This window comes from Chromobacterium sp. INPA-IVC (assembly GCF_059047085.1).
On record NZ_JBTNLS010000002.1, the window covers coordinates 395798 to 450712 of the forward strand.

Sequence of the window (54915 nt, forward strand, 5' to 3'; positions counted from 1 at the left end):
ACAGCAGCCCCAGCGTGAACTGGCTTCTCTTTTCCTGCAGCAGCCCCCAATGCGCCCAAGTGACTGTGGCGCCGGAGCTCAGCAGGATCATCGTGTTCAATGACGGCAGTCCCCAGGCCTCCATCGCCTGGTAGGCCTGGGTGATGCCGGGGCCGGTGGACAACGGCCAAGAGGCTTCGAAATCCGGGTACAGGATCTTGTAGTCCAGCGACCCCAGCTCCGGCACCGACACCGTTCTCACCCAGAACAGCGCGCCGAAGAACGCGCCGAAGAACATCACCTCGGAGAAAATGAACCAGCCCATGCCCCAGCGGAAGGACATGTCCTCTCGCCCCAGATAGACGCCGAGCCGGCTTTCCCGGATCACATCGCCGAACCAGCCCACCAGCATCGCCACCAGGATCAGCATCCCGAGCGCCAGCGACACCTTGCCCAGCAGCATCCCGTTGACGGCGAACGCCGCGCCCAGGCCTATGCAGAACAAAGCCAGCGAACCAACCATGGGCCAGCGCGACGGCGTCGGCACGAAATAACGGTCCTGCTCTTCTATGCTTGCCATCTCACTCCTCCTAGCGGGTCACCCAGGACACCAGCAGCAGCAGGGCTGCGATCAGCCCTGCCGCCAACGCCAGCGCGGTGACGATCAATTGCCACGGCTTGAGCGCCTGGTCGACCTGCGAGGCCGCCCCCTTGCGCACGCCGATGAATGCGCCCAGCACCGCCTTGACCCCTTGTCCCCAGCTCATGGCTATCCCTTCCCTTGGCCCGGCACGTCGAACACGGTATAGGCCAGCGTGATGCTGGTGATCGAGGCCGGTAGCTTGCGGTCTATCACGAACACAACCGGGAAGGTGCGGGTCTCGCCCGGTTTGAAGCGTTGCTGGGTAAAGCAAAAGCATTCCAGCTTCTTGACATACTCGCCGGCCTCGGCCGGCAAATAACGCGGCAGCGCCTGGCCCACCACCTCGCGCGAACTGGCGTTGGTGATCCGGTACTGCACCTGGACGAAGGTGCCGGGCTTGACCTTGAGGTGGGTGGTCAGCGGCTGCACTTGCCAGGGCAGCCCGGCCTGCACGGTGGAGTCGAAGGTCATCCTGACTTCGCCGTCGCCGGCGACCAGATCCTCTTTCTCCAGCTCGTCCGCCTTGACCACGTCGTTGAGGCCGGTTTTCTCGCATACGATGCGGTACAGCGGAATCATCGCCCAGGCGAAAGCGAACATCATCGCAACGATCAGCACCAGCCGCTTCACCAGCCGGAGATTCCGCCGCCGCATCGCCATCGCGTCCATGCCCGCCTCCCCTCTCAGTGCGAATGCCCCTCGCCGCCCTCCTGGCAGGACAGGATCACGCCGTTCTCGCCGACCTCAAGCCGAGGAGCCTGTTCGAAGCTGTGGTAGGGCGCCGGAGTCGGCAGTTCCCACTCCAGCGTGTTGGCGCCCTCCCAGGGCTTGTGCGGCGCTTTTTCGCCGTGACGCAGCGCATGCAGGATGTTGTACAGGAAGATCAGCTGGCCCAAGCCGAACATGAAGGCGCCGACGCTGGCGATGCGGTTGAAGTCGGTGAATTGCAGCGCGTAGTCCGGAATCCGCCGCGGCATGCCGGCTAGCCCCAGGAAATGCATCGGAAAGAAGGTGACGTTGAACCAAATCATCGACCACCAGAAATGCAGCTTGCCCAGCTTCTCGTTGTACATCCGGCCGCTCATCTTGGGAAACCAGTAATAGATCGCGGAAAACAGGCTGAACAACGCGCCGGCCACCAAGACATAGTGAAAATGGGCCACCACGTAGTAGCTGGCGTGCAGCTGGATGTCCACCGCGGCCACGCTGAGCGTGATGCCGGACAGGCCGCCGATGGTGAACAGCAGGATGAAGCCTATCGAGAACAGCATCGGCGTCTCGAAGCTCATCGCGCCTTCCCACATGGTGGCGATCCAGTTGAACACTTTCACGCCGGTGGGCACCGCGATCAGCATCGTCGCGTACATGAAGAACAGCTGCGCGGTGGCCGCCATGCCGGTGGCGAACATGTGGTGCGCCCACACCATGAAGGACAGGATGCCGATGGAGCTGGTGGCGTACACCATCGAGGTGTAGCCGAACAGCGGCTTGCGGGCGAAGGTGGGGATCACCTGGCTGACGATGCCGAAGGCCGGCAGTGCCATGATGTAGACCTCGGGGTGGCCGAAGAACCAGAACACATGCTGGTAAAGGATGGGGTCGCCGCCGCCGGCCGCATTGAAGAAGTGGGTGCCGAAATGGCGGTCGGTCAGCACCATGGTCACCGCGCCGGCCAGCACCGGCATCACGGCGATGATCAGGTAGGCGGTGATCAGCGAGGCCCAGGCGAACATCGGCATCTTCATCAGCGTCATTCCCGGCGCGCGCAGATTGAGGATGGTGACGATGATGTTGATCGACCCCATGATGGAGCTGATGCCGAGGATGTGGATGGCGAAGATGGTCATGTCCATGCCCATGCCCATCTGCGTGGACAGCGGCGCGTACAGCGTCCAGCCGGCGGCGGCCGCGCCGCCCGGCACCGCGAACGACATCAGCAGCAGCAGCGCCGCCGGCGGCAGCAGCCAGAAGCTCCAGTTGTTCATCCGGGCGAAGGCCATGTCCGGCGCGCCTATCATCAGCGGCAGCATCCAGTTGGCCATGCCGGTGAAGGCCGGCATGATGGCGCCGAACACCATGATCAGGCCATGCAGCGTGGTCAACTGGTTGAACAGCTCCGGCTGGAAAAAGCGCAGGCCGGGGCTGAACAGCTCGGCGCGGATGCACAGCGCCAGCACGCCGCCGGTGAGGAACATCGTGAACGAGAACCACAGGTACATCGTGCCGATGTCCTTGTGGTTGGTGGCCATCAGCCAGCGGGCTATGCCGTGCGGCTTGCCGTGGTGGGCGCCGCCAGCGTGGGTGGTTTCCGCGATTGCCATGAGGTCCGACTCCTTATGCCGCCTTGCCGCGCGCAGCCTTCACTTCCTTGGGCTGCACGACCTGGCCGGTATGATTGCCCCAGCTGTTGCGCTCGTAGGTGATCACCGCCGCGATGTCGGTATCGGACAATTGCTTGCCCCAGGCCGCCATCGCCGGATTCTTCTTGCCGCCGAACAGCACGATCTCGATGTGGCCGGCCTTGTCGCCGGTGACGATGGGCGAGCCGTCCAGCGCCGGGAAGGTGCCCGGTATGCCCTTGCCGTTGGCCTGGTGACAGGGCACGCAGTTCTGGGAGTAGATTTTCTCGCCGCGCGCCTTCAGATCTTCCAGCTTCCACACCTTGTTGGGATCGTCGGCGGCGGCTGCCATCTGCTTGAGCTTGGCCGCACGCCATTTCTCATAATCGGCCGGCGACTTGGCCTCCACCACGATGGGCATGAAGCCATGATCCTTGCCACACAGCTCCGAACACTGGCCGCGGTAGACGCCGGGCTTCTCGATCAGCATCCAGCTGTCGCGCAGGAAGCCGGGAACCGCGTCCTGCTTGACCCCCAGCTGCGGCACCCACCAGGAGTGGATCACGTCGTTGGCGGTCAACAGCAGGCGGATCTTGCGGTCGGTCGGCACCACCAGCGGCTCGTCGACTTCCAGCAGGTAGTTGGCAGGCTTCTGGATGGTTCCCTCGATCGCTTCCCGAGGGGTGGCGAGATGGCTGACAAAACCGAAGTTGTCGTCCAGATAGTCGTAGCGCCACTTCCACTGGTAGCCGGTGATCTTGATGGTCATGTCCTCGCTGCGGGTGCTCTTCTGCGCCAGCACCGCGCGGGTAGCGGGAACCGCGATGACCACCAGAATCAGCAGCGGCACCACGGTCCAGATGATCTCGACCGTGGTGTTCTCGTGGAATTGCTTGGCCTCGTTGCCAGCCGATTTGCGGTGGTGGAAGATGGAATACAGCATCACCAGAAACACCACCGCAAAGATCACGCCGGTGACGATCAGCAGCATGGTGTGCAGATGATATTCGGTGCGCGCCAGTGGGGTGACCGGCGGCTGCAGGTTGAATTCGGCCGCGGCCGCGCTCTGGACGGCCAGCAGCAGGCATAGCGGAATGCGCAAACAAGACATGTTGCCCCCTAGGTCAAGACGACCGACACAATGCACTGCATGCACAAGCACCGGCTTGTCGCCGGCATGCTTTCATCGTAGGAGCAATGTCAAGAAAAACAAGAATGGGTCATGACGCGGCGCAATGCGCGCGGATCGGGGCCATGGACGGCGGCCGCCGCCCATGGGAAGACTCTCAGGCAGCCGGCCGGTAGGGAATTTCCAGCAGCAGCGGCGCCGGAATGTGGCGTTTGAGCGTGGCCAGGTTCTCCGCATACGCCGCTTGCGGCGGCTGCGCGCAGTTGGCCACCCAGCCTGCCAGCTCCAGCCCGCTGTCGCGCACCGCCTTCGCCGTCAGCAAGGCGTGGTTGATGCAGCCCAGCCGCATGCCCACCACCAGGATCACCGGCAGCGCCAGCGCCTGCGCCATGTCCGACATGAACAGGCTGTCGGACAGCGGGGCCAGCCAGCCGCCCGCGCCCTCCACCAGCACGATGTCGGCTTGCTCCCGCAAGCGCCGGTAATGATCGACGATGCGCGGCAGCTCGATTTCCACGCCGGCCTCGCGCGCGGCGATGTGCGGCGACACCGGCGGCAGAAAGCGATAGGGATTCATCAGTTCCAGATCGGTCTGGCCCGTGGCCGCGGTGAGCCTAGCCACATCGTCGTTCCACCAGCCGCCGTCCGGCAGAATCTCGCAACCGGACGCCACCGGCTTCATCGCCAACACAGTCCGGCCCTGTTCCCGATACTGGCGGATCAGTTCGACGGCGGAATGGGTCTTGCCGATTTCGGTATCGGTGCCGGTGATGAAATAGCCTTGGCCCATGCTTTCTCCCGATATGGTTGTCCGCGCCGCGCTCCATGCGGGCCGGGACCGACGTTTTACACCAGGCCGCGCCGATCTTTCAATACTTCCGGCGCCAACGATCGCGGTCTCCGCCTTCAACTGAGCATGCGCAATCCTTTAAGCATAAAGATCAGGTAGCCGGGTGAAGGCCTGCTTGCGCCATGCCAAAATCGCAATTCTCAACTTTTTAGGAACTCGCCATGAAAGAGAGCGAAGCTTTGGCCGCCTTGGCCGGCATGGGCATCATGGTGCTGGTGGTGGTGGGCGCTCTGGTGCTGGCGGTCAGCATCTTCTATTTCCTGACCCTGCATCAGACGATGAACGCCGTCGGAGAAGAACGCCGCCCGCTGGCCGGCGGCCTGATCTGGCTGGCGCTGATACCGGGCCTGGGGCTGATCTGGTACATGATCTACATCCTGCTGCTGTCCAGCGCATTGCGCAAGGAGCTGGCGCAGCGGCAGCTGCCGGGCGACGGCGGCTTCGGCATCAGCCTGGCGCTGGTGATCTTGCAGGTGCTGTGCTTCATCCCCTACGTCAATCTGCTGGCCGCGCTGCCCGCCCTCGCGCTGTGGATCGCTCACTGGGTGAAAATGGCCGGCTACCGCAGGCTGTTGCAGCCTGCCCAAGCGGCATTGGCGATATAGCAACCCGCAGTCGGGCCGGTTTCGCCAGCGGGGCGGCGGCAGGCGGGGACCGCGCCCTCGACGTGCCAACGCCGACCTTGTGGGTCGGCGTCGTGCCGTCGGCCTTTTGGGCGTGGGCGCGATGAGTTCGGCCGGATAGGCCTGCGCAGGATTTCACGCGGGATGGAGTGAAAGCCTTTTGGCTTGGCGGCTCGGGCCGCGGGGCGCAACGACAAGAACGGGATGGAAAACCTTGCCGCCTCCCCGCGGCCACGGGCCGCCGCGCCGGGAAACTTCAGTCGGCTCAGACTACGGCCTGAGCGCTCACCTTCTCCTCTACGGTCAGCTTGTTCAGCGCCGACAGATAAGCTTTGGCGCTGGCGACGATGATGTCGGTGTCTGCGCCCTGGCCGTTGACGATGCGGCCGCCGCGCGACAGGCGCACCGTCACCTCGCCCTGGGACTCTGTGCCCTTGGTGATGGCGTTCACCGAATACAGCTCCAGCTCGGCGCCGCTGTCGACCACCGCTTCGATCGCCTTGAACGCCGCGTCCACCGGACCGGAGCCGCTGGACTCGCCGCGCTGCTCCTCGCCGTGCTCGACGAACACAATGCTGGCCAGCGGCGGCTCGCCGGTTTCGCTGACCACTTTCAGCGACACCAGCTTGTAGTCCTCGCGCTCGATGTTGACCATCTCGTCGGACACCAGCGCGTGCAGGTCTTCGTCGAAGATCTCGCGCTTCTTGTCGGCCAGCTCCTTGAAGCGGGCGAAGGCGGCGTTCAATGCCTCCTCGCTATCCAGCACGATGCCCAGCTCGGACAACTTGGTCTTGAACGCGTTGCGGCCGGACAATTTGCCCAGGGTCAGGCGGTTGGCGCTCCAGCCCACCGATTCGGCCGACATGATTTCGTAGGTTTCGCGGTGCTTGAGCACGCCGTCCTGGTGGATGCCGGACTCGTGGGCGAAGGCGTTGGCGCCGACGATGGCCTTGTTCGGCTGCACCGGGTAGCCGGTGACGGTGGACACCAGCTTGGATGCCGGCACGATCTGGGTGGCGTCGACGCGGCTGTCCACGCCGAACACGTCGCGGCGGGTCTTCACCGCCATCACGATTTCTTCCAGGCTGGCATTGCCGGCGCGCTCGCCCAGGCCGTTGATGGTGCACTCCACCTGGCGCGCGCCGCCCAGCACCGCCGCCAGGCTGTTGGCCACCGCCATGCCCAGGTCGTTGTGGCAATGGGCGGACCAGACCACCTTGTCGCCGCCCGGGGTACGGGCGATCAGCTCGCGGAAGAAGGCTTCGGTCAGTCGCGGCACCGCATAGCCGACGGTGTCCGGCACGTTCAGCGTGGTGGCGCCGGCCTTGATCACTTCGCCGAAGATGCGGGCCAGAAAGTCGATGTCGGAACGCAAGGCGTCCTCGGCGGAGAATTCGACGTCGTCGGTGTATTCGCGGGCGATCGTCACCGCTTTCACCGCAGCCGCCACCACCTCGCCCGGGCTCATCCGCAGCTTCTTTTCCATGTGGATGGGGCTGGTGGCGATGAAGGTGTGGATGCGGCCGCGCGCGGCCGGCTTGATCGCTTCGCCGGCGGCGCGCACATCGCGCTCGTTGGCGCGCGCCAGGCTACAGACGGTGGAATCCTTGATGGTTTCGGCGATGGCGCGGATGGCATCGAAATCGCCGGGGCTGGCGGCGGCGAAACCGGCTTCGATGATGTCCACGCCCAGGCGTTCCAGTTGGCGCGCGATGCGGATCTTCTCTTCCTTGGTCATCGAGGCGCCCGGCGACTGCTCGCCGTCGCGCAAGGTGGTGTCGAAAATGTAGAGGCGCTCGCCCATGTCGATAGTTCTCCCTGCCGCCTGGTTCGGCTCTCCGACCAGATAGTCGTTGAAATCAAAGCGCCTGCCCTGCCCTGCGGCCAGCTGCGCCAGCCGGCTCAGCTGGGTCAGCGGCAGGCTGCCGCGTTCCCTCCATTTGTATATCGCTGCGCGGCTCACCGGCTCGTCGGGGAACAGACGGTTCAGTTCGTCGGCCAGATGGCTCGGCCCGCCGAAGTCCGCGACCAGTCGTTCAATATCCACTTGCATCAATGTGCTCCTGCAGCATGTTTTGAACCAGACTACTCAAACATGAGACACAAGGTCAAATTTGACAGGAAAAATATGTGTCAAATTCGTCACAAGACATGTCTAACTAAATTTTTTAGACAAATTGTAGAATTTAATCGTAAAAAAAGGCGCCCTCTGGCGCCCGCACAACCGTGGCAAAGCATCTAACTTGGCGACAGCCAGGGCAGGCTGACATGAAACGCCACGCCCCTGCCTTCCAGCCCCTCCGTCATCCGGATGCGGCCGCCCTGCGCCCGCACCGCCTGCCAAACAATCGCGAGCCCCAGGCCGGAACCTGGCGCAGATGCCGTCTTGCCCCGGTAAAAGCGCTCGAACAGATGCGGTTGGTCGTCGGCGGCGATGCCAGGCCCGTCATCCGCCACCGCCAACTCTATCCGTCCATCGGCGGCGGCAAGGCGCACCTGAACGCGGCCGCCGGCGCGGCCATACGCCACCGCATTGGACAGCAAATTGTCCACAATCGAGAGAAAGGAAACCAAGGCCAGGCTGGCCAGCAAGCCATCAGGCGAATCCAGCTCCAGCTCCATGCCCTTTTCTTCCGCCCGCGGCGACAAGCCGATCAAGGCATTGCGCGTCACCTCGACCAGATCGACCTGTTGCCGGCGCTCGCTCTCCACGCCCTCCAGCGCCGCCAGCCGCAACAGCTGCTGCACCAAGTGGGAATGGCGGGCCACTGCCTGCTCCAGAGCGGCCAGGTTTTGCTGCCTGGCCCCGGCATCCTCCTCGCGGGCCAAGGCATGCGCCTGCGTGGAAATCACCGCCAACGGCGTGCGCATCTCATGGGCGGCATCCTGCACGATGGCGCGTTCGCGAGCGATGCTGTCGCGGCTGCGCCTCAGCAACTGGTCCAACGCCTGGACAATGGGCTTCAACTCCCGGTAGGGCAAGCTCATGGACAAAGGAGAAAAATCATCGGAGGCGCGACGGTTCAGATAGTCGGCCAAGCGCCTCAGCGGCAGCAAGCCGCGCGAAATGGCGAACCACAGCGGCAGCAGGATCAACGCAAAAGAGATGACCAGGGGCGCGATATATTGCTTTGTGATGAAAGGCAGCACTTCCTCGTCTGGAATCAGCGGTTCGAACACAGTCAAATATCCCGCGGGATAGAGACGCTCCGCCACCCGATACGCTTTCCCTTTGAGCTGAACCACGCCCTTATTCAAATCGCGCGCCGGCAGCGGGGTGGCCGGGGCGCCCGACGAAGCGTAGATCCGCTCCCCTTGCCGCGTGCGCGCGGAAATCAACAAATCGCCCGGATAATCGATTTCGACCTTGGAAGCCACATTGATGCGCCGCGATGCGTTGAACAAGCGATCCGCAGTCTGCAAAGCTTGCCGATTGCGCTCCATTCCGCCGGGCGACAGCACTACGGAAAGCAGATCGGTCACGTTCCACAAAACTTGGCGGCGGGATTCCGACGACCTCGACTCATGGTATTCCCGCCCGACCAGCGCCAGCCATATCAAGGCGAAAGCCAGCAACAAAGCCAGCAACACCCGCCTCGTCAACGACGGCGCCAAACCGTCCGCCAGCCGCTTAAACCACATATTGATAGCCCACGCCGCGCACGGTGCGGATGCGTTCGGCGCCGATCTTGCGGCGCAGATTGGACAAGTGCACCTCTATCGTCGCGCCGTCGACAATATCGCCAAGCGGCTCCAGGCGTTGCCCCAGCACCGTTTTCGACACGATGCGGCCTGGATCGCGCGCCAGTTCCACCAGCAAGCGGAATTCGCGAGGCGACAAGTCCAACGCCAGGCCATCCAGCCAAGCCAAGTGCACGCGGGGTTTGAGGCTCAGCGCGCCCAGGCTCCAGACTTCGCTGGCCTGGCGGGCGCTGCGGCGGCATACCGCCCGCACTCTCGACACCATTTCCGACACCGCGAACGGCTTGCACAGATAATCATCGGCGCCATCGTCCAAACCCGCCAATTTATCGTTCAAATCGGCGCTGGCCGTGATCATGATCACCGGCACGGCGATCTGCCTGGCCCGCCAGGCGCGCAACAATGCCAAGCCGCTGCCGTCCGGCAAGCCCAAGTCCAGCAGTACGCAATCGAACCGGTCCGGCTCGAACAGGGCGTCCGCATCCGCCAGCTGGCGCACCCATTCGGTCGTCACCGCTTCGGCTTTCAACGCGGCCTGCAAAGCCCGCCCGAGGTCCAGGTCATCCTCAACAATCAATAGATGCATTTTCGTTTTCACCGCGACAATCTTTGGCTTAGCAAAAGGTTGGCATACGCATACTTGCGCCATGCGAACGGGATGCCCTCTCTTTGCGCTGGCCATGGAGTATATGGTCGCGCGCTCAAGACAGACAATCGGCTTGGCCATCCAAGGCCAGGATGAATTGCTCGCCCGGCGACCCGCTCTTTTCACTCCATCCAAAGGAATATCCGATGAAACATCATGCCGTATTGATACTGCTCGCACCTTTGCTGGCAGTCGCCGCAGAGAATGAACAAGACGGTTTCTCCGGGACCTTCCAGCTGGGCGTCAGCCACTATCAACTGGCCAGCAATTTCCTCAAGGCCCCGAACGACGGCCGCCCCAGCGCCGCCAGCCTGACGCAATCGCCGGCTTCGCAATCCGGCACCGCCCCCCTGTTCGAAGGCGAATGGAGCTATGGCTTCGCCGGCACAGGCACCCGGCTCTTCATCTCGCCTTCCAACACCAGCACCTTCGCTGCGGGAGGCGGCATGCAATTCGGCGTGCGCCAGCAACTGCCGCAAGCCGGCGCGGTGTCGGCGGCGCTGACTTATGGCGAGAGCGAAGTCTGGCTGGATCCCTATGCCTTGAATGCCGCCCGCCAGGACGGCAAGCTGAAAAGCGCGGGTCTGGCGCTGGGCTGGTCGAACATCCTGAATACGCCGTTCAGCGCCAGCTTCAGCTACACCAAGCAAAAGCTGAACAATGAGCAAAGCGGACAGGCCCAAGGCTTGACGCTGGCCAATCAAGCCCTGCTGCAGCGCAATGGCAACAACTACGGCGTCCAAGCCGCTTATGCCTGGAAATTGGACAGCCAGGGCGCGCATACGCTGTCCCCCGGCCTGATATACGCGCGCGCGGATCTGGACGGCAAGGCGATGAGCACCCGACGCTACGGGGTGCAATTGGCTTACGCCTACCAAGGCGCGGACTGGGACGCGACGACCTCACTCGTCGCGCTTCGCACCCGCTATCAAGCCGGCAATCCGGTCTTCGCCAACCAGAAAGCGGATGCCCGCAACGCTTTGCTCAGCCTGGGCCTGACCCGGAAAAACCTGTTCGGCGCCAAGGCCTGGTCCGCCTTTCTCAGCGGCAACTATGGCCGCTCCAACTCGGACCTCGCTTATTTCAACGAGCATATCCGGGAGGTGTCCATCGGCATGGGCTACCATTTCTGATCCAGCCGAAACGCGCGGCTATCGTCGTCAAGGCGCGCGCTGGCGGCCCGCCATTCAGCGCGGCGCCGGATGGCTGCGGCGCTTTCTGTCGCGCGCTCGGCCATCAGGGGAAATCGGCACGGCCCGCGCGAAAGCGCCGCGTCGTCGGCAGACGGCGGGCCAGCCTCGCTTAGCTGCGATATAATGGGCGGTTAAACTCATCATCAGGAAATGCCCGTGTCCGAGCGCCTGTTCGTGCTGTCTCAACATATCCTGCCCAAACTGGCGCTGACCCGGCTGGCAGGCTGCTTCGCCGGCTGGAAGGGCGGCGGCGTCACCACGGCCGCCATCCGCCGCTTCATCGCCCGCTATCACGTCGACATGAGCGAAGCCGCCAACAGCGATCCGGCGGCCTACGCCACCTTCAACGACTTCTTCACCCGCGCACTGCGGCCCGGCGCGCGGCCGCTGGCCGACGCCCGCCTGGTTTGCCCGGTCGACGGCGCGGTCAGTCAGCTGGGCCCGATAGACAGCGGCCGCATTTTCCAGGCCAAGGGCCGCGACTACAGCGCCGCGGCGCTGCTGGCCGGCGACGCCGAGCTGGCCGCCCGCTTCGCCGACGGCCACTTCGCCACCATCTACCTCAGCCCGCGCGATTACCATCGCATCCACATGCCCTGCGCCGGCAGGCTGCTGGAAATGAGCTACGTGCCCGGCGAGCTGTACTCGGTGAATCCCGCCACCGCCCGCGGCGTGGACCGGCTGTTCGCGCGCAACGAGCGCGTGGTGTGCGTATTCGAAGACGAGCAGGGGCAGCCGTTCGTGATGGTGCTGGTGGGCGCCACCATCGTCGGCAGCATGGCCACCGTCTGGCATGGCGTGGTCAACCCGCCGCGCCGGCCGGCCGTGGAAAAATGGGATTACCGCGGCCAGGACATCCGCCTGGCCAAGGGCGAGGAAATGGGCCGCTTCCTGCTCGGCTCCACCGTGGTGCTGCTGTATCCGGCCGGCCCGCTGAAGTTCAATCCGCAATGGCAGGCCGCCAGCCCGGTGCGGCTGGGCGAGGCGATGGCGTCGTAAAGCCGCGCCGTGGACTAGAACGCAAAACGGCTGTCCTTTGTGCGCAGCGCCCACTGCGACACGGGCAGCCGTTTGTCCAAGCCGCGCCAGCCACAACCGCCGGCCAAGGCCGACAGAACGTACGCGAAGCGATGCCTTAGCTTACTCGCACTTGCACTGCAGCGTGACCTTGTAGTCTTCATCGCCGCCGCGGGAAACAATGCCCAGCGTGCCCAGCTTGAGCACGATGTCCGTAGCGGTTTTCGCCGCCTTCATCACCTCGCCGTCCCCCTGGTCTTTGGATTCTTCCTTCCGATCCAGGATGACCAGCTTCTTGTCTTGCTTCTTGCAAACCTCGCCAGCCTTGCCGACTGCGTTGTCCACCGCATCCTTGTACGAAGCCGCAGTGGCCACCGCAGTAAAGCTGCCTTCCTGCTGCGGCAGGATCGTGGCCTTGAACGAAGAGCAGGCCGACAACCCTAAAACCGCTCCCGCCAACAACAAATGCATCTGATGTTTCATGAACTTATCTTGGTTTTCAACAGCTTTTCAGCAGTAGATCAATTACTCGGAATCTACAATATTAATGAAAACTAACATTTACTACAAAGTTTATTTATAAGCTTATTTCTTTATGTTATTTACGTGAAAAAGCCGGGCTTGCGCCCGGCTTCGTCATCGACAACAGACCGTTGATCGATCAGTTCTTGGACTGGTCCACCAGCTTGTTCTTGGCGATCCACGGCATCATCGCGCGCAGCTCGGCGCCGACCTTCTCGATCGGGTGGGCGGCGGTCAGACGGCGGCGGGCGGTCATCGACGGATAGTTGGTCTTGCCTTCCAGGATGAACATCTTGGCGTACTCGCCGCTCTGGATGCGGTACAGCGCCTTCTTCATCGCTTCCTTGGTGGCGGAGGTCACCACTTCCGGGCCGGTCACGTACTCGCCGTACTCCGCGTTGTTGGAGATCGAGTAGTTCATGTTGGCGATGCCGCCTTCGTACATCAGGTCGACGATCAGCTTCAGCTCGTGCAGACACTCGAAGTAGGCCATTTCCGGCGCGTAGCCCGCTTCTACCAGCGTCTCGAAGCCGGCCTTCACCAGCTCGACGGCGCCGCCGCACAGCACGGCCTGCTCGCCGAACAGGTCGGTCTCGGTTTCCTCGCGGAAGTTGGTCTCGATCACGCCGCCCTTGGTGCCGCCGTTTGCCGCGGCATAGGACAGCGCCACGTCGCGCGCCTTGCCCGACTTGTCCTGGTAGACGGCGATCAGGGTCGGCACGCCGCCGCCCTTCAGGTACTCCGAGCGCACGGTGTGGCCCGGGCCCTTCGGCGCCACCATGATCACGTCGACGTCGGCCGGCGGCACGATCTGGTTGTAATGGATGTTGAAGCCGTGGGCGAAGGCCAGCGCCGCGCCCTTCTTCAGATTGGGCGCGATGTCCTTGTGGTAGACATCCGGCTGGGATTCGTCCGGCAGCAGGATCATCACCACGTCGGCCTTCTTCACCGCCTCGGCCACTTCCTTGACCTTGTGGCCGGCCGCTTCGGCCTTCTTCCACGACGCGCCGTCCTTGCGCAGGCCGACAACGATGTCGACGCCCGATTCCTTCAGGTTCTGCGCGTGCGCATGGCCTTGCGAGCCGTAGCCGATGATGGCCACTTTCTTGCCCTTGATGATGGAGAGGTCGGCGTCTTTGTCGTAATAAACTTTCATTTCTTTATCCTTGGTATTGATTTGCCAAGGGGCTTGCAGCCCCCTGCTCAGATTTTCAGAACCCGCTCGCCTCGACCGATGCCGGATGCGCCGGTACGGACCGTTTCCAGGATCACTGTGCGGTCCACCGCCTCGATAAAGGCGCCGAGCTTGTCGCTCGTACCAGTCAGCTCGATGGTGTAAGTCTTTTCCGTCACGTCGATGATGCGTCCGCGGAAGATGTCGGCCATCCGCTTCATCTCCTCGCGGTCCTTGCCTACGGCGCGGACCTTGATCAGCATCATCTCGCGTTCGATGTGCTCGGATTCGTTGAGGTCTATCACCTTGACCACCTCGATCAGCTTGTTGAGCTGCTTGGTGATCTGCTCGATGACTTCGTCGGAACCGTGGGTGACGATGGTCATCCGCGACAATGTCGGGTCCTCAGTGGTGGACACTGTCAGCGAATCGATGTTGTAGGCGCGGGCCGAAAACAGCCCGACGACGCGCGACAGCGCGCCCGCCTCGTTTTCCAGAAGTATGGATAAGATGTGTCGCATGCCGGCCGCCTTAGCACATATTGCCGTAGTCACGGTTGTTCTCGAAAGGCACCTGCTGGATGGCGCGCATGTGCGCCGGCAGGTCCATCTGATCCAGGCCCTTGCCGTTCTGGATCATCGGGAACACGTTCTCCGACTGGTCGGTGCGGAAGTCCAGGAACACCAGGCGCTCCTTCAGCTTGTCGCTGAACGCCTCGCGCAGCACCGGCTCCACGTCGGCCGGGTTCTCCACCTTGAAGCCGATATGGCCATAGGCCTCGGCGATCTTGACGAAGTCCGGCAGCGCGTCCATGTAGGACTCGGAGTAGCGGGTGCCATAGAAGAACTCCTGCCACTGGCGCACCATGCCCAGATAGCGGTTGTTCAGCGCCACCACCTTCACCGGCGTGTGATACTGCTTGGCGGTGGACAGCTCCTGGATGTTCATCTGGATCGAGCCCTCGCCGGTGATGCAGGCCACCTGGGCGTTAGGGTTGGCCAGCTGCGCGCCGATGGCCGCCGGCAGACCGAAGCCCATGGTGCCGAGGCCGCCGGAATTCAGCCATTGCTTGGGCCGGTCGAACTTGTAGTACTGCGCCGCCCACATCTGGTGCTGGCCGACGTCGGAGGTGACGATGGCCTGGCCGCCGGTAATGTCATACAGCGTCTGCACCACCATCTGCGGCTTGATCAGCTCATCGGACGGCGTATACAGCAGACAGTCGTGGCCGCGCCATTCCTCGATCTGCTTCCACCATTGGTTCAGCGCCGAGCCGTCCGGCTTCTGGCCGGATTGCTTGAGCTGGTCCAGCATCTCGCGCAGCACCAGCTTGACGTCGCCGACGATGGGTATGTCGGCCTTGACGCGCTTGGAGATCGACGACGGATCGACGTCGATGTGGATGATCTTCTTGGCCTGGCCGAGGAAGTGCGACGGCACGCTGATCACGCGGTCGTCGAAGCGCGCGCCCACGGCGATCAGCACGTCGCAGTACTGCATCGCCATATTGGCTTCGTAAGTGCCGTGCATGCCCAGCATGCCCAGGAACTGGCGGTCCGAGCCCGGATAAGCGCCCAGGCCCATCAGCGTGTTGGTGCACGGCAGGTTCAAGGACCGCACCAGCTCGGTCACCTCGGCCTCGGCGCGGCCCTGCACCGCGCCGCCGCCGACATAGATATAAGGACGCTTGGCCTCAAGCAGCAGGTTCACTGCCTTCTTGATCTGTCCGCTGTGCCCGCGGGTGGCCGGCACGTAAGAGCGGATGTGCACGCTGTCCGGATAGCGGAACTCGGCGCGCGCCTGGGTAATGTCCTTGGGGATATCCACCACCACCGGGCCGGGACGGCCGCTCATGGCGATGTAGAACGCCTTCTTGATGGTCGCGGCGATCTCGTTCACGTCCTTGACCAGGAAGTTGTGCTTCACACAGGGACGGGTGATGCCCACCATGTCCACTTCCTGGAATGCGTCCAGGCCGATGGCCGGGGAAGGCACCTGGCCCGAGATCACCACCATCGGGATGGAGTCCATGTAGGCGGTGGCGATGCCGGTCACGGCATTGGTCGCGCCGGGACCGGAGGTCACCAGCGCCACGCCCACTTTGTCGCTGGAGCGGGAATAGGCGTCGGCGGCGTGGACGGCCGCCTGTTCATGCCTCACAAGCACGTGTTTGAATTTGTCCTGCCGGAAGATGGCATCGTAGATTTCCAGTACTGCGCCCCCTGGGTAGCCGAAGACGAATTCGACCCCCTCTTCCTGCAGGCAGCGGACTACTATTTCGGCGCCCGATATCTGCATATCGCCTCTATTTCGTGTTGATTTCATCCCGTTTGCTCAAAGACCTTAGCTTATTGCTCAAAGTACGGTCAAGTGATTTTGTGCAGGTGCAAAATACCGCTAAGCCCCGGTTATTTCAGAAGAAAAACTGCCACTAGCCTAGTGAATCATGCTCTGCTACCATCTTTGGTTGGCATCAACCTGAAATGCACAGATGGCAAGCCGCAAGGAAATGGCCGACTTCCTCGAGTCGGTGGAGAAGCGCGCCTTCAAGCAGGCGCTGTACGCGGTTCGGCATGAAGACAATGCGCTAGACATCGTGCAGGACTCGATGATGAAGCTGGCCGACCGCTACGCGCACGCGCCCGCGCACGAGCTGCCGCTGATCTTCCAGCGCATCCTGCAGAACACCATCCGCGACCACTACCGGCGCAGCAAGGTGCGCAGCTTCGTCAGCACGCTGTTGTCGTCGCTGATCCCCACCCACGCCGAAGACGACTCCCTCGACCCGCTCGAAACGCTGGACGTCGCCGCCGACGAGGCGCACACCAATCCGGAGCAGTGGTACCAACGCAAGGAAGTGGCGCTGATGATAGACGCGTCGCTGCAACTGCTGCCCGCCCGTCAACGCGAAGCGTTTCTGCTGCGTTACTGGGAAGGACTGGATGTTGCCGAAACCGCTCTGGTCATGGGTTGCTCCGAGGGCAGCGTGAAAACGCACTGCTCGCGCGCCAACCACACCCTGGCGGCCATTCTTGCGCAGAAGGGAGTTTTGCTATGAAACACGCCAATGACGGGCAGGGGGACCATTTGCCCGTCCATATCGCCCGCATACTGGACAATCCCCATTCCGATCCGACGCCTAGGCAGCTTTCCCGCCTGAGGGACGCGCGATCCGCCGCGATGCGCCGCTTCGAGCAGCGCGCCGCCGAAGACTGCAGCCTGCAGGAGAAAATCCTGCTCTGGGCGCAGCGCCACACCCTGCTGCTGAAGCGCGGCAGCGCCGCCCTGGGTTTCGCCGTGATCACCGGCGCCGGCCTGATGCTGGTGGAAGGCCTGATGGCCGAAACCGACGCGGTGGATGCCACCGTGCTGTCCCAGGACCTGCCGCTGGACTCCCTGCTGGAGCCGCATTTCAGCCGGGGGTTGCATGAATAAGGCCGGATGGCTGGCCAAGGCGGTCTGCCTGGCCGGCCTGCTGATTCCCAGCTTCGTCCATTCCTCTCCCCTGGCGGATCCGCGCTGGGAACAACTGAACAGCGAGCAGCAGCAGGTGCTGGCGCCGCTGGCCGCCGACTGGAACCGCTACGCGCCCGACAAGAAGCAAGATTTGCTGACCATCGTTCCGCGCTTCGCCGAACTGACGCCCGGCCAGCAACAGCGGCTGCAGCGCCGGCTCAAGGCCTGGACCGAGCTGAGCGAGCCCCAGCGCGACGAAATCCGCGCCAACTGGAAAAAACTGCAGCAACTGCCTCCGGCCCAGCGCGAGCAGGCGTTGCGCAAGCTTCGCGAGCGCACCCACCTCTCCCAAGCCTCCGTCCCCCGATGACCGAAACCGCCACCCCAAGCCTCGCTCGCTGCCTGGCCAGCCTGTTCTACGAATCGCTGCTGATCGTCGCCATGCTGCTGATCACCAGCGCCGCGATCACGCCGCTGCAACTGGCGCTGGGCCAGGATTCCTGGCTGCTGCACAGCCTGATCCAGCTGACCGCCGCCGGCGTGCTGTTCGCCTACTTCGGCTACTGCTGGACCCGCGGCGGCCAGACCGCCGCGATGAAAACCTGGCACATCCGGCTGGTGACCGCCGACGGCCTGCTGCTGAACTGGCAGCAGTCGCTGATGCGCTTCGCCGTCGCGGCGATGCTGTTCGTCGGCCTGCCGGTGATCTCCTACCTGGGCTGGCAGCGCAGCTACGGCGACCATCCGGCGGCAAAATGGCTGGCTCTGATCTGGTGGCTGCTGCCTTTCCTGGCCCGCTACTACGACAAAGACCGCCGCCACCTGCACGACCGCCTGTCCGGCACCCGGCTGGAGCTGCTGCCCAAGCCGCCGCGCGGCGGGAAGTAAGCGCGGCGAAACCGCGCCGCCCGTGCTGCATGCATTGGCGCGCCCGGCTTCGAACGCACGCCGATGTTTGTCAGCCGCGCAGTTGCGGCAGATCCTCGGAAAACTCCAACAACGCGTCCAGCACCGCGCGCACCCGCGCCGGCAAAGCGCGCCGCTCCGGCCACACCGCGTAGACCGGCCGGGTGGCGATCTCCCATTCCTCCAGCACCCGGACCAGGCGGCCGTCCGCCAGCTGCCGATGGCAGATGCTGAGCGGGCTGACCGCGATGCCGGCGCCGCCTTCGGCCAGCCGGCGCGTCAGCAGCATGTCGTTGGCCAGCAACCCCGGCTCGGCCGGCCAAGCCTCCTCCTCGCCGCTGTCCCGGCGCCGCAATTTCCAACGTTCGAACGGCTCCGCCAGCAGCAAGCGATGCTCCGCCAGATCCGCCGGCCGTTTCGGCGCGCCATGCGCTTCCAGATAGGCGGGCGAAGCCGTCAAGATGGTGCGCACCGCCCCCAGCCTGCGCTGCCGCAGCGAAGCGTCCGATTGCTCGCCCACCCGCAAAGCCAGATCCGCCATGCCGCTGTATAAGTCATCCAGGCTGTTGCTCAGCTTCAACTCCAGCCTGAGTTGCGGATGCTCGCGCAGCAGGCGCGCCCACACCGGCACCAGCATGTCGTTGGCCATGCTCAGCGGCGCCAGCAGCCTCACCACGCCCTCCACCCGGTTCAAGGCCCCGTCCAGCGACGCCGTCTCCTGCCGCAGCGCCGCCAGCAACGGCTTGCAGCGCTCGTAGTACTGCCAACCCTCATGGGTCGGCGCCAGCCGGCGCGCGCTGCGGCTCAGCAGCTTGCAGCCCAGCCGCGCCTCCAGCGCCTGCAGGCGGCGCGTCAGCGTCGGGGCCGGCATCCGCAGCCGGCCGGCCGCCGCGCTGAGGCTGCCGGCGTCCACGATCGCCACGAACAAATCCAGATCATCCAGCATGATTGCAAAAATGGAATTTGAAATTGATTTTTTGATTCTATTTTCATAATCAGCTTTTGACTAGACTCGCCTCATCGCTAAACCGAATGGAGCGCGCCATGAACCCCGTCCTGCGCCAACGCCTGCTGTTTTCACTGCTGATGTCGGCGGCGATGTCTTTCCTGATGACCGCCTGGGTCAGCTGGCTGAATCTGGGCCTGTGCCCGGATTTCCTCGCCCGCTGGCTGCACGCCTTCGCTTCTGCCTGGCCGGCGGCGTTCTGCGCCGTGCTGCTGCTGGCGCCGGCCATGCAGAAACTGACCCTGCGCCTGCTGAACAGGCGCGATCATGCCGCCAGCCGCCGGCCGGCGCTGAAGCCGAGAGGATGAAATCATGAGAATCGACTACACCCAACTGTCGCCCAAGGCCTACCAGGGGCTGCTCGCCTGCAAGAATGCGCTGGCGGAAAGCGGCCTGGGACTGCCGCTGATCGAGCTAGTCTACCTGCGCGTGGCGCAGTTGAACGGCTGCGCCTTCTGTCTGAAGCTGCACAGCCATGCGCTGCGCCGGCGCGGCGAAAGCCAGGAAAAACTGGACATGCTGGGCGGGTGGGACGTGGCGGATGCGCTGAGCCCGCGCGAGGCGGCGGCCATCGCCTGGACCGAGGCGGTGACCCGGATAGGAGAAACCCGCGCGCCGGACAGCGCCTTCCAGCCGCTGCGCGAGCATTTCAGCGACGCGGAAATATCCGACCTGACCCTGGCCATCGCGCTGATGAACGCCTTTACCCGGGTGGCGGTGGCGATGCGGCAATGAAGCCATCAGGACTGTCAGGCATCGCCAGCGGCTGGAGAATCCGTTCGCCGGCCTGCCCCAGGCTGTCCCGCCACTGTTTCAGCCTATCCAGCGCGGCCATCTGATCCGGGCCCCAGGCCGGCTGCGGTTGAACACCGTGAAAACCGATCAGGGTGTCCAGCGCCTGCAGATAGGGGAGCCAGTCCTGCTGCCGCGATCCGGGGGATGGCGGCGGCAATCCGCTCCAGTTGCTTGATGGATCGATATCCTGCTGCACGCCGCCGCTGAACGGCAGATGGATCTGCGGCGCGAAAATCCAGAACCAGGGGTACATGGAGCCTCCGTAGCCTACGGCGGCGGCCGGAATGGCAAGCCGCATCCGCTACGGTATACATCGAACTATCGCGATAAGAAATGCGTAAGAACACTTGTCATGATGCCGGCCGGCTTATCCACAGCGGCGCGCCGCCTTGAAACTTATCCACAGCTCAACGGCGACCGGCCTTCGCACTCAGCGCTCGTCCCTGCGGTACACCGCCGAGCCGGCGGCATAGGTCGCGGCGATCGCTCGGTCATCGCCCAGCATCATCTGCACGAACAGCGCCTCGGACAGGTCGCGGACATGGCGCATGCGGAAGTCCAGCAACGAGGTGGAGCGCAGGTCCAGCACCGCCAGATCGGCCTCCATCCCGGCTTCGATGCCGCCTACCTTGTCCGCGATGCCCAGCGCCTCCGCGCCGCCGCGGGTGGCCAGATAGAAAGCCTGGGCCGCGGTCAGCGGCTTGCCGTGGGTCTGCGACGCCATGTAGGCGGCGTTCATCGTCTGCAGCATCGAGAAACTGGTGCCTGCGCCCAAGTCGGTGCCCAGCCCCAGCTTGACCGGCTTCTCCGCCTCGACGCAGCGGCGCAGATTCAGACTGCCGGAGCCGAGGAAGAAATTGGATGTCGGGCAATGCGCCAGCGAGGCGCCGCTGTCATGCAGCATTTCCAGCTCCGCGTCTGACAGATGGACGCCGTGGCCGTAGATCGCGCGCGGCCGCAGCAGGCCGTAGCGCTGGTAGACGCCGGCGTAGTCGCGGCAGCCGGGAAACAGCTGGCGGACCCAGGCGATCTCGTCCAGATTCTCGGAAATATGCGATTGGATGGCGATGTCGGGAAACTCCGCCGCCAGCGCGCCCAGCATCTCCAACTGGCCATGGCTGGAGGTCGGCGCGAAGCGCGGCGTGATCACATACTCGGCGCGTCCCTTGCCGTGCCAGCGCTCGATCAGCGCGCGCGACTCCTCGTAAGCGGTCAGCGGCGTGTCCAGCAGCGCGGCCGGCGCGTTGCGGTCCATGCACACCTTGCCGGCCAGGATGCGCAGATCGTGGCGCGACGCCTCCTCGAACAGCGCATCCACCGAAGCGGGATGGACAGTGCCGAACACGCAGCCGGTGGTGACGCCGTTGCGCAGCTGCTCGCCGAGGAACACCCGCGCCACTTCGCGCGCGCGCTCCGCGTCGGCGAAGCCCTGCTCAGTGACGAAGGTGTAGTGGTTCAGCCAGTCCAGCAACTTCTCGCCGAAGGCGGCCATCATCTCGGTCTGCGGGTAGTGGACGTGGCAGTCGATGAAGCCCGGCAGGATCAGATGGTCCGGATAGTGTTCGATCCGCGCGTCCGGCGGCAGCGACGGCAGCAGTTCGGCCGCCGGGCCCCAGGCCGCGATGCGTCCGCTCTCCATCACCACCAGCGCGTCGCGCTGGAACACCAGGCTGTCGCGCTCGGCTTCCCGGAACGGATCGCCCCGGAAAGTCAGCACATCGCCGCGTACCGCTGTTTTCACACTCTGCTCCCGCCGCTCTGCGCGGCCTTCGCGCCGGATGGAAGTCGTTCAATCCGGCAATTATCTTCACATAAAGAATCTTTATGTGTAAATATAGCTTCGTTCCTCTGCCGAAGCAAGCTGGCCCTGGATAAACGGCCAGGATCTGATGCGCGACAATTGTCTTTAGATGAAGATAGTATATTTTTAAGTCGTGATACTCTTGCGCCCGACTGGATTTGCCGCATTTACCTTTGCTCAGGAACCCGCAGCATGCAGCACGCACCCGACCAGATTGACCGCATCGTCGCCCTTTGGAACGAAGTCCGCCCCGACCTGGACACCTCAGCCACCCAGGTCATCGGCCGCATCGTGCGGATGGAGTACTTCATCACCCGACGGGTTCTGCAGGATTTGGCCCGCCATAATCTCAATGTAGGCGAATTCGACGTGCTGGCGGCGCTGCGCCGCGGCGGCGAGCCCTACCAGCTGTCGCCCAACCAGCTGCAGGGCATGGTGCTGATCTCGTCCGGCGCGCTGACCAACCGCATCAACCGGCTGGAAGAAGCCGGCCTGGTCAGCCGCTCGCCCGACCCGGACGACCGCCGCGGCGTGATCGTCACCTTGACCCCCAAGGGCCTGCAGGTGATCGAGGACGCCGCCGGCCACCACCTGGCCGCCGAGGCCGAGCTGATCGAGATGCTGGACGCCGACGAGCGCCAGACGCTGTCCCGCCTGCTGAAGAAGATGCTGCAGGCTCAGGAAGACTGATCCGGCAAACAGGCCGCCCCCGGGCGGCCTTTGTTTTATCCGTTGCGCGCCGGACCGTGCGTACATCACGGCAAGCAAACGCAACGCCGCATCGGGCGCCTCCCAGCCGCTCACCCCAAAAGCAGCGCGCAATTGGCGGCCAGTATCAGCCAGAACAATCCCCAGCCGCAGGCGCTAACCCAGCGCGGCGCCGCGTGCGCGCCCATCAGCGTTTTATCCCCCGTCATCCGCAGCAACGGCCACATCGCCAGCGGCAGCTGCAGGCTCAGCACCACCTGGCTCCACACCAGCAGCGGCCCCACCGCCTGCTCTCCCAGCCAGCCGATGCCGGCCGCCGCCGGCAGCAGGGCCAGCGAGCGGGTGATCAGCCGGCGCTGGTAGCAGGGAATGCGGATGCGCAGAAAGCCGTCCATGATCACCTGGCCGGCGACGGTGCCGGTCAAGGTGGCGCTCTGCCCGGCCGCCAACAGGGCGACGCCGAACAACAGCGCCGCCAGCGAGCCGGCCAGCGGGCGGATCAATTCGTGCGCGTCGGCGATGTCGGCCACCGCGGTGTGGCCGGCGGCGTGGAAGGCGCTGCCGGCCAGCACCAGGATGGCGCCGTTGACCAGCATCGCCAGCAACAGCGAGCCTATGGTGTCGATCCGGCACAGCAGCAGCGTCTGCCGCAGCGCGCCGTCCCCGCCGCCTTCCACCCGCCGGGTCTGCACCACCGATGAATGCAGATAGAGGTTGTGCGGCATGATGGTGGCGCCGACTATGCCCAGCGCCAGCACCACGGCCTTGTCCATGCCCTGCGCCGGCAAGCTGGGCGCCAAGCCCGCCGCCACCGCCGGCCAATGGGTGTCCAACAGCGCTAGCTGGGCCAGGAAGCACAGCGTGATGGTGGCGATCAGGCCCAGCACGATGGCCTCCAGCTGGCGGAAGCCTCGCCCCTTCAGCCCCAGCACGATCAGCGTGTCGAACGCGGTCAGCGCCACGCCCCACAACAGCGGCACGCCGAACAGCAGCTTGAACGCCAAGGCGCAGCCCAGCACCTCGGCGACGTCGCAGGCGATGATGGACACTTCGGCGCTCAGCCAGTGGAGCAAGCGGCCGGCGCGGCCGTAGCGCGCGGCGCTGGCCTGCGCCAGATCCATGCCGGTGACCAGCCCCAGCCGCGCCGCCAGCATCTGCAGCAGCATCGCGGCGATCCCGGACAGCATCACCACCCACAGCAACTGGTAGCCGAAGCGCGAGCCGGCCTCGATGTCGGTCGCCCAGTTGCCCGGATCCATATAGCCGACGGCGACCAGCAGGCCAGGGCCGGCGAAGCGGCGCAGGCGCTGGCCGAAGGAGGCGTTCGGGTCTATGCGCACGCTGCCGTTGACCTCGGACGGGCAGAACGGCGCGGTGGCGGTGCGGGGAAGAGAGAACATGGCGGCCGGAAGGAGTCAGTCCTCCGGCAGCATAGCGCGGATCAGCGGGCGCGCGGAAGGCTGTCGCCGGCCATCTTCAACGACGGCGGCGCGGTCCACGCCCAGCGGCGCTTCCAGGCGCCGATCACCAGGTCGGGGTATTCCGGCTTGCCCAGGCTGCCGTTGTAGCGGCCCAGCGCGCGGTACAGATCGCCGCGCTCGATATCGAGATAGTGGCGCAGGATGGTGCAGCCGTAGCGCAGATTGGTGCTGAGGTCGAACAGATTATGCCGCGGCGTGCCGATGTGGCGCGGCCAGAACGGCATCACCTGCATCAGGCCGCGCGCGCCGGCGCCGGAGATCGCGTACTTGTTGAAGCCGCTCTCCACCTGGATCAGGCCCAGCACCAGCTGCGGATCGAGCCCGGCGCGGGTGGACTCGTACTGAATGGCGGTGAGCAGGCGCTCGCGCATCCAGGCATCGGGAATCTTCTTCTGCAGCCGCGACGACATCTCCGCGAGCCAGGCCTGGCCCAGCCGCGGATCATCGAACACCAGCCGGGGCGCGTTGACGTCGGAGATCGAGCGGCTCATCGCCGAGGCGACGTTGGCCGACAGCGCCTCCTCCTTCTGCGCGCCGGCCCATGCCGACGCATGCGCCAGCACAAGGCAGAACGGCAGGAGAAAAAGGAGGCGCGTCTTCATCAGGCCAGCTTGGAGAGGACATGCTCCAGAATAGCATCGGCGGCGACGGCGGTGGCTTCGCTGTCGCGGCGATGCTGGTACTCGACCTTGCCTTCCTTCAGGCCGCGGTCGCCGATGGTGACGCGGTGCGGCGCGCCGATCAGCTCCCAGTCGGCGAACATCGCGCCCGGGCGTTCGCCGCGGTCGTCCAGCATCACGTCCACGCCGCGGGCCTGCAGATCGGCGTGCAGCTTGTCGGCGGCTTCCTTCACCGCGTCGGAGCGGTCGTAGCCCACCGGGCACACCACCACCGCGAACGGCGCGATGGAATCCGGCCAGATCATGCCCTTGTCGTCGAAGTTCTGCTCGATGGCGGCGCCCAGGATGCGGGTGACGCCGATGCCGTAGCAACCCATCTCGAACGGTTTCGGTTTGCCGTCTTCGTCCAGGAAGGTGGCGTTCATCGCGGCCGAGTACTTGGTGCCCAGGTAAAACACGTGGCCCACCTCGATGCCGCGCTGGATCGCCAGCGCGCCCTGGCCGTCCGGCGACGCATCGCCTTCCACCACGTTGCGGATGTCGAACACTTCCGGCTCGGCGCAATCGCGGCCGAAGTTGGCGCCGGTGTAGTGCTGGTCGTCCTCGTTGGCGCCGATGACGAAATCGGCCATCTTGGCGACGGTGCGGTCGGCGATCACGCGGCCCTTGAAGCCCACCGGGCCCAGCGAGCCGGGATTGGCGCCGAAGGCGGCGCGGATCGCAGCCGGGCTGGCGAAGGTCAGCGGGTTCTTGATGCCGGCGATCTTCTGCGCCTTCACCTCGTTCAGCTCGTGGTCGCCGCGCACCAGCATCAGCACCGCTTCGTCCTCCGCGCCTTCCACCACCACCGCCTTGACGGTCTGCTTGATGTCGATCTTCAGGAAGTCCACCAGCTCGGCGATGGTCTTGACCTTGGGCGTGTGCGCCTTGGTCAGCGCAGCCGATGCGGCGGCGCGCTCGCCGGCCGGGGCCACGGCTTCGGCCAGCTCGATGTTGGCCGCGTATTCCGAGTTCGGACAGTAGACGATGGCGTCCTCGCCGGTGTCGGCGATCACCTGGAATTCATGCGAGCGATCGCCGCCGATGGCGCCGGTGTCTGCCGCCACCGCGCGGTAGGTCAGGCCCAGGCGGTCGAAGATGCTGCGGTAGGCGGCGTACATATTGTCGTAGCTCTTGAGGGCGTCCTCAGCGCTGCGGTCGAACGAGTACGCGTCCTTCATGGTGAACTCGCGGCCGCGCATCACGCCGAAGCGCGGACGGCGCTCGTCGCGGAACTTGGTCTGGATCTGGTAGAAGTTCTTCGGCAGCGCGCGGTAGCTGCGCAGCTCGCGGCGGGCGATGTCGGTGATCACCTCCTCCGCGGTCGGCTGCAGCGCGAAATCGCGCTCGTGGCGGTCTTTGAAGCGCAGCAGCTCGGCGCCCATCGCGTCCCAGCGGCCGGTTTCCTGCCACAGCTCGGCCGGCTGCACCACCGGCAGGCTCACCTCGATGCCGCCGGCGCGGTTCATTTCCTCGCGGATGATGGTCTCGACCTTGCGCACCACGCGCAGGCCCATCGGCATCCAAGAATAGATGCCGGCGGCCTGCTTGCGGATGAAGCCGGCGCGCAGCATCAGCTTCTGGCTGACGATGTCGGCGTCGGCGGGTGCCTCTTTCTGGGTGGAAATGAAAAACTGCGATGCGCGCATGGTGCGTCCTTGAAAATTCGGCTAAATGTAGACGATTGTAGCGTCGTCCCCGCCCCCCGGCCAAGCGCCGCCCGGCCCGACTCGCGGTTTTCGCCAGTTGTTGCAGTACAACAATCCTGCGCACAGCCCGCCGCGCTGTACTTGGCGGCCCCGTCGCTCTGGAGTAACCTGCGCGCAGCCGGGGTTTACGGCTTTTTTATTTTGCCCGTGTCGTCGACAATGAGAGGGCATCCAGCCATGGACAACCCGGACCCTCGCCGCCGCGCCTCACAACGGCGGCGTCCAACCGTAATGGAAGCTTATGCAGGATCACAATAAACAGGCGATGGCGGGCCTGACCCTGGCCGCGCTCGGCGTGGTGTACGGCGACATCGGCACCAGCCCGCTGTACACCTTGCGCGAGTGTTTCGTCAGCCAGAACCTCCCCACCACGCCCGACAATATCTTCGGCATTCTGTCGCTTATCTTCTGGTCGCTGATATTCGTGGTGTCGATCAAATACGTGGCTTTCGTGCTGCGCGCCGACAACCGCGGCGAAGGCGGCATCATGGCGCTGATGGCGCTGGCCCGCCATTACACCACCCACGCCGCGCGCTGGAAGATCGTGATGCTGGGCCTGTTCGGCGCCGCGCTGTTCTACGGCGACGCCATCATCACGCCGGCGGTGTCGGTGCTGTCGGCGGCCGAGGGCATGGAAGTCCTCTCGCCCGGCATGGAGGCCTACGTGCTGCCGATGGCGGTCGGCGTGCTGGTGGGCCTGTTCCTGCTGCAGCGCCACGGCACCGCCAGGGTCGGCCTGATGTTCGGCCCGGTGATGATGATCTGGTTCGCCATCCTCGGCATCCTCGGCTTGCACCAGATCATCCAGCAGCCAGCCGTGCTGCAGGCGCTGAACCCGTGGCACGCGGTCACCTTCCTCAGCCAGAACGGCTTCCACGCCTTCCTGACGCTGGGCTCGGTGGTGCTGGCGCTGACCGGGGCCGAGGCGCTGTACGCCGACATGGGCCACTTCGGCAAGACGCCAATCCGCCGCGCCTGGTTCAGCCTGGTGCTGCCCGGCCTGGGGCTGAACTACTTCGGCCAGGGCGCGCTGCTGATGAGCAACCCGGCCGCGATCAAGAACCCCTTCTTCCTGCTGGCACCGGACTGGGCGCTGCTGCCGATGATCGCGCTGGCGACGCTGGCCACGGTGATCGCGTCGCAGGCGGTGATCTCCGGCGCCTACTCGCTGACGCGCCAGGCCATCCTGCTGGGCTACTGCCCGCGCCTGGAGGTGAACCACACCTCGGAAAAGGAAATCGGCCAGATCTACATGCCCTTCATCAACTGGGCGCTGCTGGTCGCCGTGCTGGTGGTGGTGCTCACCTTCAAGACCTCGTCCAGCCTGGCCGCCGCCTACGGCATCGCCGTCACCGGCACCATGCTGATCACCACGCTGCTGTTCTTCGTGGTGGCCCGCATCAACTGGCGCTGGCCGCTGCCGCTGGCCCTGGGCATCACCCTGCTGTTCGGCGTGATCGACACCGCCTTCTTCGCCGCCAATATCCACAAGGTGGCGGACGGCGGCTGGCTGCCGCTGGTGATGGGCATGGTCATCTTCACGCTGATGAGCACCTGGAAACAGGGCCGCGACATCCTGTTCAAGCGCCTGCGCGAACAGGCGCTGCCGCTGGACGACTTCATCCACAATCTGGAAGCCTACCCGCCGGCGCGGGTGGAAGGCACCGCGGTATTCCTGACCAGCACCCTGCACGGCGTGCCGCACGCGCTGCTGCACAATCTGAAGCACAACAAGGTGCTGCATGAGCGCGTCGTGCTGATGACGGTGCGCACCGAGGACGTGCCCTATGTGGCGGAGGAGGAGCGGCTGGAGATCGTGCAGATGTCGGCGTCGTTCTGGCGGGTGATGGCCCGCTACGGCTTCAAGGAAGACCCCAACGTGCTGGAAGTGCTGGACATGTGCGCCAAAGAAGGCTTCCAGATGGAGCTGATGGACACCTCGTTCTTCCTGTCGCGCGAAACCATCGTCTCCACCGACCATCCCGGCATGGCGCGTTGGCGCGAGAAGGTATTCGTGTGGATGAGCAAGAACGCGTTGCGCGCCACCGACTTCTTCCAGGTGCCGACCAACCGCGTGGTGGAGCTCGGCGCTCAGGTAGAGCTGTAGCCCGACGTTTCGCCCAATAAAAAAGCGCGCCGATGGCGCGCTTTTTTCATCTCCCGCAGCGTCAGCGCGCCGCGGGCTGCCGCAGCCGTATCTGCGCCGACGACGACCAGGCCCGGCACTGCTCGTACATCGCGCAAAAGCTGGCCAGCCCCTGGGCGATGGTCATCGGCCAGATGCGCTCCGGCAGCGGTTGCACTCCGGTCAGGATGGGCCAGTCGATATTGTCCGGCGGCATCAGGTCGCGCCGCTCGGTCGCCAGCAGGCGGGCATCGGCCATCGCCAGTTCGGCCCGGTCGTCGCCTGACAGGTGCAGGCCGAAACGGGCTTCCACCGCCGCGGTCAGCCGGTGCTGCAAGGGCGGGCTGTCCTGAACGTCGGGCCTCACCACCTCGCCGGCATAGGCCTTGGCCGCGCCATACAGCAAGCCCGCCAGCTTCAGCCGCGGCGGCAGCAGATCCGCCATCCTGACCGCATGCTCGGCCTCGCTGTAAAACTGGCGGCAGGCGCCGCCGAAGCGGCAGACATGCGCCAGATGATGGGCGATGTCGGCGATGTCGATGTCGTCCGGCTGGGGATCCAGCACGTTCAGATAGCGTCCCGACACCGTTTGTATGAATGCGCCTCTCATCGCCCCTCCCTCCCGCGGCGGTCGATGCCGCCGCGCAACCATCCCGCCGTCACTGATTTCATCCCTGTCATCCCTGCGCCCAGCAATTATTTCGACTTGATCATTGATCAAAACAATTTCAACAGCATAAAATCTCAAATATTAAAACAACCTCGCCAGGACAGACTAAATAATCCGGGTATTTTCAAACTGAATTGGCTCCGACGCCAAGGCGGGAAAATCGATTCCACCCTGTGTAAAGCCCTGGAAAAACCTTTTAGAACTGTCCAGATTTATTTCTTTCAAAACAACAACTAATAATCCGGATATGACATAGATCATAAGAACTCAAATCTAGCACAGCCACCTGGTCTTTTTCCAGAAAAACGTTAAACGCCTTTTGGTATTTATTCTCGAATTAATATATCAAAACTTAAAATATTTGAATAAGAACCAATTAAGCCACCCGAAATGCAGGCAAAGAATCTTTTCAAACCCCACTCTGTATTGCATGAATTCAAGCTCAACGCGCTGCGCAGAATCCGGGACCGCAAACTGTCGATCAGCGAACTGGCGCGCATTACCGGCATCAAGCAGTCCACGCTGCACCGCGGCCTGTTCGAAGACCGGGAGCTGACATTCAGCAACGCCCACGCGATCGGACATGCGCTGGACATCAATCTGGGCGGCGGCGAGCCCCCCAGGATGGCGCCGGTCATCACCGGCTTCGACCAACTGAGCGCGCTGAGAGAAGGCAGGCAGCCGCTCTGGGACGAATTCATCCTGCTGGAGCCGGCGCTGGACGACACGGTGCTGGCCATAGACCAGGCGCTGTTCCGCCAGCGCGTGTTCCCCCGCCGCGCGGTAGTGCTGCTGCAAACCGACCATCCCAAGCATGGCCGCCTGGCGTATCCCGACCGCGGCGCGCTCAGCCTGGAAGACAACGGCCATGCCGCCATCGGCGCGGTCGCGGGCATTCTTTTCCGGAAAAACGCATGAAACTGCTCAAAGACTTGCCCGGCCGCATGCTGGCCTGCATCGATCCGATCGTGATCCTGTCCTTCCTGATCCTGATTTCGGCGATCGCCTCCAACCTGACCTCGTACAAGGTGGTGCAGGTGTTCGGCACCGAAGCCAGCCTGGGCACCTTCACCATGCCCATCATCCTGATGCTGCTCAACCCGATCGCCGAGGTCTACGGCAAGAAGCGCTCCAACCAGATCCTGTTCGCCACCTGCCTGGCCGAAATCCTGTTCGCCGTCTCCTTCACCGCGCTCAGCCAGTCTCAGCGCGACTGCGGCCTGCTGCCATTGGCCGATCGCGGCCATTGCGAGGCGCTGAACCAGAGCTATGTGCTGATCAGCGAACACATCGTGCGCGGCTCGATCTCGTTCGCGATTGGCTGCCTGATCGGCAGCCAGTTCAACACGCGCTTCCTGCTGTACCTGAAGAACCTGTGGTCTAGCCGTCTGTACTTCATCCGCGACATCTTCTCGTCGGTGATCGGCGAGGTGGTGTACACCGCCATCTGCTTCATGATCGCCTTCTACGGCGTCTTTCCCTTCGCCACTATCCTGAAGATCTTCGCCTTCAGCCTGATGTTCAAGTTCTCGTCCACCGTGGTCCTGTCCTGGATCTCGCAATACATCGTGCTGCTACTGTACCGCTACCAGGCCTGGAGCGAAGGCGCGTCCGGCGGCCGCAAAGTCAAATTCTCTTCCCGGTACCTGCAAGTATGAACAAGATCAGGCTGCACTCCGTCGAGGCGCCGTCCGCCGGCGCCCGCCCGCCACTGTTCGCGCTGCGCTGCAACTACGACTACAGCGGCAAATACGCGCTGCATGGCCGCGCAGTCGAACGCGCCGCGCTCAGCGCGCTGTTCTTCGCCGACCGCGTTCTGTTGGTGCCGCACAGCCGCAACGGCGTCCGCATCGCCGAGGCGCTGGCGCCGCGGCTTGGCCTGCTTCCCGACGCCGCCGCGCCCGGCGCGCTCCGGCTGCCGCTCGACCCCGCCGCGCCGTTGGCAGCCCGGCTGCAGCGGCTGCTGGACATCCCCTCCTGCTTCGACGCGGATCCGCGCTTCGGCCTGTACGGCTTTTTCTGCTATGAATTGATCCACGCCAAGCTGGGCCTGGACGCCGGCTTGCTGGGCGTGTTCCACCTGCCGGAACGGCTGAGCGAAGACAGCGCCGCCATCGACCTGTTGCTGGACCCGGCCGACGCCGGCGGCGAGGCCTGGCCGCTGGCGCTCGGCCCGCTGCTAGGCACCGACGACTTCGCCGCCGGCCGCGGCCTGCCCTACGAGCGGATGTACGCCATCGCCGGCCGGCGCATCGCCGATGGCGGCCTGCGCTCGGTCAATCCCAGCTACGCGATCCAGCGTCCCTGCGCGCGCGACGGCTACCAGATCCACCAGGACCTGCTGGCGCGCAATCCCGCGCCGTACAACCTGTATTTCGACGGCGGCGACTTCCAGCTGGCCGGCTCCTCGCCGGCGATGTTCCTGCGCCTGCGCGACGGCCGGCTCTCCACCAGCCCCATCTGCGGCACCGTCGCGCGCGGCCGCGGCGAGGCCGAAGATCAAGCGCAAGTGGAAAAGCTGCTGGCGTCGGACAAGGACAGGTTCGAGCTGGAGGAATGCGTGAAGGCCGACATGCTGGCTAAGGATGCGAGCTGCGAGGACATCCGCGTCGACGTCGAACGGGAAGTGGAGCGCTTCGCCAATGTGTTCCACACCTCGGCCAGCGTCAGCGCGCGGCTGAAGCCGGGCAAGACCCTGGCCGACGCGATCTGCGACCACCTGTGGCCGGCCACCGTCGTCGGCACGCCCATCGACGCCGCCGCGCGGCTGCTCGCGGCGCACGAAAGCCGCCGCTGGTACGCCGGCGCCTTCGGCTATCTGTGCGCCGGCGAAGCGGAGCTCGGCACCATGATCCGCACCGCGCTGCTGGCCGACGGAAAAGCCACCACCCGGGTGGGCAGCACGCTGAGCGCGCACTCCAGCCCGCAATTGGAGCGCAGCGAGCTGGAGGCCAAGGCATCGCTGATCCTGGGGGTGTTGTGAGCGCCCTCACCATCGAGGACATCGACGCCGACGCGATCACGATACGGCTGGTCAACACCGCCAAGACCTACCTCGTGCCGCTGGACCGGGTGATCCGCCTGCAATGCCTGCAGGGGCTGCCGCGGGATGAAATCCTGCTGGCCGGCGTGCTGGCCGGCAAGGTGGCGCGCAAGCGCCCCGCCCTCCTGGCGCAGTACGACTTCTCCGACGTCGCCGTCTCCGGCGACTTCCGGCCGCAACATGTGGTGTTCGAACGCAGCGTCGGCTTCCTCGCCGACGGCGAGACCCGGGTGGACCTGCCGTTCCGCGAGTTGCTGGGCAATCTGGACGCGATCTCGCGGCTGAGCGACGAGGCGGCGTTCTATCTGGGTTTCAGCTACGCGCTGTTCGCGCTGCCGGGCGAGGAACTGGCCTTCGACGACCATCCCCGCCCCTATCTGACGCTGAAATAGCGGTTCAGAAGCCGAGGCCGCTGTCGGCCTGGGCCCGGCTCCAATCAAACCAGGGGCCGGGGTCGGTCTTGCGCCCCGGCGCGATATGCTCGTGGCCGGCGATGGCGGACAGCGGCAGTCCACGCCGCAGCTCGCGCGACAGCGCCGCCAACGTGCGGTACTGCGCCTCGCTGAAAGGCTCGAAGTCGCAGCCCTCCATCTCCACGCCGATGGAGAAGTCATTGCACTTCTCGCGTCCCCGCCAGCTGGAGACGCCGGCATGCCAGGCGCGCTTGCCCACCGGCACGAACTGCAGCAGGCGGCCGTCGCGCCGGATGAAAAAGTGCGAAGACACCCGCAACTGATGCACGCCCTGGTAATAGGGGTGCTCATCCGGGTCCAGCCGGTTGGAGAACAACTGCTCGACGCCCGCGCCGCCGTAGCGGTAAGGCGGCAGGCTGATATTGTGGATCACCAGCAGCTCCGGCGCGCAGCCTGGGCTGCGTTCGTCGCAGTTCGGCGACGGCAGCTGCTGGGCGCCCTGCATCCAGCCGTCCGCGCCCAGCGCCAGCGCCGGCGCCGCGGACGGCCGGTAAACCAGCCGCCACAGCGCCAGCCCGTCGGTGGTGTTCCAGCGCTGTTCCAGCACGAAACCGGCCTTGTGGTACAGCGCGATGGCCGCCTGGTTGACTTCGGCGGTATCCACGCTGACGCGGTCCTCGCCCTGCAGCGCGCGGTTCAGCAACCGATAGCCCCAACCCTGCTGCAAATGCGCCGGGTCCACCACCGTGCGTTCGATATGCATGCCGCCATCGGAACCGCGGGACGTCACCAGCAGGCCGCGCAGCTCATCCCCTTCGAAAGCCGCCAGAATGCGGTCCCGGCAAGAATGCAACGCCGCCAGGTCCGGCCACATCACAGGCAGGGCCGGATAATTCAGCCACTCCACCTCCAGCCGGTGCGCGTCCAGCTGCAGCCGCAGTGCCCGCCGCGCCAGCGCCGCGTCGCCGCGGGCCAATTCCGTCACTTCGAACGGCAACTCCATTTCATCTCTCCGTCATCTTCAAGATCGGATCATCTCGTACAATTCCGGCTTGTGTTCCATCGCGCAAAGCGGTATCAAGAACTTGCGTCGCGCGTCGCGCGGACGGAAAAGCGTCGCTCACCGCTTGAGGCGCATCATGTCCACGGCCCTGGCATGGCTGCACAATCATGCCAGAACCCACGCAGGAGACCATCTTCATGCTCACACTCGACACCTTGGGCAAAGCCGCCGCCGCGCCCAGCTTCGAACAACCGCTGGAAATGCTGCAGGCCTGTCACGACAAGATCCGCCGTTTCTGCGATCAATTGGACAAGCTGCCGCCCTATATCGAGGAGCACGGCGTCGACGACGCCGCGCGCAACACCATAGACGACGTGGTCCGCTATTTCGACATCGCCGGCCCCGCCCATCATACCGACGAAGAGGAAGAGCTGTTTCCTCTGCTCGAAGAACGCCTCCCCACCGCCGCCTCGCGGCTGGAGCAGCTGTCCGCCGAGCACGGCTACCTGCATTCCTGCTGGAACGCCATCCGCGACGACCTGGTCGCGCTGCGCGACGGACGCATCCGCCAGATCAGCAGGAACGAGCTGCAGGAATTCGCCCGCCAATACCGCGAGCACGCGGCCGCCGAGGAGGAATGGCTGTTCCCCGCCGCCGCCAGCGCGCTCAGCGCCGAAGAGCTGCGCCAGGCCGGCGCCAATATGGCCAGGCGCCGCCAGGGAGGCTGAGTCCGCCTCTGCAAGCGAAACGGGCTGCCCGCTTCCGCCGGCAGCCCGTCGCTGTCTTCACCTTTTGACTCGGCGGTCCGCTCAGGCGGTCAGCTTCAGCAACTGGGCGAAAGCGTCCTCGAACAGCTTCAAACCGTCCTGCTGCAGCTTCTCGCCGACCGCGGCCAGGTCGGTGCCGGCGGCTTCCACCGCGGCCAGCAGCGCCTTGGCCTCGTCCATGCCCTGCGGCAGCGTCAGCGCGGCGTCGCCATGGTCGCGGAAGGCGGCCATGGTCGCGTCCGGCACGGTGTTGACGGTTTCGTCGCCGATCAGGCTCTCCACGTACAACACGTCGCGGTAAGCCGGGTTCTTGGTGCCGGTGGACGCCCACAGCAGGAATTGCGGGCGGGCGCCGGCGGCGCGCAGCTTGGCGAACTCTTCGCCGTGGAAGCGCTCCTGGTAGCGGGCGTAGGCGGCCTTGGACAGCGCGATCGCCACCTTGCCCTGATGCGGCTCGGCCACTTGCGGATCCAGCAGGCTGTCGACGCGCGACAGGAAGAAGCTGGCCACCGCCTTGACGCCGGCCACCGGCTGGCCGTCGGCCAGGCGAGCGGACAGGCCGGCGATGTAGGCGTCCCAGACCGCTTCCACCTGCGGCAGCGAGAACAGCAGCGTGATGTTGACGTTGACGCCTTCGCGGGTCAGCGTCTGGAACGCGCGGACGCCCTCGGCGGTCGCCGGGATCTTGATCATCGCGTTGGCGCGGCCGATCTCGGCCCACAGGCGGCGCGCGGCGGCCAGGGTGCCGGCCTCGTCGCGCGACAGCTCGGGCGACACTTCCAGGCTGACGTAGCCGTCGTTGCCCTGGCTGGCTTCGTACTGCGGCAGCAGCAGGTCGCAGGCGGCCTGGATGTCGGCCACCACCAGCTTTTCGTAGCGCGCCTCGGCGGACAGGGAGGCGTTCTGCTTCAGAACGGCCAGCTCGCCCTGATAGCTGGCGTCGCCGCTGATCGCCTTGTAGAAGATGGCCGGATTGGAAGTCACGCCGGCGATGCCGTCGTCGGCCAGCAGGCGGGCCAGTTCGCCGGAGGCGATCAGTTCACGGGACAGGTTGTCCAGCCAGATGCGCTGGCCGAAGGGACGGATGGCTTGCAAACGATTCATGGTGAGGCGTCCGGGTATTGCTTGAGGTAAAGAATCCATCCTACCCCGGCAACGCCGCCGCGCCAAGAGGAGAGGCGCGGCGATTTGCGCTGGCTCAGGCAGCCTGGCTGTCGTTGCGGCGCTCGCGCGGGAATACCGCGCTGAACGTGCTGCCCTTGTCCGGCTCGCTCTTGATTTCCAGCCGAGCGTGGTGGCGCGCCAGCACATGCTTGACGATGGCGAGGCCAAGCCCGGTGCCGCCGCTGCCGCGCGAGCGGCCGCGGTCGACGCGGTAGAAGCGCTCGGTCAGCCGCGGAATGTGCTCGCGCGGGATGCCGATGCCGGTGTCGGCGACGGAGAAGCGCAGCTGCTCGCCCTCGTCCTGCCAGGACAGGGTGATGCTGCCGCCTTCCGGCGTGTAGCGCACCGCGTTGGACACCAGATTGCCGAACGCCGAATGCAGCTCCTGCCCGCTGCCCCACAGGCCGGCGTCGCAACAGCGCGCCAGCTTCACCTGATGCCGCCCCTGGGACAATCCTTCGGCCTCCACCATCAACGTGTCCAGCATCATCTGCATGTCCACGTGCTCGGAGCTGACCGCCTTGGGACTGTTCTCCAGCCGCGACAGCGCCAGCAGGTCTTCCACCAGGCTCTGCATCCGCCGCGACTGCTCCATCATCATCGGCAGGAACTGGCGCAGCGTGCGCTCGTCCACTTCCGGCATGTCGTTCAGCGTTTCCAGGAAGCCGCCTACTACGGTCAGCGGCGTGCGCAGCTCATGCGAGACGTTGGCGACGAAATCGCGGTGCACGGTCTGCACCCGCTCCAGCTGGGTGATGTCGCGGGTCAGCAGCAGCTTGCGGGTGGAGTCGAACGGCACCAGCTGCAGCGAGATCACCAGTTCGCGCGGCTGGCTGAAGCTCAGCGTCAGCGGCTGGCTGAAGCTGGCGTTCTTCATATAGGTGTGGAAGGCCGGCTGGCGGATCAGGTTGAGGATCTGGTTGCCGACGTCGCGCTTGCGGTCCAGGCCCAGATGCTCCACCGCCATCGGGTTCACCCATTCGATGCGGTCGTGCTCGTCCAGCACCACCACGCCGTCCGGCATCGCCTCGCCGGCGTTGATGAAGCGCTCCAGCGCGTGGGTCAGCTTCTTCTTGCTCTGGCTCTGGTTGCGCATGGTGCGATAGAGGATCATGAACACCGAGTGCCAGACGCCGAAACCGTCCGGCACCCGCTCGGGCACCGGATGGCGCAGCCAGCGCAGCAGCAGCGCGATGTGGTAGAGGTTGAAGGCCAGCCAGCCGCCCAGCGAAATGGCCAGCACCAGCAGCGCGTCGGTCGCCGACGACAGCGCCCAGAAACCGGCGCTAACGATCAGGATGGCCGCCAGCCACAGCGCGGTGCGTTGCAGGAGTTCTCGCATTACTGCTGGACGGAGAAGCGGTAGCCGGTGCCGCGCACGGTCTGGATCAGGCTGTCGTGCTCGGTGCCTTCCAGCGCGCTGCGCAGGCGGCGGATGTGCACGTCCACGGTGCGCTCCTCGACGAAGACGTGGTCGCCCCACACCTGGTCCAGCAACTGGGCTCGGGAGTGGACGCGCTCCGGGTGGGTCATGAAGAAGTGCAGCAGGCGGAATTCAGTGGGGCCGAGCTCGATCACGCTGCCGTTGCCGGTGACGCGGTGGGTCACCGGGTCCAGCCGCAAGCCCTGCACGTCGACCGCGTCGTCGGTCATCTGCGGCGCGCGGCGGCGCAGCACGGCCTTGATGCGGGCCAGGAGCTCGCGCGGCGAGAACGGCTTGGTGATGTAATCGTCGGCGCCGGTTTCCAGCCCCGCGACCTTGTCCTGCTCGTCGGAGCGGGCGGTCAGCATGATGATGGGGATGTGGCGGGTGCGCTCGTCGGCGCGCAGGCGCTTGGCGACGTCGATGCCGCTGGCGCCCGGCAGCATCCAGTCCAGCAGCACCAGGTCGGGCAAGGCGTTCCTCACCAGCGTCAACGCCGCCTCGGCGGTGCCCGCGCGCAGCACATGATGGCCGGCCTGGGCCAGGTTGAAGGCGATCAGCTCCTGAATCGCCGGTTCGTCTTCGACAAGCAGAATGTTGGCGGCCATGTGGCTATCCTCGGGTTTGATTTTGCGGCAAGCATACAAACGCCAGATGACACTAATATGACATGTCTTGGAAAGTTCCCGCGCCGCGATCTTCCCGTAAACCGCCCTCTCGCGCCAGACCCCAAAAAAAAACGGGCCTGCCTATCAGGCAGACCCGGAATGGTCGTCGTCAAAAACATTGATCTGACAAGAGACCAGGGACAAAGAGATCACCAGGACAGTCTCAAATGAGGGGGTCGAGCGACTCGCTCATCCGCAACCAATCTTGGAGCGGAGCAAACGGCGGGACGTGCCGCTTGTTCCAGATACGGGCTGCATTTTACGTAGCAATACCGCTGCACAGGCCACTCGACAATAGGATTTTTCTCTATTTGGCATTATTATCTATCTTTATTTCGTCATATTTCCTTTGATTCGAAACATGGATAGATTCGATCGCAAAATCCTCGCTGCGCTGCACGAAAATGCCAGGATCAGCTTCGCCGAACTGGCGCGGCGGGTGAACCTGTCGGCGCCGGCGGTGGCCGACCGGGTGGCCAAGCTGGAGCAGTCCGGCGTGGTCACCGGCTACCATGCCCGCATCGATCCCAACCGGATCGGCCTGCCCATCGCCTGCCTGATCGAATTGACAGTCAAGCACTTGGAGTACTATCTGGTGATCGAGCAGATCCGCAATACGCCGGAAGTGATCGAATGCGCGTCCATCACCGGCACCAGCGGCCTGATGATACGGGTGGCGGTGGACACCATGCCGGCGCTGCAGGCGCTGATCGCGCGGCTGATGCAGTTCGGCGACACCAAGACCTCGATCATCATCGACATGCCGGTGCCGCCGCGGATGCCGATGCTGAGCGAAGACGAATGAAAAAACGGCCGGGGCCCCTAGGGCGCCGGCCGGAACAGAGAACAACTCTCCCTTACAGCGTCGCGGCTCAACCTGCCACGTGCTTGACGAAGCGCAGCATGTTGCAGGTGTAGCCGTACTCGTTGTCGTACCAGGCCACCACCTTGATGAAGGTCTTGTCCAGCGCGATGCCGGCGTCGGCGTCGAAGGTGGACGGCGCGGTGTTGCCGACGAAGTCGGTCGACACCACTTTTTCATCGGTGTAGCCCAGCACGCCCTTCAGTTCGCCTTCGGCGGCGGCCTTCATCGCCTTGCAGATGTCGGCATAGTCGGCTTCCTTCTCCAGCTCCACGGTCAGGTCGACCACGGACACGTCGGAAGTCGGCACGCGGAAGGCCATGCCGGTCAGCTTCTTGTTCAGCTCCGGAATCACCTTGCCCACGGCCTTGGCGGCGCCGGTGGACGACGGAATGATGTTTTCCAGGATGCCGCGGCCGCCGCGCCAGTCTTTGGAGGACGGGCCATCCACGGTCTTCTGGGTGGCCGTGGCGGCGTGCACGGTGCTCATCAGGCCGCGCTTGATGCCCCAGTTGTCATGCAGAACTTTGGCCACCGGGGCCAGACAGTTGGTGGTGCAGGAAGCGGCGGAGACGATGGTTTCGCCGGCATATTTGTCATGGTTGACGCCGTAGACGAACATCGGGGTGTCATCCTTGGACGGCGCGGACTGCACCACTTTCTTGGCGCCGGCGTCGATGTGCTTCTGGCAGCCGTCCTTGGTCAGGAAGAAGCCGGTGCAGTCGATGACGATCTCGGCGCTCACCTCGTTCCACTTCAGATCGGCCGGATCTTTCTCCGCGGTCAGGCGGATGGTTTTGCCGTTGACCACCAGGCTGCCGCTCTCGACCTTCACGTCGCCCTGGAAGCGGCCGTGCACCGAGTCGTACTTCAACATGTAGGCCAGGTATTCCGGGTCGAGCAGATCGTTGATGCCGACCACTTCCAGCTCGGGAAAATCCTTGGCGATGGCGCGGAACACCATGCGACCGATACGACCGAAACCGTTGATACCGACTTTGATAGCCATGATGAAGTCTCCTTGTCAGCTTGTGGCAGCTCAATGAACGATTCGATGGAGTGAACATCGCCACCGAAAAATGCGAATTCCGCGGACGGGGCCTGTCGCCGCCGAGCGGGGACAGCGCGCCCCGCCAAACAAAAACAGCGCAGGCCGTTTCCGGTCCCGCGCTGTCACTTTCCTCTGATTTTCGCTTGTAATCAACACGCTACATCAAGTGTTTGCGATTTTAGCGCCTCATCCTTGCAAAACCGCGGCGTACGGCGCGGCGTCGGCCTGCAGCACCACGTGCAGCAGGCTGGCGGACACCGCGGTGACGCCGCTGGCGCCCAGCTGCAGCAGCGCGGCCTGGTCCACCAGCGCGGCGTCGGCCACTTCCACCCGCAGCCGGCTGCCGGCCACCGCTTCGATCTTGCGCACATTGCCGGCGCCGCCCAGCGCCGCCAGCCAGCGCGCCTTGTCGATGCTGGCGCCGCCCGCCGCGGCTGCGGAAGCCAGCGACTCGGCCACCGCCGGCGCGGCGACTTGCGGTTCCGCGGCGGCGCTGCCCAGCGCGCCGCGGATTTCGTCGGCGATCAGGTCGGCCTCCGGCCCCAGCACCACTTGCACGCTGCCGGCGGCCGGCTTGATCAGGCCGCGCGAGCCCAGCGCCTTCAGCGCCACCTCGTTGACCTTGTCGTTGCTGGCCACCTGCAGGCGCAGACGAGTGGTGCAGGCGTCCACCGACTTCAGGTTGGCGGCGCCGCCCAGCGCGTCGATGAAGGCGCGCGCGCGGCCGGTGCCGGCGCTCACAGCGGCCACCGCCACCAGCACGTCCTCGCGGCCCGGGGTCTTCAGGTCGAACTTCTTGATGAAGAACACGAACAGAACATAGTAGATGGCGAAGTAAGCGGCGCCGATCGGCAACAGCAGCAGCGGCTTTGTGGCGATGCCGAAGTTGATCACGTAGTCGAACAGACCCGCGGAGAAGGTGAAGCCGAGCTTGACGCCGAACCAGTGCATCACCGCCAGCGCCAGGCCGGTCAGCAAAGCGTGGATCGCATACAGCATCGGCGCCAGGAACATGAAGGCGAATTCCACCGGCTCGGTGACGCCGGTCAGCATCGCCGTCAGCGCCATCGAGAACAGCAAGCCGCCGACAGCCGCGCGGTTTTCCGGTTTGGCGGTGCGATACATCGCCAGGCAGGCGGCCGGCAGGCCGAACATCATCACTGGGAACATGCCGGCCATGAAGATGCCCGCGCTCTTGTCGCCGGCGAAGAAGCGGGTCATGTCGCCATGCACCAGCTTGCCTGCCGCCGTGGTGAAGTCGCCCACCTGGAACCAGACCATGGTATTGATGATGTGATGCAGACCGGTGACGATCAGGATGCGGTTGAGCACGCCGTAGAAGAACACGCCGATCTCGCCGGCGCCGATCAGCCATCTGCCGACGCTGTCGATGCCGTGCTGGATCGGCGGCCAGATGTAGCCCAGCACCGCGCCCAATATCAACATGGTGAAGCCGGTGACGATGGGGACGAAGCGCTTGCCGCCGAAGAAGGCCAGGTAGCTGGGCAGCTTGATATCCTTGTAGCGGTTGTACAAATAGCCGCCGATCAGGCCGGACAGGATGCCCGACAGCACGCCCATATTGATCTTGTCGTCGATCACCTTCAGCACCGCGGTCAGTACCAGGAAGCCGATGGCGCCGGCCAGGCCGGCGGTGCCGTTGTTGTCCTTGGCGAAGCCGACCGCCACACCGATGGCGAAGATCAGCGCCAGGTTGCCGAAGATGGCGTCGCCCGCCTGGGCCATGATCTTGATGTCCAACAGGTCGGGCTGGCCCAAGCGCAGCAACAGCCCGGCCACCGGCAGCACGGCGATCGGCAGCATCAGGGCGCGCCCCAGCTGCTGGATGCCGGCAAACTTGTTAAGAGTACTCACAACATATCTCCCAGGTTAATTCTGGTGCCGTCTTGTCCGATGGCGGCTCCCCAGCACTTCGCACCGACGCCCGCCGTCACACGCCGGGCCACAGTTCCGTCACCCTGCCGCGCACCGCCTGCGGCGACCCAAGCGCCAACAGCCTCAGCGCCTCTTCCTCGCAATGCCGGCGCGACAGCCCGCGCACCAGGCTCTTCACTTCCGGCACCAGCCGCGGGCTGACCGACAGCTCGGCGACGCCCAGGCCGATCAGTACCGGCACCGCCTGCGGGTCCGACGCCATCGCGCCGCATACGCCCACCCATTTGCCGTGCTTCTTCGCGCCTTCCACCGTGATGGCGATCAGGCGCAGCAGGCCCGGGTGCATCGAGTCAATGCGCGAGGCCAGCGTGGCGTTGCAGCGGTCCATCGCCAGCGTGTACTGGGTCAGATCGTTGCTGCCTATCGACAGGAAATCGGCGTGCTTGGCCAATTGGTCGGCCAGCAGCGCCGCCGACGGCACTTCCACCATCACGCCCAGCTGCGGCCGTTCGGCCAGATTCATTTCTCCGGCCAGTTGCTCGATGCGCTCGCGCAGCCGGATCAGCTCGCCCACATCGGCGATCATCGGCACCAGAATGCGCAGCCGCGACAGCGGCTTCACCGCCAGCAAGGCGCGCAGCTGGGTGTCCAGCATGTCCGGATAGGCGAAGCCGGTGCGGATGCCCCTGAGGCCCAGCGCCGGATTCGGCTCCGGCGGCAGCTGCAGGTAAGGCACCTCTTTGTCGCCGCCCACGTCCAGCGTGCGGATGATGGCGTTGCGGCCGTCCAGCGCGTCCAGCACCGCCTGGTAGGCTTCGGTCTGCTCGGCCTCGGTCGGCGCGTCGCGGCGGTCGATGAACAGGAATTCGGTGCGCAGCAGGCCCACCGCGTCGGCGCCATGGGCGACGCCTTCGCGCGCGTCGTCGGCGTTGGCGATGTTGACCGCCACTTCGATCGCCACGCCGTCCACGGTGATGGCCGGCGCGTTGGCGGATGCCTGCATCGCGCGGCGCTTCGCCTCTAATTTGTCGATCTCGGCGCGAGCGGCGGCCAGATCGGCGGCGCTCGGCTGCGGATTGGCGAGGCCGGCGCGCGCGTCCAGCACCAGGGTCTGGCCCTGCTCCAGCGCCAGCGCCGACGGCCCGCAGGCCACCAGCGCCGGAATGCCCAGCGCCCGCGCCAGGATGGCGACATGGCCGCTGGCCCCGCCGGCGGCGGTGATGATGCCGGCAACCTTGCCGCGCGGCAGGCGGGTCAGCTCGGACGGCGCCAGGTCCTCGGCCGCCAGGATGGAGGCGTCGAACAGCTCCGGCCCCTGCTCCGGCTCGCCGTACAGCGCCACCAGCACTTGGCGCTCGATGTCTTTCAGATCGGCCACCCGCTCGGCCAGCAGTTGATTGCCCAGTCCGGCCAGGATCGCGCACTGGGCGCGCACCGCGCGGCGGAAACCAAGGCCGGCGCTGCCGCCGGCGTCGATGTCGGCCTCGGCGGCGGACAGCAGCTCGGGATCGTCGAGCAAGGCCAGATGGGCGGCGAAGATGTCGCTCTCGGCGGTGGCGCCGCGGCGCAAAGCCGCGTCGATGCCGGACGAGATCGCGCCGCGCACCCGGGCCAGCGCCACCGTCAACGCGGCCCGCTCTTCCGCGATGCCCGCGCCCTGTTCCGGCAGCGGCATCTCGAAAGCGTCCAGTCTGACCACGCGGCCGATCGCCAGGCCCGGCGCGGCGGCCACGCCGGCGAGATAGCCGGCGACCGGTTCGCGGGCTTCAACCGGCGCCGCGGCGGCATGGCCGGCTTCGCTGCGGGTTTGCAATGCCTCGATCACGGCGGCCAGCGCCGCGTCGGCGTCATGGCCGCTGGCGATGACCGCGACGCGGTCGTTCTCAGCCACGCCCAGGCCCATCAGCGCCACCACGCTGCGAGCGTTGGCCCGCTTGCCGGACAATTCGATGGACACCTCGGCGGCGTGCCGCTTGGCCGCCTGCTGCACCAAGGCCGACGGCCGCGCGTGCAGGCCGCCCTCATGGCGCACCTCAGCCTCGCCGCGGCGTTCCGGGCCGCCGGCGGACTCGCGGGGGGAGACAGCCTCGCGAGCCGCCAGGGTCAGGAAGTGCGAACGGCCGGCTTCAAGCAGGCCTTCGGCACGGCGGGGGAAATGGAATTGATCGGAATTGGCGATGACCACCATGGTCTGCAGCGACGGCGCCTGGCGCGCCACCGCGTCCAGGTCCACCTCGATCAGCGGCTGGCCGGCTTGCACGCGGTCGCCGACGGCGACCAACGGACGGAAGCCGCGGCCTTCCAGCTTGACGGTATCGATGCCGATATGGATCAGCACCTCGGCGCCGTTGTCGGCGGCGATGGTCAGCGCGTGGCCGGTGCGGGCCAGCTGGGCCACCGCGCCGCTACAGGGCGCCAGCAGCGTCGGCGACAGCGGGTCGATGGCCAGGCCATCTCCCATCATCCGCCCGGCGAATACCGGATCGGGCACGCGGTCGAGGGCGATCGCCGGCCCGGAGAACGGAGCCAGCAGTTCGAGCGTTGTGGTCATCGAGCGTCCTTATTCTGTCGATTTGTTGTCGGCGGGCCGCGTCGCCGCGGCCGCCACGGCGGTCTGCGCCGCCTGTCTGTTCATCCGGTCAACGGGTGCGGGTCACCTTGGACAGGTGGCGCGGCAGATCCGGATTCAGGCCGCGCGCCTCGGACAGGCGGGCCGCCATCAGGTAGAAGCTCTGGATCGCCAGCAGCGGGTCCAGCGCCTCATCGTCGGCCACCGCCAGCGTCAGATCGCGGCTGGCCACATTGTCCGGCGCGGCCAGCAGCACGCGCGCGCCGCGGCCGCGCATCTCTTCCGCCAGCTCGATCAAGCCCTGCTGTTCCGGACCGCGCGGCGCGAACACCAGCAGCGGGTAGCCGTCGTCGATCAGCGCCATCGGGCCGTGCTTGATCTCGGCGCCGGAGAAGGCTTCGGCCTGGATCGCGCAGGTTTCCTTGAACTTCAGCGCCGCTTCCAGCGCCACCGCGAAGCCCAGGCCGCGGCCGACCACCATGATGCGCTCGGCCGGCTTCAGCACCTCGATCGCGGCGGACCAGTCCAGCCCGGCGGCGTCCTGCAGCCGTTGCGGCAGGTTGGCCAGCGCGGCAAGCAGCGCCTCGTCGGCCTGCCAGTGGGCGACCAGACGGGCGACGGCGGACAGCGCGGTGATGTAGCTCTTGGTGGCGGCGACGCTCTTTTCCTCGCCGGCGCAGAGCGGCACCGCCCAGTCGCAGGACTCGGCCAGCGGCGACTGCTGCTTGTTGACCAGCGCCACGGTGTGGGCGCCGGCGGCGGACAAGGACTTCATGGTGTCCACCAGGTCCGGGCTCTGGCCGGATTGCGACAGCGCGACGGCCAGTTGGCCGTCCACCGCCAGCGGCGACTGGTGCAGAGTGACCAGCGACATCGGCAGCGACACCACCGGAATGCCCAGACGCTGCATCACCAGGTAGGCGAAGTAGCTGGCGGCGTGGTCGGAACTGCCTCGGGCGACGGTCAGCGCCAGCCGCGGGCTGATGCGGCCCAGCTCGCGCCCCAGCGCGGCCAGCCCTTCATCGGCGTACATATGTTGCGCCGCCACCGCTTCGGCGGAATACAGCGCTTCCTCAAGCATCAACGAGGCCAATCTCTTCTCCCTCAACGTAGACTTGCTGCAGATTCAGTTCGGCGTCCATCACCGCGATGTCGGCCCAGGCGCCGGCTGCCAGCCGGCCGCGGTCGGCCAGGCCCAGGTAATCGGCCGGATACAGCGACAGGCGGTTGGAGGCGTCGGCCAGCGGCAGGCCGATCTTCACCAGATTGCGCAGCGCCTGGTCCATGGTCAGCGTGCTGCCGGCCAGCGTGCCGTCGGCCAGCCTGACGCCGCCCATGCACTTGGTGACCGAATGGGAGCCCAGCTTGTACTCGCCGTCCGGCATGCCGGCGGCAGCGGTGGAGTCGGTGACGCAGTAGAGGCGCGGAATGGCGCGCAGCGCGGTGCGGATGGCGCCGGGATGGACGTGGAGCAGATCGGGGATCAGCTCGGCGTACTCGGCATGCGCCAGCGCCGCGCCGACCACGCCCGGCTGGCGGTGATGCAAGCCAGTCATGGCGTTGAAAAGATGGGTGAAGCCGGACGCGCCCTGCTCCAGCGCGGCCACCGCCTCCTCGTAACTGCCGAGGGTATGGCCCATCTGCATCCGGACGCCCTGTTCGCTCAGCTCGCGGATGATGTCGAGGTGGCCCGGAATTTCCGGCGCCAGGGTGATCAGCGAGATCGGCGCCAGCGCGCGGTAGCCGTTGATCTGCGCCATCGCCGCCCGGCAGGCGTCGTCAGGCTGGGCGCCCAGCTTGCCGGGGTTGATGTACGGACCTTCCAGGTGCACGCCGAGCACGCGGCTGCCCGCCGGCGCCCGCTCCTTGCTGCAGCGACCGATGTCCGCCAGCACGCGGGAGATTTCCTCCGGCGGCGCGGTCATGGTGGTGGCGAGCAAGGAGGTGGTGCCGAAGCGCGCGTGCAATCGGGCGACATGGGAGACGGCGTCGCCGCCCTCCATGATGTCCACGCCGCCGCCGCCGTGCACGTGCAGATCGATGAAACCCGGCAGGATGTAGCGTTCGGGCTGGCGGCCCGACGCCAGGCGGGCGTCTATCGCTGCGATGCGGCCGTCGGCCGCCAGGCGCACGGCGCCGTCCATCCAGCCGGAGGCGGTCAGGATGCGGCCCTGCAAGGTCTGCGTTTCAGTCATCGTTTCAGTTCAGCTACGAAATCGTAATAATCGTTGCGGCAATAAGTGTCGGTCAGCTCGATCGCCACGTTGTCGGCATTGAAGCCGATCCGGGTGATCAGCAGCATCGCCTCGCCGGGGCGGATGCCCGCAAGCTGGGCCACGTCGCCCGAGGCGTTCACCGCCCGGATATGCTGCAGAGCCCGCACCACCGAATGGCCGGCCGCGTCCAGATGGGCGTACAGCGAAGTGCCCACTGCCTGCGGATCGGGCAGGTAAGCGACCGGCATCGTGCTCATTTCAATCGCCATCACCACGCCGTCGGCGAGGCGCTGGCGCTTGAGCCGCGCCACCATCGAGGTCGGCGACAGCCCCAGTTTGATCACTTCCTCGTTGCTGGGCGGAAACACCCCGCGCTCCAGCCACACCGATGACGGCACGAAGCCGCGCAGCCTCAGCTGCTCGGTGAAGCCGGTCAAACGCGACAGCGGCTGCTCCAGCCTGGGCGTGATGAAGGTGCCCGAGCCCTGGCGCCGGCGGATCATGCCCTGCTCCAGCAGCACGTCCATCGCCTTGCGCGCGGTCACCCGCGAAATGCCCAGCTCCTCCGAAAACGTCCGCTCCGACGGCAGCGCCTCGTCCGCTTGCCACCAACCGGCGTTGATCGCGTCGGCCAGCTTGCGCGACAGCTGCAGATACAGCGGCGTGCTCAGGTTTTCATCCGGTTTCAATGCTTGCCAGCGGTTTTCCATGGTCGTCCGAAGTGGTCTGAAAACCGCAGTGTAAGCCCAGTCAAGCCCCGCCGGTATCCCAACGCGGGACAGCCGGCCGCGTAACCGTTCCGTTACAGCTCGCACGGTAATACCACATTAATACCACGTCAATACCAATTATCAAGCCAAGCCCGCTTCGCGCATCGCGCATGGCAACAAAACGACAAAACCGGGCGATCAGGAGAAATCAGACAGAGCCGCGGCAACAAGGAAGCGTGTGATGGTTGGCGCAGGACGCGCCGTCCGACGACCAATCGGGCAGGTCAAATGACAGACGATCTTTGCAAGAATCAGTAATTGCGCTCTCCGCGCATGAGGATTGGCACTAATACCAATTAATAAACTTACATTTAATATGATGATCGTATTTTAAATCATTTAGCCGATTCAAGGACTTGAATGTCCTGGCTGATGACGATGCGCTTACATACCACTACCAGACAAGGAGTCCGCATGAAACTGCATTGGCATCTTTCCGCCGCCCTAGCCCTGAGCTGCCTGAGCGCCCCGCTATGGGCCCACGGCACGATGGAGATCCCGGTCAACCGCGTCTACAGCTGCTTCCTGGAAGGTCCTGAGGCGCCGAAGACCGCTGCCTGCCAGGCCGCCAAGCAGGCAGGCGGCACCCAGGGCATGTACGACTGGAACGGCATCAACCAGAACCCGCAGGGCGACAACCACCAGGCAGTGGTGCCGGACGGCACGCTGTGCGGCGGCGGCAAAGCCGAATTCAAGGGCTTCAACCTGGCACGCCGCGACTGGCGCGCCACCAGCATCGTGCCGGACGCCAGCGGCAACTTCGAATTCATCTACAAGGCCACCGCGCCGCACGCCACCAAGTACTTCAAGTTCTACGTCACCAGGAATGGCTGGAACCCCGACCGCCCGCTGAAATGGTCGGATCTTGAGCCGTTCGGCACCATCAACGGCACCCCGCAGCAAGACGCCAACAAGCGCTACCACATGACGCTGAAGCTGCCGCAAGGCAAGACCGGCCAGCACATCATCTTCAACGTCTGGAAACGCTCCGACAGCGAAGAGGCGTTCTATTCCTGCTCCGACGTCAACTTCGGCGGCGACACCGCGCCGCCGGCAGCCAATCCGTGGAAGGAAATCGGCAACGTCGCCGCGCGCGAGAATCTGCCGGCCGGCAGCAGCGCCACGCTGCGCGTGTTCGACAGCCAGGGCCGCGACGCCGAAAAACACACGGTGGCGCTGAACGCCGTCAGCGGCCAGATCGCGAATTGGCCGTACGAGTTGGCGCAGAAGGTGAATGCCGCCTCGCCATTCATCCGCATCGGCGTGATGAAGTCGCAGCAGCGCGCCGTTTCCATCGTCCCGGTGAAGGACGCCACCGCCAATCGCGTCTATCTGAACGACAGCTACAAGGGCTACGGCTTCGCGATCGACCTGAAGAAGGGCGATGCCGGCGGCCAGCCGCCGGCGGCCAACGCCTGGAAGGAAGGCGATAAATACGCGCAAAGCCAGGTAGTCAGCTACCAGGGCCGCCAATACCGCTGCCTGCAACCGCACACCGCCTGGGCCGGCGCCGGCTGGACGCCGTCCACCCAGCCCACGCTGTGGCAGCCGATCTGAGCCCAGCGCCCGCAATGAAAAACGCCGCTCCCGGGAGCGGCGTTTTTTTTGCTTGATTGGCAAGGTAGCGGTTCCGCTACAGGAACGCCCCTTTCGCCCCGACATGCATGCCGGAAAGGCCGGCAGCCCTCATGAACGCCGCCAGCTGATCAACACCACCGCGGTGACGATCACCACCATCGCCAGCATCTCGTGCGCGCCGACATGCTCGCCCAGAAACACCACGCCCAGCAGCACCGCGATCACCGGATTGACGTAGGCATAGCTGGTGGCCGCCGCCGCCGACACCGTTTTCAACAGATACAGGTAGGCGCTGTAGGCGATCATCGAGCCGAACACCGTCAGGTACAGCAGCGCGGCCCAGCCTTCGACGCCGGGCCAGGCGGCCAGACGCTCGCCGACGGCGAAGCTCGACGCGATCAGGGCCAGGCCGCCGAAAATCATGGTCCACGCGCTGCCCATCGCGCCGGTAGGCTGCGGCAGCTTCTTGCTCCAGGCCGAACCCAGCGCCCAGCCAGCCGAGGCCAGGATCAGCAGCGCCGCGCCGCGCGGGCTGGCGCTAAGGCTGGAACCCAGGTTCAGCAGCGCGATGCCCGCCACGCCCAGCGCCATGCCGGCCCACTCCAGCGGCCGCGACTGGTGGCCGAACAAGCGGGCGAACAGCAGCGTGAACAGCGGCACCGTCGCGATCACCAGCGCGGCGACGCCCGACGACACCTCGCGCTCGGCCACCGTCACCAGGCCGTTGCCTATCGCCGGCATCAGCACGCCCAGCAAGGCCGCGCCGCCCAGCTGGCGCGCGCTTGGCCACGGCGTCTTCTTCCACGCGAGATAGGCCAGCACCAGGCTGCCGGCCAGCAGGAAGCGGATGCCGGCCATCAGCAGCGGCGGCCAGGATTCGACCCCGATGCGGATGACCAGATAGGTGGAGCCCCAGACCAGGTAGAGGGCGAGGAAGGCGGCCAGCGTCAGCGGCGCGAGGCGTGAAAAAGGCATGGTTCAGTCCGTAAATTCCGAACCGAAACCATGCCGTATGCAAGCCGAAACGGCAAGCGTCTTAACGCGTCGCCAGCCGCTGCAGGATGTTGGAGAACTCTTCCATATAGGTGTCGAAGCGGGTGGCCAGGCGGTCGACGTCGGTGGCGAAGCGGTTGTAGGCCACCACCGCCGGAATCGCGGCGAACAGGCCGATGGCGGTGGCCACCAGCGCCTCGGCGATGCCGGGGGCCACGGTGCTCAGCGTGGCCTGGCCGGCGTTCCCCAGGCCGATGAAGGCGTGCATGATGCCCCACACGGTGCCGAACAGGCCGATGTAGGGGCTGACCGAGCCGACGGTGGCCAGGAAGGAGGTGTGACTGTCCAGCGTGTCCAGCTCGCGCTGCGCCGCCGCCCGCATCGCGCGGCGGGAGCCATCCATGATGTCGGACAGCTCGGCGCCGCTGCGGCCGCGCTGCTTCAGGAACTCGGCGAAGCCGGACTGGAAGATGCGCTCCATGCCGGCGGTGTCGCTGCGGCGGCACACGTCTTCATACAGGCGGTTCAGATCGGCGCCGCTCCAGAAGTTGCGCTCGAACTCCTCGCTGTGGCGCTTGGCCGAGCGCAGCACCGAGATCTTGTTGAAGATCAGCGCCCACGACAGCAGCGACGTCAGCGCCAGGCCCGCCATCACCAGCTGCACCAGCAGGCTGGCGTTCAGGATCAGGCTGATAAAAGAAATCTGTTGCACGTTTTATTCCTCAGTTCACACGCGGCCTAGCGCAATACGCGGCCGCTCTCCAGATCGATGATGGTCGATGGCTTGCGCCGCTTGCCGATGCGGCCCGGCAGCGTCAGCACCTTGTCCTTGAAAGCCATTCGACAGGCTCGCGCCGTCTTCAGCGATTTCTGCCCGGCCCGGTTGGCCGAAGTGGACACCAGCGCCGTGCCAAGCCGACGGCACAGCGCCGCCGCCTCGCCGTGCGCGGTGACCCGCACCGCGATCTTGTGGTGCCGGCCGCGCAAGGCCGGCGGCACCCGCCGCGACGCCGGCAGCAAAAAGGTATATGGACCGGGCCAATAGCGCGCCAGTTCCGCGCGCTGCGCGGCGGACAACGGTTTGACCAGGTGGCGGATCTGCTCGAAATCGGCGGCGATGACGATCAGCCCCTTATGGTTAGGCCGCGCCTTGATCGCCAGCACGCGGCGTATCGCGCGGGCATCGAGCGGACGGCACCCCAAACCGTAGCAGGATTCAGTGGAATAGGCGATCACGCCGCCATCGCGCAGCTGCTTGCGGGTCCGTTGCTGCAAACGGCTGCCAGGCAGGCGCGGCAAAGGACCGGAACCGGACTTCATGATTGATCAAGCTAGATGGAAACAGGAAGCAGCCATTGTAGCGGCAACGGCGCAAAAACACAGGCGGAAATGCGAGGAAAAACGGAAGGACGATGCCGAAGCGGCGACGCGGCGCGCGTCGGCATCGGACACGCGTCAGAGCAGCAGGTGCTCGTGGTCTTCAGGAGGATCTTCCGGCGCGGCGCGCCAGGCATAGCAACGCGCAGGCACGCCGGCATCCGAGTTGAACTGCTTCAACCAATAAGCCAGTCGGCGCCAGCAGCGCTTTTCATGGGTCAGGAAACGCAATAGCCGGCTGCGACTTCCAGGCTCCGGATCAGCCGGCAGGCCGTGTTCAGTAGTCAGTGCGGACATGATGGCTCGCTCCAGGATTGAGGTATGGATGCACTCTCAAGCGAACTGTAGCGGCCGGGGTGTCAAATTCCCGCAGAAACGGCGGCGCGCCGCATCAAATTTTCATAAATACGCGGCAAATCCCGCTCCTGCTATTGGAATCGCGAAATTAGGCTAGAGTCTGTACACATTCTATTTTGTTACAAAAAGAACAGCCATTTGTCATTGATTAGATTTAAATGCCCGATAATCATATTGTAAACAGAATGAAAATGATGTGTTTTTAAAAAAACTGCAACAAACGTTCACAGTCATGGCAGAATTATACATTCCGATACAATTTTGATACCAAGCACGCACTTTAAACAATAACCATGACCCAGCATGCGCACACAGGATCGGCAGTCTTCGCGGAGCAGGCCCGCGCGCTCCAGACTCAGGCGGACAGACTGTCGGACGACTTCAACCATGCGGTGGAGCTGATTCACGCCACGCAAGGCAAACTGATCGTCTGCGGCATGGGTAAATCCGGCATCATCGGCCGCAAGATCGCCGCCACTTTCGCGTCCACCGGCACCTCCAGCTTCTTCGTCCACCCCGGCGAGGCCTTCCATGGCGACCTGGGCATGATCAGCCCGCAGGACAGCGTGCTGCTGCTGTCCAACAGCGGCGAGACCGAGGAAGTGCTGCGCCTGCTGCCTTACCTGAAACACATCGGCGCGCCGGTATTGGCCATCACCGGCGGAAGCGATTCGACGCTGGCCCGCGAGGCGGACTGCGTCTTGCTGGTCCCGATCGAGCGCGAAGCCTGCCCCCATAATCTGGCCCCCACCACGTCGACCACCCTGACGCTGGTGATGGGCGACGCGCTGGCCGTGGCCTTGATGGAACTGCGCCAGTTCCAGCCCACCGACTTCGCCCGCTTCCACCCCGGCGGCTCCCTGGGCAGAAAATTGCTGACCCGCGTCCGCGACGTGATGACGCCGACAGTCCCCAGCAACCATCCCGGCGACGATTTCAAGCAAGTGGTCAACCACATGACCAAGGGCTGCCTGGGTCTGACCGTGGTGCTGGACGACGATGGCTGCCTGCTGGGGATCATCACCGACGGCGACCTGCGCCGCGGCATGGAGCGCAGCGACGCGCCCGGCACGCTGAGCGCCCGCCAGCTGATGACGCCCACGCCATTGACCATTCCCTGCGATGCGATGTTCGCCGATGCGGAAGAGCTGATGCTGAAACGCAAGATCACCTCCTTGATCGCGGTGGACCCGCAGAACCGCCCGGCGGGCATCGTCAAGTATTTCGACCTGTGACGGCGCGCAATGGCTGGAGCGTGATGCGCAACTCCGTGCATGCGCTGTTCCTGAGAGAACTCAAAACCCGCTTCGGCGAATACCGGCTGGGCTATCTGTGGGCGCTGCTGGAGCCCGTCCTGCAGATGATGGTGATGCTGGCGATCATGGGTTTCCTGTTGCATCGCGTGATGCCGGACATTTCGTTCCCGGTCTTTTTCGTATGCGGCATCGTCCCCTACTCGCTGTTTTCCAACATCGCCACCCGTTCGCTCAACGCCATTGAGGCCAACCGCGGGCTGTTCAGCTATCGCCCGGTTCATCCAGTGGATGCCGTATTGGCGCGCTCATTGCTGGAGTGCCTGATCCAAGGCGGTTGCTTCGCGGCGTTGCTGTCGGGGCTGTGGCTGTTGGGCGAGCCGATGCGCATCGACAATCTCCCCATGCTGCTCTCGATCTGGCTGGCCCTGGCGCTGTTATCGCAAGGGCTGGGGTTCGCCTTCATGGTGCTGGGACATGCCTTCAAGGCCGCGGACAAGATTTTGCCGCTGCTGCTCCGCCCACTGTATTTCGCCAGCGGCGTGATGTTTTCATTGCATGTGTTTCCGCCCGAATTTCGCTATCTGGTGGACTGGAATCCCTTGCTGCACGCCTTCGAGCTGATGCGCCATGCCGTTTCGCCCAGCTATCCGCTGTACGACATCAGCCTGAGCTATTTATGGCTGTGGGCGCTGGTTTCCCTATTCATTGGACTACTGCTTTACAAGGCCCGCGAACCGGCCATCCTGCGCTCATGATCCAGATCCGCAATCTCAGCAAGTCCTATCGCACTCCGGCAGGACGGCACTACGTATTCAAAAACCTGACGGTGGACATCCCATCCGGCGTCAGCGTGGGCCTCATCGGCCGCAACGGCGCCGGCAAGTCCACGCTGCTTCGCATCTTGGGCGGCATGGACCGGCCAGACTGCGGTTCGGTGCATACCGACCGCACTGTCTCCTGGCCGGTAGGTTTGTCCAGCGGCTTCCAAGGCAGCATGACCGGCCGCGAAAACGTCAAGTTCGTCGCCAGGCTCTACGCCGACAAGCATGAGCTGCCGGAAAAGGTGGCTTTTGTCGAAACCTTTGCGGAACTGGGCAAGCATTTCGACATGCCGATGAAAACCTACTCCTCGGGCATGAAGTCACGTCTGGGATTTGGCTTGTCCATGGCGTTCGACTTCGACTACTACCTGATCGATGAAGTCACCGCGGTCGGCGATGCCAGCTTTAAAGCCAAAAGCGCCCGCCTGATGGAGGGAAAGCGCCGGCAAAGCCAGTTTTTGATGGTGTCGCACAGCATGGCCGAGATTCAGCGCCTCTGCGACGCCGCCCTGCTGCTGGGCCGGGAAGGCGTGCGCTACTACAACCAGATCGACGAGGCCATCGAGGCCTATAAGAAAGAAGAAGATGTTCAAGTGGTTTGAAAATCCAGGATCCCAGGCCGATGGCGCATCCATCCTCCCCTCATCCTTGTGGCTGCAAGGCTGGCTGCGACGCGCCAGCCGCGACAAGTTGGCGCTGCTGCTGATCGCCCTTCCGCTGTTGTTGACCGGCCTCTACTTCGCCACCATCGCGCATGATCGCTATGTCAGCGAGTCGCGCGTCATCGTCAAGCGCGGATCGGACGATCGGGGAGGCAGCCTTGACCTGGGCTTCCTGCTGGGCGGCAACGCCTCCACCCTGCGCGAAGACGCCATGCTGCTGCAGCAATACATCCACTCACCGGACATGCTGGCGCGGCTGGACAAGACGCTGAACCTGAAGCAGGCCTTCGCCGAGCCCGCCGGCTGGGACTGGTTTTATCGCCTGCCGGCCAACGCTACCCGCGAGGAGTTCCTGAATTACTATCGCGGACGCGTCGACGTGCAGTTCGATGAGAAAACCGCGTTGCTGGTCATCCGCAGCCAGGGATTCACATCGCGGTTTTCTCAACAGCTCAACCAGGCCATCCTGGCCGAAAGCGAGCGCTTCATCAATGAGCTGTCGCACAAGATCAGCCGCGAAGACATGGCCTTCGCCCAAAAGGAAGTGGACTACGCCTACCGCGAACTCAGCCGGGCTCGCGAACAGTTATTGAGCTATCAGAACCGCCACGGCCTGATCGACCCGCACGCCCAGGCGCAGGCCACCGGACAACTGGTGGCGGAATTAGAGGGCAAACAGGCGCAACTGGAAGCGGAGCTGCGCAATCTGCAAAGCTATCTGCAAAGCGACTCGCCGCAAGTCATCGCCGCCCGCAACGCGCTGGATGCGTTGACAACCCAGGTCGCCCGCGAGAAGTCCAAACTGGTCTCGCCCGATGACGACAAGCTGAACCGCAAGACCGCGCAGTTCCAGGAAATACGCGCTTATGCGGAGTTCCGCACCGACCTGTACA

General features: G+C 64.8%; 56 protein-coding genes and 1 pseudogene (2 of these 57 only partly in view). 22 read left to right on the forward strand and 35 right to left on the reverse strand.

The genetic code is table 11. From position 1 onward, the window contains the following. The 6 genes from ACX17K_RS04720 to bioD all read right to left on the reverse strand — a co-directional run. A protein-coding gene (locus ACX17K_RS04720) for a cytochrome c oxidase subunit 3 (protein WP_493773889.1) crosses the window boundary here: on the reverse strand, nt 1-559 show its 5' portion. The gene continues 299 nt to the left of window position 1, outside the view; 559 of the gene's 858 nt are visible here — the first part of the coding sequence; the start codon lies at nt 557-559; the stop codon falls past the left edge of the window. A gap of 10 nt (nt 560-569) precedes the next feature. Further along, nucleotides 570-746, reverse strand: a complete 177-nt coding sequence (locus tag ACX17K_RS04725; RefSeq protein ID WP_231149845.1) for a DUF2970 domain-containing protein — start codon at nt 744-746, stop codon at nt 570-572. A gap of 2 nt (nt 747-748) precedes the next feature. Then, nucleotides 749-1291: a cytochrome c oxidase assembly protein gene (locus tag ACX17K_RS04730; RefSeq protein WP_493773890.1), complete on the reverse strand. Its 543-nt coding sequence runs from the start codon at nt 1289-1291 to the stop codon at nt 749-751. A 14-nt stretch (nt 1292-1305) separates the two neighbouring features. Then, nucleotides 1306-2943, reverse strand: coding sequence for a cytochrome c oxidase subunit I (gene ctaD, locus ACX17K_RS04735; RefSeq protein ID WP_493773891.1), 1638 nt, complete (start codon nt 2941-2943; stop codon nt 1306-1308). A gap of 13 nt (nt 2944-2956) precedes the next feature. Continuing rightward, nucleotides 2957-4072 (reverse strand): cytochrome c oxidase subunit II, encoded by a 1116-nt coding sequence (coxB, locus tag ACX17K_RS04740; protein ID WP_493773892.1) that lies wholly within the window; start codon nt 4070-4072, stop codon nt 2957-2959. A gap of 175 nt (nt 4073-4247) precedes the next feature. Then, nucleotides 4248-4880, reverse strand: coding sequence for a dethiobiotin synthase (bioD, locus tag ACX17K_RS04745; protein WP_493773893.1), 633 nt, complete (start codon nt 4878-4880; stop codon nt 4248-4250). A gap of 221 nt (nt 4881-5101) precedes the next feature. Here bioD and ACX17K_RS04750 point away from each other — a divergent pair, with 221 nt between their 5' ends. After that, entirely contained in the window at nt 5102-5545 is a 444-nt protein-coding gene (locus tag ACX17K_RS04750; protein WP_493773894.1) for a hypothetical protein, read from the forward strand. Nucleotides 5546-5828: 283 nt separating this feature from the next. On the opposite strand, the gene ACX17K_RS04755 is transcribed toward ACX17K_RS04750, so the two are convergent. The 3 genes from ACX17K_RS04755 to ACX17K_RS04765 all read right to left on the reverse strand — a co-directional run bounded on the left by ACX17K_RS04755 (nt 5829) and on the right by ACX17K_RS04765 (nt 9851). Continuing rightward, entirely contained in the window at nt 5829-7616 is a 1788-nt protein-coding gene (locus ACX17K_RS04755; protein ID WP_493773895.1) for a 2-isopropylmalate synthase, read from the reverse strand. Nucleotides 7617-7801: 185 nt separating this feature from the next. Continuing rightward, nucleotides 7802-9205 (reverse strand): sensor histidine kinase, encoded by a 1404-nt coding sequence (locus ACX17K_RS04760; RefSeq protein WP_493773896.1) that lies wholly within the window; start codon nt 9203-9205, stop codon nt 7802-7804. Continuing rightward, entirely contained in the window at nt 9195-9851 is a 657-nt protein-coding gene (locus ACX17K_RS04765; protein WP_046156262.1) for a response regulator, read from the reverse strand. The genes ACX17K_RS04760 and ACX17K_RS04765 overlap by 11 nt, the downstream gene beginning before the upstream one ends. Nucleotides 9852-10057: 206 nt before the next feature. On the opposite strand from ACX17K_RS04765, the gene ACX17K_RS04770 reads away from it, so the two are divergent. Both ACX17K_RS04770 and asd read left to right on the forward strand, forming a co-directional pair. Next, a complete protein-coding gene (locus ACX17K_RS04770; protein WP_493773897.1) occupies nt 10058-11044 on the forward strand; it encodes a DUF2860 domain-containing protein in 987 nt (328 codons plus the stop codon). Nucleotides 11045-11260: 216 nt separating this feature from the next. Next, complete coding sequence (gene asd, locus ACX17K_RS04775; protein ID WP_493773898.1) at nt 11261-12103, forward strand: archaetidylserine decarboxylase; 843 nt, start codon at nt 11261-11263, stop codon at nt 12101-12103. Between the two features lie 141 nt (nt 12104-12244). On the opposite strand, the gene ACX17K_RS04780 is transcribed toward asd, so the two are convergent. The 4 genes from ACX17K_RS04780 to ilvB form a co-directional block, all read right to left on the reverse strand. Next, entirely contained in the window at nt 12245-12604 is a 360-nt protein-coding gene (locus tag ACX17K_RS04780) for a hypothetical protein (protein ID WP_493773899.1), read from the reverse strand. Between the two features lie 178 nt (nt 12605-12782). Further along, a complete protein-coding gene (ilvC, locus tag ACX17K_RS04785; RefSeq protein ID WP_021478383.1) occupies nt 12783-13799 on the reverse strand; it encodes a ketol-acid reductoisomerase in 1017 nt (338 codons plus the stop codon). 47 nt (nt 13800-13846) lie between these two features. Further along, nucleotides 13847-14338: an acetolactate synthase small subunit gene (ilvN, locus tag ACX17K_RS04790; protein ID WP_011134142.1), complete on the reverse strand. Its 492-nt coding sequence runs from the start codon at nt 14336-14338 to the stop codon at nt 13847-13849. Between the two features lie 10 nt (nt 14339-14348). Then, entirely contained in the window at nt 14349-16115 is a 1767-nt protein-coding gene (gene ilvB, locus ACX17K_RS04795; RefSeq protein WP_347370743.1) for a biosynthetic-type acetolactate synthase large subunit, read from the reverse strand. 193 nt (nt 16116-16308) lie between these two features. Between ilvB and ACX17K_RS04800 the strand changes: the two genes are divergently transcribed. From ACX17K_RS04800 to ACX17K_RS04815, 4 genes are read left to right on the forward strand one after another with little or no spacing between them, the layout of a single operon-like run. Further along, nucleotides 16309-16875 carry an RNA polymerase sigma factor gene (locus ACX17K_RS04800; protein WP_021478381.1) on the forward strand — a complete coding sequence of 189 codons (567 nt, stop codon included), beginning with the start codon at nt 16309-16311 and terminating at the stop codon, nt 16873-16875. Beyond that, nucleotides 16872-17252 carry a DUF3619 family protein gene (locus ACX17K_RS04805; RefSeq protein ID WP_493773900.1) on the forward strand — a complete coding sequence of 127 codons (381 nt, stop codon included), beginning with the start codon at nt 16872-16874 and terminating at the stop codon, nt 17250-17252. The genes ACX17K_RS04800 and ACX17K_RS04805 overlap by 4 nt, the downstream gene beginning before the upstream one ends. Further along, nucleotides 17245-17643 (forward strand): DUF3106 domain-containing protein, encoded by a 399-nt coding sequence (locus tag ACX17K_RS04810; RefSeq protein ID WP_493773901.1) that lies wholly within the window; start codon nt 17245-17247, stop codon nt 17641-17643. The genes ACX17K_RS04805 and ACX17K_RS04810 overlap by 8 nt, the downstream gene beginning before the upstream one ends. After that, complete coding sequence (locus tag ACX17K_RS04815) at nt 17640-18161, forward strand: RDD family protein (protein ID WP_493773902.1); 522 nt, start codon at nt 17640-17642, stop codon at nt 18159-18161. Before ACX17K_RS04810 ends, ACX17K_RS04815 begins: the two co-directional genes overlap by 4 nt. A gap of 70 nt (nt 18162-18231) precedes the next feature. On the opposite strand, the gene ACX17K_RS04820 is transcribed toward ACX17K_RS04815, so the two are convergent. Continuing rightward, nucleotides 18232-19125, reverse strand: coding sequence for a LysR family transcriptional regulator (locus tag ACX17K_RS04820; protein ID WP_493773903.1), 894 nt, complete (start codon nt 19123-19125; stop codon nt 18232-18234). 98 nt (nt 19126-19223) lie between these two features. Between ACX17K_RS04820 and ACX17K_RS04825 the strand changes: the two genes are divergently transcribed. Further along, nucleotides 19224-19493 (forward strand): DUF2798 domain-containing protein, encoded by a 270-nt coding sequence (locus ACX17K_RS04825; RefSeq protein WP_493773904.1) that lies wholly within the window; start codon nt 19224-19226, stop codon nt 19491-19493. A gap of 4 nt (nt 19494-19497) precedes the next feature. Further along, nucleotides 19498-19920 (forward strand): carboxymuconolactone decarboxylase family protein, encoded by a 423-nt coding sequence (locus ACX17K_RS04830; RefSeq protein ID WP_493773905.1) that lies wholly within the window; start codon nt 19498-19500, stop codon nt 19918-19920. Here the strand turns inward: ACX17K_RS04830 and ACX17K_RS04835 are convergent. Both ACX17K_RS04835 and guaD read right to left on the reverse strand, forming a co-directional pair. Continuing rightward, the gene (locus tag ACX17K_RS04835; RefSeq protein WP_493773906.1) at nt 19889-20233 is read right to left on the reverse strand and encodes a hypothetical protein; all 345 of its coding nucleotides are present in this window, start codon (nt 20231-20233) and stop codon (nt 19889-19891) included. The genes ACX17K_RS04830 and ACX17K_RS04835 overlap by 32 nt on opposite strands. A gap of 177 nt (nt 20234-20410) precedes the next feature. Continuing rightward, the gene (gene guaD / locus ACX17K_RS04840) at nt 20411-21721 is read right to left on the reverse strand and encodes a guanine deaminase (RefSeq protein ID WP_493773907.1); all 1311 of its coding nucleotides are present in this window, start codon (nt 21719-21721) and stop codon (nt 20411-20413) included. A 252-nt stretch (nt 21722-21973) separates the two neighbouring features. On the opposite strand from guaD, the gene ACX17K_RS04845 reads away from it, so the two are divergent. Beyond that, on the forward strand, nt 21974-22471 hold the full coding sequence (locus ACX17K_RS04845; protein ID WP_231149798.1) for a MarR family winged helix-turn-helix transcriptional regulator: 498 nt from the start codon (nt 21974-21976) through the stop codon (nt 22469-22471). 110 nt (nt 22472-22581) lie between these two features. Here the strand turns inward: ACX17K_RS04845 and ACX17K_RS04850 are convergent, their stop codons facing one another. From ACX17K_RS04850 to ACX17K_RS04860, 3 genes are read right to left on the reverse strand one after another with little or no spacing between them, the layout of a single operon-like run. Further along, complete coding sequence (locus ACX17K_RS04850) at nt 22582-23889, reverse strand: Nramp family divalent metal transporter (RefSeq protein ID WP_493773908.1); 1308 nt, start codon at nt 23887-23889, stop codon at nt 22582-22584. Between the two features lie 41 nt (nt 23890-23930). Continuing rightward, the gene (locus ACX17K_RS04855) at nt 23931-24572 is read right to left on the reverse strand and encodes a lytic transglycosylase domain-containing protein (RefSeq protein WP_493773909.1); all 642 of its coding nucleotides are present in this window, start codon (nt 24570-24572) and stop codon (nt 23931-23933) included. Beyond that, nucleotides 24572-26278 carry a proline--tRNA ligase gene (locus tag ACX17K_RS04860; RefSeq protein ID WP_493773910.1) on the reverse strand — a complete coding sequence of 569 codons (1707 nt, stop codon included), beginning with the start codon at nt 26276-26278 and terminating at the stop codon, nt 24572-24574. Before ACX17K_RS04860 ends, ACX17K_RS04855 begins: the two co-directional genes overlap by 1 nt. Nucleotides 26279-26579: 301 nt before the next feature. On the opposite strand from ACX17K_RS04860, the gene kup reads away from it, so the two are divergent. Continuing rightward, nucleotides 26580-28445, forward strand: coding sequence for a low affinity potassium transporter Kup (kup, locus tag ACX17K_RS04865; protein WP_493773911.1), 1866 nt, complete (start codon nt 26580-26582; stop codon nt 28443-28445). Nucleotides 28446-28506: 61 nt separating this feature from the next. On the opposite strand, the gene ACX17K_RS04870 is transcribed toward kup, so the two are convergent. Then, nucleotides 28507-29073 (reverse strand): phosphohydrolase, encoded by a 567-nt coding sequence (locus ACX17K_RS04870; protein ID WP_493773912.1) that lies wholly within the window; start codon nt 29071-29073, stop codon nt 28507-28509. Between the two features lie 486 nt (nt 29074-29559). On the opposite strand from ACX17K_RS04870, the gene ACX17K_RS04875 reads away from it, so the two are divergent. The 4 genes from ACX17K_RS04875 to ACX17K_RS04890 are packed head-to-tail and all read left to right on the forward strand — an operon-like array spanning nt 29560 to nt 32568. Beyond that, on the forward strand, nt 29560-30051 hold the full coding sequence (locus tag ACX17K_RS04875; RefSeq protein WP_493773913.1) for a helix-turn-helix domain-containing protein: 492 nt from the start codon (nt 29560-29562) through the stop codon (nt 30049-30051). Beyond that, on the forward strand, nt 30048-30791 hold the full coding sequence (locus tag ACX17K_RS04880; RefSeq protein WP_493773914.1) for a queuosine precursor transporter: 744 nt from the start codon (nt 30048-30050) through the stop codon (nt 30789-30791). The genes ACX17K_RS04875 and ACX17K_RS04880 overlap by 4 nt, the downstream gene beginning before the upstream one ends. Beyond that, entirely contained in the window at nt 30788-32116 is a 1329-nt protein-coding gene (locus ACX17K_RS04885; protein ID WP_493773915.1) for a chorismate-binding protein, read from the forward strand. Before ACX17K_RS04880 ends, ACX17K_RS04885 begins: the two co-directional genes overlap by 4 nt. Beyond that, complete coding sequence (locus ACX17K_RS04890; protein WP_493773916.1) at nt 32113-32568, forward strand: hypothetical protein; 456 nt, start codon at nt 32113-32115, stop codon at nt 32566-32568. The genes ACX17K_RS04885 and ACX17K_RS04890 overlap by 4 nt, the downstream gene beginning before the upstream one ends. A 4-nt stretch (nt 32569-32572) precedes the next feature. On the opposite strand, the gene ampD is transcribed toward ACX17K_RS04890, so the two are convergent. Together ampD and ACX17K_RS04900 are read right to left on the reverse strand one after the other, a co-directional pair. Beyond that, nucleotides 32573-33118, reverse strand: coding sequence for a 1,6-anhydro-N-acetylmuramyl-L-alanine amidase AmpD (gene ampD, locus ACX17K_RS04895; protein WP_493774003.1), 546 nt, complete (start codon nt 33116-33118; stop codon nt 32573-32575). A 57-nt stretch (nt 33119-33175) separates the two neighbouring features. Continuing rightward, nucleotides 33176-33592: pseudogene (locus ACX17K_RS04900) on the reverse strand (GNAT family N-acetyltransferase); the annotation flags it as partial. 197 nt (nt 33593-33789) lie between these two features. Between ACX17K_RS04900 and ACX17K_RS04905 the strand changes: the two are divergent. Further along, a complete protein-coding gene (locus tag ACX17K_RS04905) occupies nt 33790-34320 on the forward strand; it encodes a hemerythrin domain-containing protein (protein ID WP_493773917.1) in 531 nt (176 codons plus the stop codon). 81 nt (nt 34321-34401) lie between these two features. On the opposite strand, the gene tal is transcribed toward ACX17K_RS04905, so the two are convergent. The 3 genes from tal to phoB all read right to left on the reverse strand — a co-directional run bounded on the left by tal (nt 34402) and on the right by phoB (nt 37554). Further along, a complete protein-coding gene (gene tal / locus ACX17K_RS04910; RefSeq protein ID WP_493773918.1) occupies nt 34402-35463 on the reverse strand; it encodes a transaldolase in 1062 nt (353 codons plus the stop codon). A 94-nt stretch (nt 35464-35557) separates the two neighbouring features. Further along, a complete protein-coding gene (gene phoR / locus ACX17K_RS04915; protein ID WP_021475524.1) occupies nt 35558-36865 on the reverse strand; it encodes a phosphate regulon sensor histidine kinase PhoR in 1308 nt (435 codons plus the stop codon). Next, the gene (phoB, locus tag ACX17K_RS04920) at nt 36865-37554 is read right to left on the reverse strand and encodes a phosphate regulon transcriptional regulator PhoB (protein WP_021475523.1); all 690 of its coding nucleotides are present in this window, start codon (nt 37552-37554) and stop codon (nt 36865-36867) included. The genes phoR and phoB overlap by 1 nt, the downstream gene beginning before the upstream one ends. 421 nt (nt 37555-37975) lie before the next feature. Between phoB and ACX17K_RS04925 the strand changes: the two genes are divergently transcribed. Continuing rightward, nucleotides 37976-38419: an Lrp/AsnC family transcriptional regulator gene (locus ACX17K_RS04925; protein WP_046156289.1), complete on the forward strand. Its 444-nt coding sequence runs from the start codon at nt 37976-37978 to the stop codon at nt 38417-38419. A 67-nt stretch (nt 38420-38486) separates the two neighbouring features. Here the strand turns inward: ACX17K_RS04925 and gap are convergent, their stop codons facing one another. From gap to ACX17K_RS04955, 6 genes are all read right to left on the reverse strand, one after another. Beyond that, nucleotides 38487-39485 carry a type I glyceraldehyde-3-phosphate dehydrogenase gene (gap, locus tag ACX17K_RS04930; protein WP_493773919.1) on the reverse strand — a complete coding sequence of 333 codons (999 nt, stop codon included), beginning with the start codon at nt 39483-39485 and terminating at the stop codon, nt 38487-38489. A 228-nt stretch (nt 39486-39713) separates the two neighbouring features. Further along, a complete protein-coding gene (gene nagE, locus ACX17K_RS04935) occupies nt 39714-41402 on the reverse strand; it encodes an N-acetylglucosamine-specific PTS transporter subunit IIBC (protein WP_493773920.1) in 1689 nt (562 codons plus the stop codon). Between the two features lie 76 nt (nt 41403-41478). Next, nucleotides 41479-43974: a phosphoenolpyruvate--protein phosphotransferase gene (gene ptsP / locus ACX17K_RS04940; protein ID WP_493773921.1), complete on the reverse strand. Its 2496-nt coding sequence runs from the start codon at nt 43972-43974 to the stop codon at nt 41479-41481. Nucleotides 43975-44062: 88 nt separating this feature from the next. Next, nucleotides 44063-45085 carry an SIS domain-containing protein gene (locus ACX17K_RS04945; RefSeq protein ID WP_493773922.1) on the reverse strand — a complete coding sequence of 341 codons (1023 nt, stop codon included), beginning with the start codon at nt 45083-45085 and terminating at the stop codon, nt 44063-44065. Then, nucleotides 45066-46187: an N-acetylglucosamine-6-phosphate deacetylase gene (nagA, locus tag ACX17K_RS04950; protein ID WP_046167790.1), complete on the reverse strand. Its 1122-nt coding sequence runs from the start codon at nt 46185-46187 to the stop codon at nt 45066-45068. The genes ACX17K_RS04945 and nagA overlap by 20 nt, the downstream gene beginning before the upstream one ends. After that, a complete protein-coding gene (locus ACX17K_RS04955) occupies nt 46184-46918 on the reverse strand; it encodes a GntR family transcriptional regulator (RefSeq protein ID WP_021475838.1) in 735 nt (244 codons plus the stop codon). Before ACX17K_RS04955 ends, nagA begins: the two co-directional genes overlap by 4 nt. 474 nt (nt 46919-47392) lie before the next feature. Here ACX17K_RS04955 and ACX17K_RS04960 point away from each other — a divergent pair, with 474 nt between their 5' ends. Continuing rightward, nucleotides 47393-48535, forward strand: a complete 1143-nt coding sequence (locus ACX17K_RS04960; protein WP_493773923.1) for a lytic polysaccharide monooxygenase — start codon at nt 47393-47395, stop codon at nt 48533-48535. Nucleotides 48536-48664: 129 nt separating this feature from the next. Here the strand turns inward: ACX17K_RS04960 and yedA are convergent, their stop codons facing one another. The 4 genes from yedA to ACX17K_RS04980 all read right to left on the reverse strand — a co-directional run bounded on the left by yedA (nt 48665) and on the right by ACX17K_RS04980 (nt 51223). Continuing rightward, nucleotides 48665-49531 (reverse strand): drug/metabolite exporter YedA, encoded by an 867-nt coding sequence (gene yedA / locus ACX17K_RS04965; RefSeq protein WP_493773924.1) that lies wholly within the window; start codon nt 49529-49531, stop codon nt 48665-48667. 61 nt (nt 49532-49592) lie between these two features. After that, nucleotides 49593-50261, reverse strand: a complete 669-nt coding sequence (gene tolQ / locus ACX17K_RS04970) for a protein TolQ (protein WP_021475840.1) — start codon at nt 50259-50261, stop codon at nt 49593-49595. A gap of 26 nt (nt 50262-50287) precedes the next feature. Then, entirely contained in the window at nt 50288-50869 is a 582-nt protein-coding gene (gene tsaC, locus ACX17K_RS04975; RefSeq protein WP_463089009.1) for an L-threonylcarbamoyladenylate synthase type 1 TsaC, read from the reverse strand. Nucleotides 50870-51004: 135 nt separating this feature from the next. Beyond that, the gene (locus ACX17K_RS04980) at nt 51005-51223 is read right to left on the reverse strand and encodes a hypothetical protein (protein WP_231149764.1); all 219 of its coding nucleotides are present in this window, start codon (nt 51221-51223) and stop codon (nt 51005-51007) included. Between the two features lie 353 nt (nt 51224-51576). Here ACX17K_RS04980 and ACX17K_RS04985 point away from each other — a divergent pair, with 353 nt between their 5' ends. The 4 genes in view from ACX17K_RS04985 to ACX17K_RS05000 are tightly spaced (at most 23 nt apart) and all read left to right on the forward strand, a layout consistent with a single transcriptional unit that may run on beyond the window. Next, a complete protein-coding gene (locus ACX17K_RS04985; protein WP_104945550.1) occupies nt 51577-52518 on the forward strand; it encodes a KpsF/GutQ family sugar-phosphate isomerase in 942 nt (313 codons plus the stop codon). Between the two features lie 23 nt (nt 52519-52541). Beyond that, nucleotides 52542-53294 carry an ABC transporter permease gene (locus tag ACX17K_RS04990; RefSeq protein WP_493773925.1) on the forward strand — a complete coding sequence of 251 codons (753 nt, stop codon included), beginning with the start codon at nt 52542-52544 and terminating at the stop codon, nt 53292-53294. Continuing rightward, nucleotides 53291-53962: an ABC transporter ATP-binding protein gene (locus ACX17K_RS04995; protein ID WP_493773926.1), complete on the forward strand. Its 672-nt coding sequence runs from the start codon at nt 53291-53293 to the stop codon at nt 53960-53962. The genes ACX17K_RS04990 and ACX17K_RS04995 overlap by 4 nt, the downstream gene beginning before the upstream one ends. Next, nucleotides 53946-54915, forward strand: partial view of a KpsE/RkpR family capsule polysaccharide export protein gene (locus ACX17K_RS05000; protein WP_200895964.1) — the 5' portion only. Its footprint extends 206 nt past the window's final position; the window shows 970 of its 1176 coding nt (coding positions 1-970); it begins with the start codon at nt 53946-53948; its stop codon lies beyond the right edge, outside the window. The genes ACX17K_RS04995 and ACX17K_RS05000 overlap by 17 nt, the downstream gene beginning before the upstream one ends.

Excerpts from the sequence above, each read along its gene's own strand:
- ACX17K_RS04980 (WP_231149764.1), bottom strand. The coding sequence starts at position 51,223 with ATGTCCGCACTGACTACTGAACACGGCCTGCCGGCTGATCCGGAGCCT.
- ilvB (WP_347370743.1), bottom strand. The coding sequence starts at position 16,115 with ATGCAGATATCGGGCGCCGAAATAGTAGTCCGCTGCCTGCAGGAAGAG.
- kup (WP_493773911.1), top strand. The coding sequence starts at position 26,580 with ATGCAGGATCACAATAAACAGGCGATGGCGGGCCTGACCCTGGCCGCG.
- ctaD (WP_493773891.1), bottom strand. The coding sequence starts at position 2,943 with ATGGCAATCGCGGAAACCACCCACGCTGGCGGCGCCCACCACGGCAAG.
- ACX17K_RS04730 (WP_493773890.1), bottom strand. The coding sequence starts at position 1,291 with ATGGACGCGATGGCGATGCGGCGGCGGAATCTCCGGCTGGTGAAGCGG.
- ACX17K_RS04960 (WP_493773923.1), top strand. The coding sequence starts at position 47,393 with ATGAAACTGCATTGGCATCTTTCCGCCGCCCTAGCCCTGAGCTGCCTG.
- nagA (WP_046167790.1), bottom strand. The coding sequence starts at position 46,187 with ATGACTGAAACGCAGACCTTGCAGGGCCGCATCCTGACCGCCTCCGGC.
- phoB (WP_021475523.1), bottom strand. The coding sequence starts at position 37,554 with ATGGCCGCCAACATTCTGCTTGTCGAAGACGAACCGGCGATTCAGGAG.
- ACX17K_RS04760 (WP_493773896.1), bottom strand. The coding sequence starts at position 9,205 with ATGTGGTTTAAGCGGCTGGCGGACGGTTTGGCGCCGTCGTTGACGAGG.
- gap (WP_493773919.1), bottom strand. The coding sequence starts at position 39,485 with ATGGCTATCAAAGTCGGTATCAACGGTTTCGGTCGTATCGGTCGCATG.
- ACX17K_RS04925 (WP_046156289.1), top strand. The coding sequence starts at position 37,976 with ATGGATAGATTCGATCGCAAAATCCTCGCTGCGCTGCACGAAAATGCC.
- ACX17K_RS04850 (WP_493773908.1), bottom strand. The coding sequence starts at position 23,889 with ATGTTCTCTCTTCCCCGCACCGCCACCGCGCCGTTCTGCCCGTCCGAG.
- ACX17K_RS04855 (WP_493773909.1), bottom strand. The coding sequence starts at position 24,572 with ATGAAGACGCGCCTCCTTTTTCTCCTGCCGTTCTGCCTTGTGCTGGCG.
- ACX17K_RS04955 (WP_021475838.1), bottom strand. The coding sequence starts at position 46,918 with ATGGAAAACCGCTGGCAAGCATTGAAACCGGATGAAAACCTGAGCACG.
- ACX17K_RS04725 (WP_231149845.1), bottom strand. The coding sequence starts at position 746 with ATGAGCTGGGGACAAGGGGTCAAGGCGGTGCTGGGCGCATTCATCGGC.
- ACX17K_RS04805 (WP_493773900.1), top strand. The coding sequence starts at position 16,872 with ATGAAACACGCCAATGACGGGCAGGGGGACCATTTGCCCGTCCATATC.
- coxB (WP_493773892.1), bottom strand. The coding sequence starts at position 4,072 with ATGTCTTGTTTGCGCATTCCGCTATGCCTGCTGCTGGCCGTCCAGAGC.
- ACX17K_RS04985 (WP_104945550.1), top strand. The coding sequence starts at position 51,577 with ATGACCCAGCATGCGCACACAGGATCGGCAGTCTTCGCGGAGCAGGCC.
- ACX17K_RS04995 (WP_493773926.1), top strand. The coding sequence starts at position 53,291 with ATGATCCAGATCCGCAATCTCAGCAAGTCCTATCGCACTCCGGCAGGA.
- ACX17K_RS04830 (WP_493773905.1), top strand. The coding sequence starts at position 19,498 with ATGAGAATCGACTACACCCAACTGTCGCCCAAGGCCTACCAGGGGCTG.
- tsaC (WP_463089009.1), bottom strand. The coding sequence starts at position 50,869 with ATGAAGTCCGGTTCCGGTCCTTTGCCGCGCCTGCCTGGCAGCCGTTTG.
- ACX17K_RS04835 (WP_493773906.1), bottom strand. The coding sequence starts at position 20,233 with ATGTACCCCTGGTTCTGGATTTTCGCGCCGCAGATCCATCTGCCGTTC.
- ACX17K_RS04765 (WP_046156262.1), bottom strand. The coding sequence starts at position 9,851 with ATGCATCTATTGATTGTTGAGGATGACCTGGACCTCGGGCGGGCTTTG.
- ACX17K_RS04825 (WP_493773904.1), top strand. The coding sequence starts at position 19,224 with ATGAACCCCGTCCTGCGCCAACGCCTGCTGTTTTCACTGCTGATGTCG.
- ACX17K_RS04820 (WP_493773903.1), bottom strand. The coding sequence starts at position 19,125 with ATGCTGGATGATCTGGATTTGTTCGTGGCGATCGTGGACGCCGGCAGC.
- ACX17K_RS04750 (WP_493773894.1), top strand. The coding sequence starts at position 5,102 with ATGAAAGAGAGCGAAGCTTTGGCCGCCTTGGCCGGCATGGGCATCATG.
- ACX17K_RS04990 (WP_493773925.1), top strand. The coding sequence starts at position 52,542 with ATGCGCAACTCCGTGCATGCGCTGTTCCTGAGAGAACTCAAAACCCGC.
- ACX17K_RS04845 (WP_231149798.1), top strand. The coding sequence starts at position 21,974 with ATGCAGCACGCACCCGACCAGATTGACCGCATCGTCGCCCTTTGGAAC.
- ACX17K_RS04880 (WP_493773914.1), top strand. The coding sequence starts at position 30,048 with ATGAAACTGCTCAAAGACTTGCCCGGCCGCATGCTGGCCTGCATCGAT.
- ACX17K_RS04770 (WP_493773897.1), top strand. The coding sequence starts at position 10,058 with ATGAAACATCATGCCGTATTGATACTGCTCGCACCTTTGCTGGCAGTC.
- ACX17K_RS04815 (WP_493773902.1), top strand. The coding sequence starts at position 17,640 with ATGACCGAAACCGCCACCCCAAGCCTCGCTCGCTGCCTGGCCAGCCTG.
- ACX17K_RS04860 (WP_493773910.1), bottom strand. The coding sequence starts at position 26,278 with ATGCGCGCATCGCAGTTTTTCATTTCCACCCAGAAAGAGGCACCCGCC.
- ACX17K_RS04905 (WP_493773917.1), top strand. The coding sequence starts at position 33,790 with ATGCTCACACTCGACACCTTGGGCAAAGCCGCCGCCGCGCCCAGCTTC.
- ACX17K_RS04755 (WP_493773895.1), bottom strand. The coding sequence starts at position 7,616 with ATGCAAGTGGATATTGAACGACTGGTCGCGGACTTCGGCGGGCCGAGC.
- ptsP (WP_493773921.1), bottom strand. The coding sequence starts at position 43,974 with ATGACCACAACGCTCGAACTGCTGGCTCCGTTCTCCGGGCCGGCGATC.
- ACX17K_RS04870 (WP_493773912.1), bottom strand. The coding sequence starts at position 29,073 with ATGAGAGGCGCATTCATACAAACGGTGTCGGGACGCTATCTGAACGTG.
- ilvN (WP_011134142.1), bottom strand. The coding sequence starts at position 14,338 with ATGCGACACATCTTATCCATACTTCTGGAAAACGAGGCGGGCGCGCTG.
- ACX17K_RS04800 (WP_021478381.1), top strand. The coding sequence starts at position 16,309 with ATGGCAAGCCGCAAGGAAATGGCCGACTTCCTCGAGTCGGTGGAGAAG.
- phoR (WP_021475524.1), bottom strand. The coding sequence starts at position 36,865 with ATGCGAGAACTCCTGCAACGCACCGCGCTGTGGCTGGCGGCCATCCTG.
- ACX17K_RS04810 (WP_493773901.1), top strand. The coding sequence starts at position 17,245 with ATGAATAAGGCCGGATGGCTGGCCAAGGCGGTCTGCCTGGCCGGCCTG.
- ilvC (WP_021478383.1), bottom strand. The coding sequence starts at position 13,799 with ATGAAAGTTTATTACGACAAAGACGCCGACCTCTCCATCATCAAGGGC.
- bioD (WP_493773893.1), bottom strand. The coding sequence starts at position 4,880 with ATGGGCCAAGGCTATTTCATCACCGGCACCGATACCGAAATCGGCAAG.
- yedA (WP_493773924.1), bottom strand. The coding sequence starts at position 49,531 with ATGCCTTTTTCACGCCTCGCGCCGCTGACGCTGGCCGCCTTCCTCGCC.
- tal (WP_493773918.1), bottom strand. The coding sequence starts at position 35,463 with ATGAATCGTTTGCAAGCCATCCGTCCCTTCGGCCAGCGCATCTGGCTG.
- ACX17K_RS04780 (WP_493773899.1), bottom strand. The coding sequence starts at position 12,604 with ATGAAACATCAGATGCATTTGTTGTTGGCGGGAGCGGTTTTAGGGTTG.
- ACX17K_RS04885 (WP_493773915.1), top strand. The coding sequence starts at position 30,788 with ATGAACAAGATCAGGCTGCACTCCGTCGAGGCGCCGTCCGCCGGCGCC.